The sequence below is a fragment of the Dokdonia sp. R86516 genome, from assembly GCF_044596715.1.
In the GTDB taxonomy this organism is placed as follows: Bacteria; Bacteroidota; Bacteroidia; order Flavobacteriales; family Flavobacteriaceae; genus Dokdonia.
Genome location: NZ_CP138998.1, coordinates 2625478 through 2683148, shown reverse-complemented (window position 1 = coordinate 2683148; position 57671 = coordinate 2625478). Strand labels below are relative to the sequence as shown.

At 35.7% G+C, this 57671-nt stretch carries 56 protein-coding genes, 1 other RNA gene and 1 pseudogene (2 of these 58 only partly in view); 17 read left to right on the top strand and 41 right to left on the bottom strand.

The features are described from left to right. The 24 genes and pseudogenes from SJY23_RS12045 to SJY23_RS11930 form a co-directional block, all read right to left on the bottom strand. On the bottom strand, positions 1–943 hold the 5' portion of the coding sequence (locus tag SJY23_RS12045; protein WP_396596532.1) for a hypothetical protein. The gene continues 440 nt to the left of window position 1, outside the view; the window shows 943 of its 1383 coding nt (coding positions 1–943); it begins with the start codon at positions 941–943; the stop codon falls past the left edge of the window. After that, positions 943–1971, bottom strand: a complete 1029-nt coding sequence (locus tag SJY23_RS12040) for a hypothetical protein (protein WP_396596531.1) — start codon at positions 1969–1971, stop codon at positions 943–945. The genes SJY23_RS12045 and SJY23_RS12040 overlap by 1 nt, the downstream gene beginning before the upstream one ends. A 126-nt stretch (positions 1972–2097) precedes the next feature. Next, positions 2098–3555: a polysaccharide biosynthesis C-terminal domain-containing protein gene (locus tag SJY23_RS12035; RefSeq protein WP_396596530.1), complete on the bottom strand. Its 1458-nt coding sequence runs from the start codon at positions 3553–3555 to the stop codon at positions 2098–2100. Between the two features lie 6 nt (positions 3556–3561). Further along, on the bottom strand, positions 3562–4575 hold the full coding sequence (pseI, locus tag SJY23_RS12030; RefSeq protein WP_396596529.1) for a pseudaminic acid synthase: 1014 nt from the start codon (positions 4573–4575) through the stop codon (positions 3562–3564). Positions 4576–4578: 3 nt separating this feature from the next. Continuing rightward, complete coding sequence (locus SJY23_RS12025) at positions 4579–5571, bottom strand: hypothetical protein (protein WP_396596528.1); 993 nt, start codon at positions 5569–5571, stop codon at positions 4579–4581. A 61-nt stretch (positions 5572–5632) separates the two neighbouring features. Continuing rightward, positions 5633–6292, bottom strand: coding sequence for a hypothetical protein (locus SJY23_RS12020; protein ID WP_396596527.1), 660 nt, complete (start codon positions 6290–6292; stop codon positions 5633–5635). Continuing rightward, entirely contained in the window at positions 6292–7176 is an 885-nt protein-coding gene (locus tag SJY23_RS12015) for an HpcH/HpaI aldolase/citrate lyase family protein (protein WP_396596526.1), read from the bottom strand. Before SJY23_RS12015 ends, SJY23_RS12020 begins: the two co-directional genes overlap by 1 nt. Continuing rightward, a complete protein-coding gene (locus SJY23_RS12010; RefSeq protein WP_396596525.1) occupies positions 7169–7633 on the bottom strand; it encodes a MaoC family dehydratase in 465 nt (154 codons plus the stop codon). Before SJY23_RS12010 ends, SJY23_RS12015 begins: the two co-directional genes overlap by 8 nt. A gap of 1 nt (position 7634) precedes the next feature. Then, entirely contained in the window at positions 7635–8456 is an 822-nt protein-coding gene (locus tag SJY23_RS12005; protein WP_396596524.1) for an aldolase/citrate lyase family protein, read from the bottom strand. A gap of 74 nt (positions 8457–8530) precedes the next feature. Beyond that, the gene (gene pseF / locus SJY23_RS12000) at positions 8531–9214 is read right to left on the bottom strand and encodes a pseudaminic acid cytidylyltransferase (protein WP_396596523.1); all 684 of its coding nucleotides are present in this window, start codon (positions 9212–9214) and stop codon (positions 8531–8533) included. Continuing rightward, positions 9204–10397 (bottom strand): UDP-4-amino-4,6-dideoxy-N-acetyl-beta-L-altrosamine transaminase, encoded by a 1194-nt coding sequence (gene pseC / locus SJY23_RS11995; protein ID WP_396596522.1) that lies wholly within the window; start codon positions 10395–10397, stop codon positions 9204–9206. The genes pseF and pseC overlap by 11 nt, the downstream gene beginning before the upstream one ends. 3 nt (positions 10398–10400) lie before the next feature. Further along, a complete protein-coding gene (gene pseB, locus SJY23_RS11990) occupies positions 10401–11411 on the bottom strand; it encodes a UDP-N-acetylglucosamine 4,6-dehydratase (inverting) (RefSeq protein WP_396596521.1) in 1011 nt (336 codons plus the stop codon). Positions 11412–11428: 17 nt separating this feature from the next. Further along, the gene (locus SJY23_RS11985; RefSeq protein WP_396596520.1) at positions 11429–12517 is read right to left on the bottom strand and encodes a Wzz/FepE/Etk N-terminal domain-containing protein; all 1089 of its coding nucleotides are present in this window, start codon (positions 12515–12517) and stop codon (positions 11429–11431) included. Between the two features lie 213 nt (positions 12518–12730). Then, positions 12731–14395, bottom strand: coding sequence for an SLBB domain-containing protein (locus SJY23_RS11980; RefSeq protein WP_396598122.1), 1665 nt, complete (start codon positions 14393–14395; stop codon positions 12731–12733). Positions 14396–14536: 141 nt separating this feature from the next. Next, a pseudogene (locus SJY23_RS11975) lies at positions 14537–14953 on the bottom strand (polysaccharide biosynthesis/export family protein); the annotation flags it as partial. Between the two features lie 211 nt (positions 14954–15164). Further along, entirely contained in the window at positions 15165–16562 is a 1398-nt protein-coding gene (locus SJY23_RS11970; protein WP_396596519.1) for a UDP-glucose 6-dehydrogenase, read from the bottom strand. A gap of 82 nt (positions 16563–16644) precedes the next feature. Next, positions 16645–17652, bottom strand: coding sequence for an NAD-dependent epimerase/dehydratase family protein (locus tag SJY23_RS11965; protein ID WP_396596518.1), 1008 nt, complete (start codon positions 17650–17652; stop codon positions 16645–16647). Positions 17653–17660: 8 nt separating this feature from the next. Continuing rightward, the gene (cysQ, locus tag SJY23_RS11960) at positions 17661–18461 is read right to left on the bottom strand and encodes a 3'(2'),5'-bisphosphate nucleotidase CysQ (protein ID WP_396596517.1); all 801 of its coding nucleotides are present in this window, start codon (positions 18459–18461) and stop codon (positions 17661–17663) included. Continuing rightward, entirely contained in the window at positions 18458–19333 is an 876-nt protein-coding gene (gene rfbD / locus SJY23_RS11955) for a dTDP-4-dehydrorhamnose reductase (protein ID WP_396596516.1), read from the bottom strand. Before rfbD ends, cysQ begins: the two co-directional genes overlap by 4 nt. Then, a complete protein-coding gene (gene rfbC / locus SJY23_RS11950; protein ID WP_396596515.1) occupies positions 19334–19888 on the bottom strand; it encodes a dTDP-4-dehydrorhamnose 3,5-epimerase in 555 nt (184 codons plus the stop codon). Beyond that, positions 19888–20742, bottom strand: coding sequence for a glucose-1-phosphate thymidylyltransferase RfbA (gene rfbA, locus SJY23_RS11945; protein WP_035337110.1), 855 nt, complete (start codon positions 20740–20742; stop codon positions 19888–19890). The genes rfbC and rfbA overlap by 1 nt, the downstream gene beginning before the upstream one ends. Further along, positions 20742–21785 carry a dTDP-glucose 4,6-dehydratase gene (rfbB, locus tag SJY23_RS11940; protein WP_396596514.1) on the bottom strand — a complete coding sequence of 348 codons (1044 nt, stop codon included), beginning with the start codon at positions 21783–21785 and terminating at the stop codon, positions 20742–20744. The genes rfbA and rfbB overlap by 1 nt, the downstream gene beginning before the upstream one ends. Then, a complete protein-coding gene (locus SJY23_RS11935; RefSeq protein ID WP_396596513.1) occupies positions 21786–23063 on the bottom strand; it encodes a nucleotide sugar dehydrogenase in 1278 nt (425 codons plus the stop codon). A gap of 78 nt (positions 23064–23141) precedes the next feature. Then, the gene (locus SJY23_RS11930; RefSeq protein ID WP_396596512.1) at positions 23142–24140 is read right to left on the bottom strand and encodes an SDR family oxidoreductase; all 999 of its coding nucleotides are present in this window, start codon (positions 24138–24140) and stop codon (positions 23142–23144) included. Positions 24141–24298: 158 nt separating this feature from the next. Here SJY23_RS11930 and SJY23_RS11925 point away from each other — a divergent pair, with 158 nt between their 5' ends. Continuing rightward, positions 24299–24790, top strand: coding sequence for a Dps family protein (locus SJY23_RS11925; protein ID WP_021779185.1), 492 nt, complete (start codon positions 24299–24301; stop codon positions 24788–24790). Positions 24791–24872: 82 nt separating this feature from the next. Here SJY23_RS11925 and SJY23_RS11920 read toward each other — a convergent pair whose 3' ends face one another. The 4 genes from SJY23_RS11920 to SJY23_RS11905 form a co-directional block, all read right to left on the bottom strand. Beyond that, entirely contained in the window at positions 24873–25427 is a 555-nt protein-coding gene (locus SJY23_RS11920) for a 1-acyl-sn-glycerol-3-phosphate acyltransferase (RefSeq protein WP_396596511.1), read from the bottom strand. Positions 25428–25432: 5 nt separating this feature from the next. After that, positions 25433–26152 carry a 3-deoxy-manno-octulosonate cytidylyltransferase gene (kdsB, locus tag SJY23_RS11915; RefSeq protein ID WP_396598121.1) on the bottom strand — a complete coding sequence of 240 codons (720 nt, stop codon included), beginning with the start codon at positions 26150–26152 and terminating at the stop codon, positions 25433–25435. 120 nt (positions 26153–26272) lie between these two features. Beyond that, on the bottom strand, positions 26273–26833 hold the full coding sequence (locus SJY23_RS11910; protein WP_396596510.1) for a DUF4126 domain-containing protein: 561 nt from the start codon (positions 26831–26833) through the stop codon (positions 26273–26275). A gap of 179 nt (positions 26834–27012) precedes the next feature. Further along, on the bottom strand, positions 27013–28449 hold the full coding sequence (locus SJY23_RS11905; protein WP_396596509.1) for an ATP-dependent RecD-like DNA helicase: 1437 nt from the start codon (positions 28447–28449) through the stop codon (positions 27013–27015). 114 nt (positions 28450–28563) lie between these two features. Here SJY23_RS11905 and SJY23_RS11900 point away from each other — a divergent pair, with 114 nt between their 5' ends. Genes SJY23_RS11900 through SJY23_RS11890 form a run of 3 tightly spaced genes read left to right on the top strand, consistent with a single transcriptional unit; the run spans position 28564 to position 30555 of the window. Then, positions 28564–29214: a hypothetical protein gene (locus SJY23_RS11900; RefSeq protein WP_035337123.1), complete on the top strand. Its 651-nt coding sequence runs from the start codon at positions 28564–28566 to the stop codon at positions 29212–29214. Continuing rightward, positions 29204–29998 carry a DUF3822 family protein gene (locus SJY23_RS11895; RefSeq protein ID WP_396596508.1) on the top strand — a complete coding sequence of 265 codons (795 nt, stop codon included), beginning with the start codon at positions 29204–29206 and terminating at the stop codon, positions 29996–29998. Before SJY23_RS11900 ends, SJY23_RS11895 begins: the two co-directional genes overlap by 11 nt. Continuing rightward, positions 29995–30555 carry an RsmD family RNA methyltransferase gene (locus SJY23_RS11890; RefSeq protein ID WP_396596507.1) on the top strand — a complete coding sequence of 187 codons (561 nt, stop codon included), beginning with the start codon at positions 29995–29997 and terminating at the stop codon, positions 30553–30555. Before SJY23_RS11895 ends, SJY23_RS11890 begins: the two co-directional genes overlap by 4 nt. Before the next feature lie 116 nt (positions 30556–30671). Here the strand turns inward: SJY23_RS11890 and rnpB are convergent. The 5 genes from rnpB to SJY23_RS11865 form a co-directional block, all read right to left on the bottom strand. Continuing rightward, positions 30672–30993: RNase P RNA component class A (gene rnpB / locus SJY23_RS11885), an RNA gene on the bottom strand. Positions 30994–31052: 59 nt separating this feature from the next. Beyond that, the gene (locus tag SJY23_RS11880; protein ID WP_396596506.1) at positions 31053–33632 is read right to left on the bottom strand and encodes a phosphoenolpyruvate carboxylase; all 2580 of its coding nucleotides are present in this window, start codon (positions 33630–33632) and stop codon (positions 31053–31055) included. Positions 33633–33725: 93 nt separating this feature from the next. Then, on the bottom strand, positions 33726–33908 hold the full coding sequence (locus SJY23_RS11875; RefSeq protein ID WP_396596505.1) for a hypothetical protein: 183 nt from the start codon (positions 33906–33908) through the stop codon (positions 33726–33728). 49 nt (positions 33909–33957) lie between these two features. Then, the gene (locus SJY23_RS11870) at positions 33958–36027 is read right to left on the bottom strand and encodes a M16 family metallopeptidase (protein ID WP_396596504.1); all 2070 of its coding nucleotides are present in this window, start codon (positions 36025–36027) and stop codon (positions 33958–33960) included. After that, positions 36027–37346 (bottom strand): M16 family metallopeptidase, encoded by a 1320-nt coding sequence (locus tag SJY23_RS11865; RefSeq protein WP_396596503.1) that lies wholly within the window; start codon positions 37344–37346, stop codon positions 36027–36029. Before SJY23_RS11865 ends, SJY23_RS11870 begins: the two co-directional genes overlap by 1 nt. Before the next feature lie 238 nt (positions 37347–37584). Between SJY23_RS11865 and SJY23_RS11860 the strand changes: the two genes are divergently transcribed. Genes SJY23_RS11860 through SJY23_RS11845 form a run of 4 tightly spaced genes read left to right on the top strand, consistent with a single transcriptional unit; the run spans position 37585 to position 41049 of the window. Next, positions 37585–38232, top strand: a complete 648-nt coding sequence (locus SJY23_RS11860; protein WP_396596502.1) for a DUF4159 domain-containing protein — start codon at positions 37585–37587, stop codon at positions 38230–38232. An 18-nt stretch (positions 38233–38250) separates the two neighbouring features. Beyond that, entirely contained in the window at positions 38251–38748 is a 498-nt protein-coding gene (locus tag SJY23_RS11855) for a TrmH family RNA methyltransferase (protein ID WP_396596501.1), read from the top strand. 22 nt (positions 38749–38770) lie between these two features. Further along, positions 38771–39868, top strand: a complete 1098-nt coding sequence (locus SJY23_RS11850) for an AI-2E family transporter (protein ID WP_396596500.1) — start codon at positions 38771–38773, stop codon at positions 39866–39868. Beyond that, positions 39868–41049 (top strand): class I SAM-dependent methyltransferase, encoded by a 1182-nt coding sequence (locus SJY23_RS11845; protein ID WP_396596499.1) that lies wholly within the window; start codon positions 39868–39870, stop codon positions 41047–41049. Before SJY23_RS11850 ends, SJY23_RS11845 begins: the two co-directional genes overlap by 1 nt. A 2-nt stretch (positions 41050–41051) precedes the next feature. Here the strand turns inward: SJY23_RS11845 and SJY23_RS11840 are convergent, their stop codons facing one another. After that, entirely contained in the window at positions 41052–41291 is a 240-nt protein-coding gene (locus SJY23_RS11840) for a DUF1456 family protein (RefSeq protein ID WP_035337142.1), read from the bottom strand. Positions 41292–41540: 249 nt separating this feature from the next. Here SJY23_RS11840 and SJY23_RS11835 point away from each other — a divergent pair, with 249 nt between their 5' ends. Further along, entirely contained in the window at positions 41541–41735 is a 195-nt protein-coding gene (locus SJY23_RS11835) for a cold-shock protein (protein WP_013752291.1), read from the top strand. A 96-nt stretch (positions 41736–41831) separates the two neighbouring features. Continuing rightward, positions 41832–42614, top strand: a complete 783-nt coding sequence (rluF, locus tag SJY23_RS11830) for a 23S rRNA pseudouridine(2604) synthase RluF (protein ID WP_396596498.1) — start codon at positions 41832–41834, stop codon at positions 42612–42614. Positions 42615–42698: 84 nt separating this feature from the next. On the opposite strand, the gene SJY23_RS11825 is transcribed toward rluF, so the two are convergent. From SJY23_RS11825 to SJY23_RS11815, 3 genes are all read right to left on the bottom strand, one after another. Then, positions 42699–42878, bottom strand: coding sequence for a hypothetical protein (locus SJY23_RS11825; protein ID WP_396596497.1), 180 nt, complete (start codon positions 42876–42878; stop codon positions 42699–42701). Positions 42879–42940: 62 nt separating this feature from the next. Beyond that, positions 42941–43627 carry an SIMPL domain-containing protein gene (locus tag SJY23_RS11820; protein ID WP_396596496.1) on the bottom strand — a complete coding sequence of 229 codons (687 nt, stop codon included), beginning with the start codon at positions 43625–43627 and terminating at the stop codon, positions 42941–42943. Positions 43628–43679: 52 nt separating this feature from the next. Continuing rightward, positions 43680–44312 (bottom strand): rhomboid family intramembrane serine protease, encoded by a 633-nt coding sequence (locus tag SJY23_RS11815; protein WP_035324710.1) that lies wholly within the window; start codon positions 44310–44312, stop codon positions 43680–43682. A 64-nt stretch (positions 44313–44376) separates the two neighbouring features. Here SJY23_RS11815 and SJY23_RS11810 point away from each other — a divergent pair, with 64 nt between their 5' ends. After that, entirely contained in the window at positions 44377–45288 is a 912-nt protein-coding gene (locus SJY23_RS11810; RefSeq protein WP_299150827.1) for a lysophospholipid acyltransferase family protein, read from the top strand. A 2-nt stretch (positions 45289–45290) separates the two neighbouring features. Here SJY23_RS11810 and SJY23_RS11805 read toward each other — a convergent pair whose 3' ends face one another. The 3 genes from SJY23_RS11805 to glmM form a co-directional block, all read right to left on the bottom strand. After that, positions 45291–46796, bottom strand: a complete 1506-nt coding sequence (locus tag SJY23_RS11805; RefSeq protein WP_396596495.1) for an aminotransferase class V-fold PLP-dependent enzyme — start codon at positions 46794–46796, stop codon at positions 45291–45293. Positions 46797–46886: 90 nt separating this feature from the next. After that, positions 46887–47195, bottom strand: a complete 309-nt coding sequence (locus tag SJY23_RS11800; RefSeq protein ID WP_152023905.1) for a hypothetical protein — start codon at positions 47193–47195, stop codon at positions 46887–46889. A gap of 106 nt (positions 47196–47301) precedes the next feature. Continuing rightward, positions 47302–48690 (bottom strand): phosphoglucosamine mutase, encoded by a 1389-nt coding sequence (gene glmM / locus SJY23_RS11795; protein WP_035337156.1) that lies wholly within the window; start codon positions 48688–48690, stop codon positions 47302–47304. A 167-nt stretch (positions 48691–48857) separates the two neighbouring features. Between glmM and SJY23_RS11790 the strand changes: the two genes are divergently transcribed. The 6 genes from SJY23_RS11790 (at position 48858) to SJY23_RS11765 (ending at position 56530) form a co-directional block, all read left to right on the top strand. Continuing rightward, positions 48858–49442, top strand: a complete 585-nt coding sequence (locus tag SJY23_RS11790) for an ACP phosphodiesterase (protein WP_396596494.1) — start codon at positions 48858–48860, stop codon at positions 49440–49442. Positions 49443–49470: 28 nt separating this feature from the next. Beyond that, positions 49471–51162 carry a gamma-glutamyltransferase gene (ggt, locus tag SJY23_RS11785; protein WP_396596493.1) on the top strand — a complete coding sequence of 564 codons (1692 nt, stop codon included), beginning with the start codon at positions 49471–49473 and terminating at the stop codon, positions 51160–51162. Positions 51163–51175: 13 nt separating this feature from the next. Next, the gene (locus tag SJY23_RS11780; RefSeq protein WP_396596492.1) at positions 51176–51685 is read left to right on the top strand and encodes a hypothetical protein; all 510 of its coding nucleotides are present in this window, start codon (positions 51176–51178) and stop codon (positions 51683–51685) included. 196 nt (positions 51686–51881) lie between these two features. Then, positions 51882–52469: a hypothetical protein gene (locus SJY23_RS11775; protein WP_298350838.1), complete on the top strand. Its 588-nt coding sequence runs from the start codon at positions 51882–51884 to the stop codon at positions 52467–52469. Between the two features lie 296 nt (positions 52470–52765). Further along, the gene (locus tag SJY23_RS11770) at positions 52766–53662 is read left to right on the top strand and encodes a serine hydrolase (RefSeq protein WP_396596491.1); all 897 of its coding nucleotides are present in this window, start codon (positions 52766–52768) and stop codon (positions 53660–53662) included. A gap of 24 nt (positions 53663–53686) precedes the next feature. Further along, positions 53687–56530: an NTP/NDP exchange transporter gene (locus SJY23_RS11765; protein ID WP_396596490.1), complete on the top strand. Its 2844-nt coding sequence runs from the start codon at positions 53687–53689 to the stop codon at positions 56528–56530. Between the two features lie 51 nt (positions 56531–56581). Here the strand turns inward: SJY23_RS11765 and SJY23_RS11760 are convergent, their stop codons facing one another. Next, positions 56582–57671, bottom strand: the 3' portion of a protein-coding gene (locus SJY23_RS11760) for a serine hydrolase (RefSeq protein WP_298350849.1). 158 nt of this gene lie beyond the right edge of the window; the window shows 1090 of its 1248 coding nt (coding positions 159–1248); its start codon lies off the right edge, out of view; the stop codon is at positions 56582–56584.

Below are 57671 nucleotides of genomic sequence, written 5' to 3'. Positions count from 1 at the left end.
ATGAAATAAATAATAACCTTTTATGATTTTGAACAACACCTTTATATAAATTTTGATAATCTTTTAAAGCCCACCCGATGTTTTTAACTTGAGGCAAGGGTAATCCAAATTGTTCTCCAACCCACATCCTGCCAAAACATAAAAACAAATCTGGATCGACTTTAGCGTTATAAGGCCCCGTATATAGTGCAGACTCTGCCGGTGTAGCACCGTGCTGAAGCTCGTAAATAGGAATTTTCAAATCGTGTGCAGCAACTATCTGCGGTATAAAAACTGTCCTGCTTACTAAAAAAACACTCTTCACATCCAGTATTTTGAAGAGAATTTTATACAACAGTCTATTAATTACAAATGTCCCTATAATCAAAGCTAATTTTAAACTAAAGAATTTTTCTATTGAATATATGGTTGCAAGACGTTTTTTTAACAGACTTAATCTCGACTTATAAAAAAACAACACAAAAGGCAGTAGTAGTAAACTTACCACTTTAGATATATAACTAAGACAATCTATTTTAATGGTTTTATCCCCATTTGCTCGCGGGTTAGAATATCTTCCTCCAAGGCTGTTCTGAAAAATTACCGTATCTCCTGGAAAAGTTGTTTTAGCAATAACTGGGTCTGTAAATTTATCATAATAAATACCACTTTCAAATTCCAAACGAGGAAAAGGTAAAAATAATGTAGTATCCTGCTTTCGCGAAAGCAAGACTTTACAAAGTTCATAAACAGAGACAATAGACCATTTTATAATATGAATAATATCTATGTTATTTTTTGTAGTTTTATTAGTAAAACCGTTTACATTTTTTAGGAAGGATACTCTATATCTAAACCGGATAAGCCTCCATAATGGTACACCACCTAATACTATATCATAAAGACCGTTTTTCTGTTCTAAAAAGTCTAATTGTTTAATGTATTCTTGATTAGATAATTTCATTATAAGCTTTCAGTAAGTTTGTTCGCTTGCGCTTTACCATAAGCCCACATAACAAATAGTATAATTATAAAATCGTATAATGTTAAGAACAAAACAGTATCTGTATATGCTCTTAAAAGTACAGCAAAAAACAATAAGAATAAGAAGTAACTTCTTTTTAAAATTTTAAAAAGGGCTACTATTAAAAGTGGAATTATAACAAAAAACAAAGCGCCAAAAAAATGATGAAGTCGTATGTATGAGTTATGGGGATTGCCACCATAATGCTTAAACCAAGGGTTATCTGTATAGTTATATCCTAATATAAGATTCTTAGTATTCATATGAGCAAGATATTCGTTTTTGAGAATATCTCGTGATGGGGAATCAATACCCCTTTCTGTAAATCTTTCTAATAGCGTGAAGTTCTCAAAAATTAAGATTATAGTATCTAGTTGGCTTATAATGAATAATGCAAGTAATGCAAATAATGCAAACCCAGATATGATCTTAGTGCTCGTAGTAAGAAGTCTCCACCTCACAAAAAGAACATTTATTACTAATAAAAAAGTTATAATAATACCGGCTCTACCTTGAGCGATAAGTGCTAAAAAAAGACCAATAAGTGAAGGCCATAATGATAGTTTTACTTTTTGATTGCTTTCTACATATCCTATAAGCACAGTATTCATTATCATTACCACAGATACGTAGTTCACACTCATTTGTAAAAAAGCACCTTCTAAAGTCCCTTTAAGCACATAGAACGCCATGAAATAAAATCCAAAAATTAAAATAGGGATTTTGATTATTCGTGTGGAGAACTTATTGTTATATACAAAGTAGGCTAATGAAGGCCCAGCTATCAACATTAAGATAAAAACTGATAACGTGCCATTTACAGTTTGTATTAAGATAGTGGTAGCTAGAAAGAAAAAGTATATTATTACAGGCAACAGTTTAAATCTAAAGCCTTGATCAATACTCTTTGTGTACAATACTCCTAACGTAGATATACCTAGAACGAGACCATAAAGAGGTAATCTCATTAAATCGTTCCCTACATAATATAGGAATGCCACAATAAGATATGCGCAGAGAATAAGCGAGTTTGTTCTAAGACGCCTCTCTGTAATCTGATGTAATTCTATGTTTGGAAAAAACTTTTGCAATGGTTAATCTAGGTTTATAATATCTGGCTTAGTAAAAATGGTTTTTAGTTTTAAAATAACACCTTTCAATTTATTTTTATTAAGTATAATAAAAAGTATTAGTGGTATTGGTAAAAAAAAGTTTAACTCTAAAAAGATAATTATAAGTGCAGCAACATAGGGTACTAATAATCGAAGTGGAAATATTTCTTTTAAGTTTGAAAAAGGTGAGTTTTTTAATCCCAACTCTTTTTTAGCAAAAAACATTGCTAAATAAGCAAACATAAAATAGCTAACTAATGTTGCAATAATTACCTTATCGTAAGCAACATTAAAACCATAAATCAACATACACGCCATTCCTAAATTAATACTCAAGGAGAACAAAGCAATTTTTGCAATGGTACGTTCTTTATTTTGAGCCATTAAATAAGTATTATATCCAAAGGACTGGGTGTATAATATAATTGTAAGAGCGATGAGCTGTAATGATAATAACCCCTCTGCATATTTAGGGACAAAATATATGAGTACTGGAAAAAATATAATTGCGACAAAAACTAAACCAAAGGAAAAAGCAACATAACTATCTCTAATATTGCTTATTAAAGTACTTACATAAACCTTATCTGTTGTATTAAATTTATCTATCACCTTAGGAAACACAATAAAAGTGAGTGCTTGTAAGAACATAAGTATAGCATTTGCTAATGCAAATGAAAATGAAAAAAAACCAAACTCCGTTACAGTATACTCTAAACTTATTAAAGTCCTAATTGATAAAAGAATGAAATAAAAACATAGATTATAAATAAATAAATAAATTCCTTTATCTATAATTTTACGGACCCATTCCAAAGAAGGATACTCACCGAAAGGTATTTTCCCATTAAATATAAAAATAATGAGCGCAATTATATTACCTGCTACGTAAGATAGTGTAAGAAACTCTAATAACTTGTCAGAATTTGAAAAAAGCGCAACTATAAATAGTATAAGTGGAATAACAGATTGATATAAACCTATCTCAAACAGTCTATTTTTAATCCTATATATATTCATAAATAACGTATTGAAGTGCGTTAAAATCGCAGCAATGCACGTATAATAGAATAAATTCCCTAAGTCATATTTTAAAATATACTCAAACCCTATAAAATGATGATAAAGTGCTATAAACACTATTACAATACTTAAAAAAGTTAGAATAAGTAATGACGAGGCTGTAACCTTTTTAACCTTAATCTCATCTGATTTATTTTGTATTGCAAAAATATTATAGGCATTTGCAACACCAAAGTTTACAATTCTAAAATAATTGAGAAGTAAAAGAATAACTCCCCAAACACCAAAACTAGTAGGTCCTAATTTTGAAGCTATGATAAGTGATGTTATAAATTGTACAAAATAAGTGGCATACCTTGATCCTAAATAAATTATGAGTTTATTTTTTAAGGTTTTTTTAAAAAGTTTTAAAAGCATTAAATGCTACTTTGAAAAATGATTAAACTGCAATGGCGTCCCTTTTTTAATATCTTGACTTGCAATGGAACCTAAAATTTCATCTAAGTATTTAGGGTGTAATCCATGCCCAGGTCTTACTGTCCTTACATTATCTAAACTAATAATGTCACCCTTCTTTATATCTTGATGTACAAATAGTGAACGTCTTCTAAGTTTATTTGCGTCCTTAAGTTTGTAGCTTATCGTACCTAAAGATAGTTGAGCATCTCGAGCAGCATCAACCATAGCCTTAAATTCATGAGGCTCCATTGAAAACGATGCATCTATCCCTCCACTAGCCCTATTAAGAGTAATATGTTTCTCTATCACAGTAGCTCCTAACGCCACAGCAACAACAGGTACTGTGCTACCTACTGTATGGTCTGACAGGCCTACATTCACATGAAATGTATCTCGTAAATTAGGAATTGTTTTTAGATTTGCCATGTCTACAGGTGCAGGATATTCTGACGTACACTTTAAGAGTGTTACATTTATATTCCCTTCAGCTCTACAAGTATCTAAGGCTAATTGTATATCACTTAAATCTGCCATTCCAGTAGAGATAATCATAGGTTTCCCCTTAGAAGCTACATATCTTATCAATGGAATATCTGTAATCTCAGGAGAAGCAATTTTATACAATTTTACCTCTAGTTTTTCTAGAAGATCGACTCCAGCTCTATCAAATGGCGAAGAAAAGAATATCAATCCCTTACTCTCTACATATTTCTTGATATCCGCGTGCCAGCTATATGGCAAACTCCCTTTCTCAAATAAATCATATAGAGTTTTACCCTTCCAAAGCCCATCCTTTTTAGGACCAAAAAATTCATTATCTACATTCATAGTTAACGAATCTGCAGTATAGGTTTGAATCTTTACAGCATCTGCTCCAGTCTCTGCAATTGCATCTATAGTTTTATAAGCAAGATTTAAATCGTTATTATGGTTTGCAGAAATTTCTGCAATTATAAAAAGTCCACTATCAAAAATCATATACTATAATTCTAAAATTGAAATTATACGTTGTTCGGCATCAAAGTCTAATAAAGACAGTGCCCTTTTATTAAATTTTTCTCTCAACTCTCTGGATTTTATAAGATCATTAACTGCTTTATTAATTTGCAATGGATTTATATTATCTATTAAGCCTAGATGCATGAAGGCATCTGTTTTATTTGATAAAACTTCTGAGGCAACATTATTTGCTTCCTGATGTCCTAAGCTTATAACAGGCATTCCTAAGGCCAAGAGCTCATAAGTACTTACCCCAAATGTTGATACTACTATCTGACTTTCATTTATGCTTAAAAAGTCATAATCTAAAAAATTTACATTTTTAGGAGTTTTAAGAGGTAACAAAGGTACAAACATATAATTATTACCTACATAAAAGTTAAACTCTATATCCTGCAAACTATTAAAATCCAATAATTCATAAAGAGTTAATAAAACATTTTTAGGATCACTTCCACCAGTTACAATACTTATTTTTTTTACCTCATTTAAATTTTCTAAACACTTACTTTCAAGAAGTTTTATTTGCGGATTAAAAAGCACATATTCTAATCCTTGATATATAGCGACAGAATTCAAAAAAGATGAGAAAAATTCCTTGGTTTGATGAATAGAAGGAAGTATAAATATATCGCATAAATGTCTTGATGGAGAAATATTCTGATAAAATACAGTTTTTGTTTGCACAGATAAGCCATTAAAGAGGTCACTTGGAAATTCGAGAATACCATCTACATATAAAAAATCGCAATGCAATTTATTACTCAAAGCTACCATTTTGTAATTACATTCCTTATCTGAATAACTTGTATGTTCAAACTCAAAATCTAATTGTAAATCCCAAAATTCAGAATCACAATGCACAAAGTGCACGTTGTGCCCTTTTAGAGAAATACTTTTTGCTAATCCATAAGTTCTGTAAAAATGACCAAGACCTACACTACCTCCTGCATCAACTCTAAAAAGTATTTTCATAGATTATATATTCTAATTATTTAAAGTGAAGGACTTAGTATTTAAATGCTTTCTCGGAACTCTATCTACTCACCTCACCTATTTTACGCGCTGGATTACCTACCACTTTTGCATAGTCTTCTACATCTTTTAAAACTACTGCTCCTATACCTGTAATAGACCATTTACCTAGCGACACAAACTCAAGAGTTGTCGCATTAGTGCCTAAATACGCCCCTTCTTTTAGGTGTACATCTGCACCTATACAAGCGTTATTTGCCACATAAGAGTAATCATCTAAACTTGCTCCATGACCTATTAATGATTGAGCAAAAATATGTATAAAGTTACCTATAGTCGTGTTTGGCCCTATTGAAACAAATGGCTGTATACAAACTCCATATCCAATTTTTGAATATTTTGAGACTACTGCTGTAGGGTGAATGATTGTTGCAAATCGCTCCAATGGAATCTCCAAGTCTGTCAATTTATGTAAAAAATTAAAGTTGAGCTTAACAGATATAAGACTATAAAAAAAATAAACATCTTCATCCTTTAAATACTGGTCAACCACCTCCTTAGTGATCTTACCTATTATTGGATAACCATTAATTGATCCAATTTCTCTGTCATTTAAGAATCCAAGTATCTCCCACTGGGGAATTACTTCATTAATATCTTCTACAGTTGATTGTACAACAGTTCCGTTTCCAAAGCCACCTATAATAATTAGTTTTTTCATTATAAAGAAGTATTTGCTAAGTTATGTTTTTCTAAAACCTTTTTAGCTTTGGCCACAAATGGAGGGCCTATAAATTTTCCATTAATAATAGCTACACCCTGTCCGTTTTTTTGAGCCTCAATATCTAATCTTAATATGTCTTTAGCATGCTGAACTTGCTCTTCTGAAGGACTATAGTATTGATGTACTAGATCTATTTCCATAGGATTAAGGACTAACATCCCTTCATAGCCTAATTTTACAGATAATTGCAAATTAACTTCTAGGTCTTCCAAATCCTTAACTCTAACATGAACAGTATCTATAGGTATTACACCAGTTGCGCGGGCACCCATTGCTATTATAGCTCTGGGGGTAAATAAACTTAAATGTTCTTTATCATGTATCCCTTCTAAGTCTGTAATAAAATCTTCCGATCCATATGCCACCGCAATTACCCTATCTGATGCCGTGCATATTTCTTGCACATTCAATACGGCAGATGCTGTTTCTATTAATGGGATTATTTTAAATGTTCCTTTTTTAAAACCTTTTTCAAACTCTACAGTTTCTAGAAGCTTATCGAAGAAGTAAATATCTTCTCCTTTCTTTGCTTTTGGATACATAAATCCATCAATACCATCTACTGTTAATTGTGTGACATCTCTAAGCAGCTCCCCACTCTCTCGATCATTGATCCTAGTAAAAACGTGCCTTCCCTTAAAAAGCCCATTGCTCATAGCTTCTAAAACTTTATCTCGAGCCACTTGTTTGTTAGATTGTGGTTGCACAGAGTCTTCTATGTCAAGTAACAGTACATCAGCAATAGACTTTGATGCACTCAATAAAAGTTTATCGCTGTGTGCAGGAACAAACATTAAACTACGCATTAAAAACTTATCCATTATTTTCCTTTGGTATTAAAACTTTTCTTCTAAAACTAAGAATATCCTCATTTTTTTGATTGTATGCAATTGTCTCCACATAAACTATACCTCTATCACTTTTTGACTTAGAATCCCATTTATCTAAAACTTCCGTTTTTGCATAAATAGTATCGTTAATAAAAACCGGCCCTAAATGCTTAACAGCTTCATATTCTAAATTCGCAATAGCTTTACCACTTATATCAGGAACAGTCATCCCTACAACGAGACTAAATACTAGTGTACCGATTACTAATATTTTGCCATGTTGATGATTTTCTACGAAATCCAAATTTGTATGGACAGGATGATGATTCATAGTTAATAAACTAAAAAGATTATTATCACTTTCAAAGATGGTCTTTGATAAACTATGATTAATTGTATTTCCTACGGCAAAGTATTCGTAGTAATTACCTAGATTGGATGCTTCCATATTATTTTTTATAAGTTGATACAATTTTTAATGCCCTTTCTATATGTGGCCTTTCTATAATTTGACCATCTACGACTATTGGATTAAATTCTTCATTAATGCTGTTTACTTCTTTTAGATAGGATACTATTTTGAGAGCTCTAAGATATTCTGCTTCAGTATAAAATTGGTGCTCATTAAATACTTCAAACTGCTTTGGATGAATTAAAAATTTAGCATCAAAGCCTTTATTGAAGCCATCAATTAACTCTGTTCCAAAATTTTCTAAATTATTGAGCTCCATTGATGCTATATCTATTGCTATACCATCAATAGCTCGAGCCATATAAAGTATATTCTGCCTTAAGATATCTAGATTTTTTAAAGTATGAGTTCCTCCTACAACAGACATAAAATCATGGCTTCCCAGAGCTATGCCTTCAATACATGATTTATAATTAGATACGCCAGAGAGTAGCTCCAAATAGAGTCTGGGTGTTTCAATAAGAATCACAATAGATATGTTATAGGAATTAGTTTGAGATATAAGAATATCCAAATCATCACGGCTATTAAGTTTAGGTATAACAAACTTCTTAAATCCAGCTTCTAGAAATGGAATCAAAAATTTTATACTAACCACTGTTTCCGACTCATCATAAACAGGTAGTCTCAAATAACAATCTAATAAATCATTATCCTTAGATAAAGTATTCACTAGATTTTCTCTCTCTGATGCTTTAATAGCATCTTCAAAATCAATTACAAATTCACTTATTCCCAAATTTCTTAGATCCTTTAACTTATGGACCTTAGTACTAGGAATAAAAAAAAAGCTATACATCTTAATATTACTTTAATAAATAGTTAGAAGAATACTAATTGCTTGTTATATAAGAAATTCTACTAAAAGTTTTGTTATATGTCGTTTTGCATTTTAAATTTCAACTCTGCTAAAATCCAATCCTCTTCATTGTCAATATCCTGCGCTTGACTTTCCTTAACCTCAAATGCATAACGTTTTTCTCCTTTAAGTCCTTTGTGAAAATTCATCCAGTAAAACATCCCAGAATCATAAAATGCAGGTTCTAAATCTTGAGAGCGTGTTTTAAGATACTCCGAATTAATCATCTCTACCTCACCACTTTGAGACAACCTAAAGGCTCTTTGGATAGGATATGAGAACTTTACTATGGGTCTAACTGAATCTGCACGGTTATTAATTAAAAACTCATAACCTTTAACTAAAAGGTCAGGTGTTACTAATGGTGCCGTTGCAAAAAGGCAACAAATGTTATCAAAAATTTCTCCTTTTGATTCATAATCGGATTTAACCTCTTCTATAACATCTTGTAATGTAGCAAAGTCATTAGAATTTTTTATACTTCTGAGAGAGGGAACTGTCGCTCCATACTTCACAGCTATTTTAGCAATGTCGTTATCATCAGTAGACACCATAACCTCGGTAAAACATTTACTTTTTAGAGCTGCTTCAATGCTATATGCTATTATAGGCTTACCTAAAAAAAGTTGTACATTTTTTTTGGGAATGCGTTTACTCCCCCCCCTTGCAGGAATGATACACAGATTATTATGAGACATAAAACTCTTTTATTTTACCTATAACAAATTCCTGTTCATCTTCATTTAAGGTAGGATACATTGGTAAACTAATACAATTTCTATAATATTCCTCTGATTTAGGGTAGTCGCCTTCCTTGTGACCTAAATTTCTATAATATGGCATTAGATGACAGGGAATATAGTGTATCTGTGCAAAAACACCATGTTCTCTCAAGTAATTATAAAGACCTAACCTATCGTCTACTTCAATTACATAGAGGTGATATGCGTGACCTTCAATAACTCCAGACTGACTCTTTATAAACTTTTCGCTTTTAAAGGCATTGTAATATCTAGTTGCAATAGCACGGCGTTTTTCAATGCCCTCATCTGCTCTTTTGAGCTGGCTATTACCTAATGCAGCTTGAAAATCAGTGATACGATAATTATAACCTAATTCTTGCATTTCCATATACCAAGCAGGATACGTATCTACATCTTTTGAAGCCGACGCAAAACTTGGATCATTTGTATATAACTCATCATTCTTTACGATCCCATGAGTTCTTAATGCGAGTAGTTTATTATATAATTCTTCACTATTGGTCGTAATCATTCCTCCTTCTCCAGAAGCTATATGCTTTACTGGATGAAACGAAAATATAGCTAAGTCTGCAAAATTTCCATTACCACAATGTTGTCTTACACCTTTGCTATCTACAAAATATCCTCCTGGAGAGTGACAAGAATCTTCTATAATCCAAAGACCAAATTCATCTGCAAGTTTTCGATAAACTTCTAAATCTACTGCACGACCTGCAAAGTCTACTGGAATTATACCTACATAATTACCATTTGGATCATTTTCTAGTATTTTTCTAACACTATTACTATCTAGTAAATAAGTATCAGGATCTATATCTCCAAAAACAACCTCTCCACCACAATAACGTACACAATTTGCAGATGCAGCAAAAGTGATAGGAGTAGTTATTACCTTTTGTCCAGGTTCTACTCCTAAAGCTAATGCATTGAGGTGTAGTGCAGCAGTGCCATTAGAAACTGCTACAGCATATGTAGCCCCTACGTACTTAGCAAAATTTGACTCAAATTCCAAAATTCTTGGTCCTTGAGTAAGATAGTCTGCTTGTAATGCCTCTACCACTGAATCTATATCTCCCTGCGTAATATGCTGTTTTCCATAAGGAATTATATGCTTCATATTTTAAACTTTAAAATCTGAATCTACATGTTCGACTATTAAAGATCTTAAGTTCTCTACAGTCTCCCAATCTTCATTTTCTCCACTATTATATCTGAATCCGTCGGCTACTCTGCTTGCAGAAAATTTAGATATAAACTCATCTAGTTTCCATCTATGCGTAGCTGGAAGTATTGTATAATATTTACCTAAATCATATGTATAAAAGGAGTCAGAGCTAGTAATCATCTCTTCGTGTATTTTCTCTCCTGGTCTTATCCCAACTACTGGTTTTTCACATTCTGGACCAATTGCCTCAGCAATATCCAAGATTCTATAACTTGGTATTTTAGGAACAAAAATCTCTCCTCCCCACGCATGCTCTAATGCATGCATTACCATATCAACACCACCTTGTAATGAGATATTAAAGCGAGTCATATCCTCCGCAGTAATAGGTAAAACACCTTCTTCTCTTTTCTTCAGGAAAAATGGTATTACAGATCCATTAGAACCCATTACATTTCCGTACCGTACGACACTAAACTTTATTGGATTCCAGCCTGTAATATTATTTGCTGCTACAAATAACTTATCAGAGGCTAGTTTAGTTGCACCATATAAGTTAACAGGCGCAGCTGCTTTATCTGTAGAAAGAGCCACTACTCTTGAAACCTCAGTCTCTAAACAAGCATTAATTAAGTTTTCAGCACCCAATATGTTAGTTTTAACACATTCCATTGGGTTATATTCTGCAATAGGCACATGCTTCATAGCTGCAGCATGAATGACGTAATCTATTCCTTTGAGCGCCCTTTTTACCCTCTCGTAATCTCTAATATCTCCTATGAAAAACCTTATTTGAGGATAATCTGAAGGTGGATATTCCTGCGCCATTTCAAATTGCTTTTGCTCATCTCGAGAAAAAATAACTAGCCTCTTTACTTCTGGATATTTACTAAATATGTGTTTTACAAGGGCTTTACCTAAGGAGCCAGTCCCCCCAGTTATCAAAATAGATTTGTTATTCAACATAGTGATTAATTACTTATTTAATTATTTAATATAACTTCTTTCCAATATACTCTAAATATAATCCAAAGTACAGATAAAATGACTCCAACAAAAAGGAATCCAATTATTATTATCGCCTTACTAGGTCCAGATTTTTCACTTTTCACAATCGGATTTTTCAAAACCATAAAGATAGGCGTATCCTTCTCAACCTGTAGTTTTTGAGACTCTACTTGGGTTATGACTTCATTGTAAATATTGTAAGCAAGTGAATATTCTGAATTCAGTTTCTGTAGTCTTACATTACTCAATGCCGTGTCATTAAACCTATTAGCATCTTTATAAGAAGCTAACCTCCTTTGTATACTTTCAAAATCATCCTTCTTAAGCGAAAGTCGTTTTTCTAAAAACTCTAATTCATTTTTGGCCTTTGCAACATGCATATCAATAACCTTTCCTTCTAGTTTTTTCCAGCACAATCTAGTTAAGTGAGCAGCAGCAACTCCATCAGGCATTGTAGTTGTTATTTCAATATAACCTTCCTTAGCGTTTATCAATAAATTAGTAGATTTTTTAAAAACATCTAAGACTTTTTTTTCTTGATTTGATAAAAATAAAATATCAGAATTTAAAGTATCTGTTATAACTACTTCAGGTTTATCTGCTGAAAAAGATTTGATAATTTTACTTGGTAAACCTATGGTGTAGGACTTCACTAAAGTTAAAAATCCTGGACTATAATGATTTGTATAATAATCTTTATAACTTAATTTCTTTTCAAAATCAGAAAATTTAATTGGTTCATTAATGACATCTCTTTGAAAATTTAAACTTTCAAAAATCTGAGGATACAATATAGGAGAAATATTCTGTGACTTATTACCGCCTGATAAATCTATGCCAGCAAGATTAGCGAGGCCACCTATTCCGCCCTTAATCTCAGAACTACTTACCTGAGGTAGAAGTACTGTGTTTGCCGTGTAATAGTTTTTTGAAAATAATGCAACTATAAGACCAACTACAAAAAATAGTATACTGACCTTAATGATAAAACGCTTTCGCGAAAGCAATAAATCAATTAAAAAAGATACGTTAACCTTATCGTCAACAAAAAAATCTTTCTTCATAAACATCTTTAATTTAAATAATCTGTCAAAATAAAACTACTCCTCACTGTTAAACTAAATTATTGATAGGCAAACCACATAACTATAATTATTTTTAATACAATAAAAAAACTATGGCCTACAAACCCGCACCAATTTATATGCCATACTATAAGAACCTACAGATATGTTCAAAATACATCACACTAATTCAATAATTAGAGTTTATATTATTTAATTTGAGAATCTATCAATAAGCAAACCTATAGTGCCTAAACCTGTAGTAATACCAATTACCTCTTGAACACTTATTCCTTTTCCAGTACTTATTGGTTTTGGTGGTATTAATATAACTGACCCCGGTGCAATTTTAGGGTAGTTCCTAAAAAATAGAAAATGTTTTGTAGCCTTTACCTCTCCATTAGGGTAAATAACATAAACCTTATTCTTTTTTGCGGTAGATGTAAAGCCTCCAGATCCATTAATATAATCTTTTAGCGACTTGCTATTATCAAAACTAATTAATGCAGGAGCAAGCACTTCACCTTGCACCTCTACGGTCTGTTTAAGACTTGGGATATTAAGCTCATCTCCAGTTTCCAAAATAATATCAAACTTGGAACCTTTACCGCTATCTTTTAAAATCTTATCTAATTGCAGTCCTATTCTAAAAACCTGATCACGATTTCCCACTTGAACTACAGAATCTCTTTTTGCTATATCAATCAACAAATCTTTCTGCACTTGATCTTCTTCACTAGATAATTTTCTAATAAGTGTAGCTCCTTCGGTATAAGCATATGGAGAAAGGCCTCCGGACATTTCAAGTAAATCAGAAACTCGTTGATTCTTATCAGTAATTGTATAATCTCCTGGAAAAGCTACTTGACCGCTGATTTTAACACCCTTTAGCTTCTCAAAACCTTTAAGATAAGGTACAGTAATTCTATCATTTGGTTCTAAAACAAATTCTGACCCCTCATCTACTTGCAAATTATCTATTGGAACCTCAATTTGTTCACTTAGTGTACTGAATTCATCATCAACTATTTGTCTAGAAACAATTACACTACTAAGATCTGCTCCAAATTTAACCCCACCAGAGATAAGAATCACATCTTTAATGGTAAGACCTTGAGTATAAGAAATTGTCTTAGGATCATTTATGGCTCCAGAAATCATAATATTCTGACGATCATATAACTCACTTTTACTAAAGACATAGATTTCATCTTCCCTAAGCAATTCAAGGTCATATTTGTCACTCAAAACATCAGCAACCGAGAATGCTACTACTTTTGTTTGATATCCATCTACTTTTCTGTTGATGATAGCTCTTCCTAAAAAAGCATCATCTGTAACCCCCAAAGACTTAGCAAAAATATCAGAAAGTTTTGTTCCTTCTTTTAATTCATAGTGCCCAGATCTATATACAGCTCCAGAAATTGTCACTCTATTTTGATAACGATCTATAATTTCCCCGATACTAATTTTATCTCCATCTTGCAATGCTACTAAATTCGACTTGGTTAAGTCAATCTCTTTTACTTCTCGCTGAGTGCCCGTATTGCGCTCAATGGTTAATCTATCTTTGTAGGCATTAGATGTAAAACCTCCAAAATATTTCGAAAGATCTAAAAAAGTCTCATCAGATTTTAATTCATAAATTCCAGGACGTTTTGCAGCACCTTTAACCACCACACGTTCCTTGTAAGGGTTAACTATGATTACATCTTGATCTTCTAAATACATATTATCATCTGAATCTCCTGATATTAAAAATTTATAAATGTCAAAATGTGATATTATATCTCCATCCCTAACTAATATAATATTTCTGAAAGTTCCATTTTCAGAAGGCCCACCAGATGCATATAATGCATTTAAAATAGTTGACAATGAAGATAGAGAGTAAGAACCGGGAACGCTAACCTCACCAATAATGTTAACCTGAACCCTCCTTATATTAGAAATTGAGACATCCGTAAAAACTTTATAAGGACTACTAACAGGCGCTCCTATGCCTGCATAAACTCTTCTTAAACTTCCATTAATTTTCGCACGTACTTGATCTAAAGTTAGACCAGTAACTGAGATAGGTCCTACATTAGGGATTCTTACAACACCAGTAGATCCAACCTCTTTCACATAGACATTTTCTGCAGCTCCATAAATATTTATAGTAATCTCATCACCAGGACCTAAAAGATAGTTCTTAGGAGCAGATATATTTAAAGATGGCTCAAAACTGATATTTGGATTTTTAAAAAAATCATATCCAAAAATAGAACTACGTGGGTCTCTTTTTAACTCTTCATCACCTGTGAGACCAAAAGACTGTTTTTCTTTTTTTCCTGAAGCGACAACAGACACTGAAGATTCACTAGAGCTAGCTACTACCCCAGAATTCAATTGGTTAATTCTCGTCTTAAGCTTTACTATTTCAGAAGATTGCATTCCTTGAGCTGTGGCAATTAAATCAATATCGTTTATGCCATAACCTTGGTCTTTAGCTTTCTGCCAATATGATTCAATTTGACTATCTGACAGATCATCTATATTAACTGATGAAATCTGAGATAAACTCAAGGTCTGTTCCTGAGAAAAACAAACACTAAATGAAAACATAAGAACTATTAAAAGTAACCTTCCTAAATTATCTTTCATCTTACTTACCTTTACCAATAACATATATTTCAAATCCAATATTTTTCATTTTATTTGTAGCAAATATAGCTCTTCCATCAAAAAGAAAAGCAGGCTTTTGCATCTGATTGTAAATTTGTTGCCAGTCATAATTAACAAACTCATCCCATTCTGTCATAATAGCAATGGCGTGCGCATTATCACCGGCTTCCATAGGGTCGTTAACTACTGTAACCAAAGCTCTATTTTCAGCTTCAGAACGCGTGTTTAAATAATCGAGATCTGCTAGAATCTGTTCCTCAGAAACCTTTGGGTCATATATAACTACCTCTGCTTGTTCATTGAGCAAATAATCTGCCACATAAATGGCTGCCGATTCTCGGGTATCATTAGTATCCTTTTTAAATGCCCAACCTAATAATGTAATCTTCTTACCAGAAACGGTGTTAAACAGCGTCTTTACTATCTTTTCTGCAAATCGTCTTTTTTGGTGATCATTCATAATAATGACCTGCTCCCAGTAATCTGCCACCTCATTAAGTCCATATGACTTTGCAATATAAACGAGGTTTAAAATATCTTTTTGAAAACAAGATCCACCAAAACCAACGGAAGCCTTTAAAAACTTTGGCCCTATCCTCGAGTCTGTACCAATTGCTCTGGCAACTTCTTGAACATCTGCTCCAGTAACTTCACAAAGCTCAGACATCGCGTTAATAGAAGAAACGCGTTGTGCAAGAAAGGCGTTTGCTGTAAGCTTAGAAAGCTCTGAGGACCATACATTTGTTCTTAGGATACGCTCTTCTGGAATCCAATTTGAATAAATGTCTGCAAGAGCTTCGGTAGCCTTTTGACCACCAGGAGTATTTTCTCCCCCTATAAGTACACGATCTGCATTGAGTAAATCTTGAATTGCAGTACCCTCGGCTAGAAATTCTGGGTTTGATAAAATATCAAAGCGTACACCTTTACCTGTATTGTGAAGTATATTCTGTAATGCTTCGGCAGTACGTACAGGTAGCGTAGATTTTTCTACTACAATTTTATCTGTAGTCGCTACTCTGGCAATCTGGCGAGCACATAATTCTATGTACTTTAGATCTGCTGCCATCCCTTTACCTACTCCATACGTTTTAGTAGGTGTATTTACGGATATAAAAATAAGCTCTGCTTCATCTATCGCCTTATCTACTTCTGTAGAAAAAAATAGATTTCTACCTCTAGCTTCTTTTACAACTTCAGCTAGGCCTGGTTCATAAATGGGTAGGTTACTTACATCTTCATCATTCCAAGCTGCGATGCGCTTCTCATTAAGGTCAACTACAGTAACTTTTATATCCGGACATTTTAACGCAATTACAGACATTGTAGGTCCTCCTACATAGCCTGCTCCAATGCAACAAATGTTTTTTATGCTCATATTTTTCAAATTATTGGCAAATCGCAAATATAGCAGTTTGCACACTAATGACAGGAAAATCTTACGCTTTCGCGAAAGCGTACTAATCCTTATAATAAATTTTATACCATTTTACAAAGGCCGCTATCCCATCTTCGACACTTACAGATGGTTGATACTTATAATGTTCACGCATAGCCTTTACACTTGCCCAAGTCTGGTTTACATCACCATCTTGCATAGGAAGCATTTCTTTTTTTGCTTTTTTTCCAAGTTCCAGCTCTAAGGCTTCTATAAAGTCTAATAGCTTTACAGGCTTGCTATTACCTATGTTTAAAATCGTATTTCCGGGTTGTACTTCATTTTGTATTACAGCCGTAACACCGGCTATAATATCTGATATATATGTAAAATCACGTGAGAGATCACCCGCGTTAAAAACCTTAATAGGTTTATTATTTATTATCGCATCTGTAAATAAAAACATTGCCATATCTGGTCTTCCCCAAGGGCCATACACTGTAAAAAAACGTAAACCAACAGCATTTATACCGAATAGATGCGCATAGGTATGCGCCATTAACTCATTAGATTTTTTTGTAGCGGCATAGATACTTATGGGCTCGTCTACAGGCTGTTTTTCTGTAAATGGAACATCTATACTATTGCCGTATACGCTAGAACTACTTGCGTAAACAAGCCTTTTTACATCGTTATTACGACAGCATTCTAATATATTTAAAAAACCTACAACATTTGTATCTACATATACCTCAGGGTTTTCAATAGAATATCTCACACCCGCTTGAGCCGCAAGATTACATACGAGGTCGAAAGACTCTTTTTTAAAAAGCTCAGGCAACGCTTCCCTATCCTCAAGATTCATACGCACAAATTGCAGTGCTTTATGCTTGTGGCTTGCCACTGTCAAATTCCAGACTGATGCTTCTGCTTTTGATATACCTAATTGAGATAATCTATCATACTTGAGACTAGGGTCGTAATAATCGTTAACATTATCAAGAGCCACTACAGTATGCCCTTCCTTGAGCAATTGCTCACAAAGATGATACCCAATAAAACCAGCGCCACCTGTAACAAGAATTTTCATAAACAGTATTAATAAGCTTCAAAGTTAGGACTAAATAAGGACTTCTTATTATATGTTAATTTCTGGGTTGTTCCTGCAATAAAAACAGTAATTCCAGCGGTCTCACATATAGCATCACCAGCAGCCGTATCCCACTCCATACAAGGAGCAAATCTAGGGTATCTATCTGCATTTCCTTCTGCAAGTAGACAGAATTTAAGCGCACTACCCGCAGGAAGTAAGCTTACCGAATTGGTATTTTTTTTTAAATCCTCTATATACGCTACTGTTTGCTCATTGAGGTGAGAGCGACTTGTCACTACTCGTATCTCTTTTTGTGATTTTAACTTATTTGTGAAAATTATATGCTTATCATCCACTACTTGATTCCACCCCATCTCTATTGTAGGATTTGAAATTTTATAGCTTTTGCCTAGTGAGCTTCCACCTAGATATAGTGTATCAGACACAGGGATATAGATAATACCATAAACTGGCCTAGCTCCTACTATCAATGCAATGTTTACAGTAAATTCTCCATTGCGATTTATAAACTCTTTGGTGCCGTCTAATGGATCCACGAGCCAAAAGATGTCCCAAGTACTTCTTTCTTCATAAGGGATTTCGGCGGCTTCTTCACTTAAAACAGGAATGTTTGTAGCGCTTAGCTCCCTACAGATTACTTCGTGGGCACGAGTATCTGCAACTGTAAGAGGTAAATCATCACTTTTAAGAATGCTTTCAAATGCTGTCGCATACACCTCTCTAATTACATCACCAGCTTGAAGCGCAGCTTTGACAGCGATAGCTTTAAATTGATCACTTATCATAATTTAACCAGCATTTTCTCAAGACTTTTTTCCCAAGGCACGTTCTCAATCCCTAAAAGGTTGATGATTTTAGAACTTTCTAATTTACTATTTTTTGGGCGCGTGGCCTTTGTTACAAAGCGGTCGCTGGACACAGGCAAAACATTTACACTCATTTTCTTGTAGCTGAATACCGCTTTCGCGAAAGCGTACCACGTAGTGACACCCTCATTTGTATAATGATATACGCCTGCGTTGTGTGCACTAAGAACGTTTGACAACTGTAAAATAATAGAAGCTAGATTATTTGCCCACGTAGGAGATCCATATTGATCGTTTACAACCGAAATCTCGTCTTTCTCATTACCTAATCGCAACATAGTCTTCACAAAATTACTTCCGTAAACACTATACACCCAAGAGGTTCTTATAATAGCATAATCAAGAAGCCCTGAAGTAATTATGGCCTGCTCACCAGCAAGCTTAGACTTGCCATAAACCGTTGTTGGATTTGGAATATCTTCCACTGTGTATTCTTCTGGTTTTTCTCCGTCAAAGACATAATCTGTAGAGATGTGAATGAGTTTGATTCCATTATCCTTACAAGCTTGAGCTAGATTCTTTACTCCTATTTCATTTACTAGGAAAGCTTTCTCTTTATCCTCTTCGGCGGCATCTACAGCAGTGTATGCGGCTGTGTTTATTATAACATCTGGTTGATGTAAATCAATCGCTTTTTTAATAGAAGATATTGATGTGATGTCTAACTCAGATTTTGACAGATGTATACTCGTAACATTCTCAAAAGTAACTTCCTCCTCCTTAATGGCTTGAGCAAGTTGACCACCACCACCTGTAATGAGTAATCGTATATTTCGCGAAAGCGTACTCATTTAAAACAGTTTAGAAGGTAAATCTGCAAGCATCGTATTTTCCTTATCTTTTTCTGAAAGGATGACATCCTGCTTATCTAATAACCAATCGATTTGCAATGATGGATCGTTATATGCCAGACCTCGCTCACTCTCTTTATTATAGTAGTTATCGCATTTATAAATAAACGTTGCGGTATCGCTAAGTGTTACAAAACCGTGCGCCATCCCTTTTGGAACGAAAAGTTGTTTTTTATTTTCTGCACTGAGGTGTATGCTATAAGCTTTCTTATAAGTAGGTTCGTTTTTTCTCAAATCAACAACTACATCAAGTACCTCACCTACTACAACCCGTACGAGCTTAGATTGTGCAAACTCCCCTATTTGAAAATGAAGCCCACGCAAGACGCCATATGTAGACTGCGACTGATTATCTTGAACAAACTCTGGCTCAAATCCTGCAAAGCTTTGAAATGCTTTTGCATTAAAGGATTCATAAAAATAACCTCGATCATCTTCAAACACCTTAGGAGTGCATATAATTAAATCTTTGAATGCTGTTTTTTGAAATTCCACTATAGTGTATTTATGTATTGTGCATATGCCCCTTTACCATATCTTGAAGCACCTGCCTTAAGAGCTTCGTATGAGATCCAATTCATCTTGTAAGCAATCTCCTCAAGACAAGCTATCATTGTGCTTTGATTACGTTGTAAAACTCTTATAAATTCTGTCGCATCATCTAGCGCATCTACTGTACCTGTATCAAACCAAGACATCCCTCTACTCATAACACCTACAGTAAGCTTTTTACGAAGTAAATATTCTTGATTTATTGCTGTAATCTCAAGCTCTCCCCTATGAGAGGGCTTAATTTCTTTTGCAATAGCAACTACATCATTATCATAAAAATAAATACCAGGTACAGCGTAATTAGATTGTGGGCTCTCTGGTTTTTCTTCGATACTCGTGACATTCATATCCTTATCAAAAGCGACAACTCCAAAACGCTCTGGGTCACGAACAGGATATGCAAATATGGCACCTCCATCTACTGTGACTTTGCTTTGTAATAGCTTACTGAGACCATTCCCATAAAAAATATTATCACCTAATACAAGAGCTACTTTATCATTCCCAATAAAGGATTCTCCTATAATAAAGGCTTCTGCAAGTCCGTTGGGATGTTCTTGCACCTCATAAGAAAAGGAACATCCAAGTCCTGATCCATCACCTAATAATCTTTTAAAAAGATGATTATCTTCTGGCGTTGTGATAATAAGAATCTCACGTATACCAGCAAGCATAAGTACTGATATAGGGTAGTATATCATAGGCTTATCATACACAGGAAGCAATTGCTTGCTTACAGCAATGGTAAGTGGTGACAGTCTAGTTCCAGATCCTCCAGCAAGTACAATACCTTTCATTAAGTATACATTTTATTGTAATATTCTTGATATGCTCCAGAAGTGACGTTCTCTAGCCAAGAGCTATTGGCAAGATACCAATCTATTGTGAGTTCTAGCCCTTCCTCAAAAGTAACAGATGGTTTCCAACCCAGTTCTTTTTCAATTTTTGAGGCATCTATCGCATACCGCTTGTCGTGACCTGGCCTGTCTTTTATAAAGGTAATAAGAGATTGAGAGGTATTACGCTTTCGCGAAAGCTTCTCATCCATCTTATCACATAATAACTTTACGAGATCAATATTTTTCCATTCATTAACCCCACCTATATTGTAGGTCTCGCCTAGTTTTCCCTCTTTAAATATACTTGCTATAGCGCTTGCGTGATCTTTTACAAATAACCAATCTCTTGTATAGTTGCCGTCACCGTAAACAGGAAGCGCCTTGTTTAAAATAATATTATTTATAAATAGAGGAACCAGTTTTTCTGGAAACTGATTAGGTCCATAATTGTTAGAGCAATTACTAATGATATATGGCAAACCATAGGTTTCTCCATAAGCTCTTACAAAATGATCTGAGCTTGCCTTAGACGCAGCATAGGGTGAGTTTGGGGCGTATGATGTAGTCTCTGTAAACAAGCCTGTCTCACCAAGTGTACCATACACCTCATCTGTACTAATATGGTAGAAAAGCTTGTTATCAAGATTATCTTTCCATATTTCCTTAGCTGCATTGAGCAAGTTTAATGTTCCAATTACGTTAGTCTGCACAAAAGCTAGAGGATTTTTAATACTTCTATCTACGTGAGACTCTGCTGCTAGGTGTATTACCTTATCAAATTGATATTTGGAAAATAAGGTCATCAAAAAGAGGGCATCATTGATGTCCCCTTTTATAAATGTGTAATTGCTAGACGCTTCTACATCAGCCAGGTTCTCTAGGTTACCTGCATATGTAAGCGCATCAAGATTGTAAATATGACTCTCTGGAAAAACTTCTAGAAATAGCCTCACTACGTGAGAACCTATAAAACCTGCTCCTCCTGTTATTAATATATTCATCTATAATCTACCGTCTACATTACCTTTTATTGTTCCCTTTACATCATAAATAATAGATGCATCTTTTCTCAATAATGAAAAATCTATTTTTTGAAATTTATCGTGTGAAACCGCTTGAATAATTGCATCAAATTTCTGATTAGGCAATTCAGTCATTACGTCAATTCCAAATTCTTTAAAAACTTCTTCATTATTTACCCAAGGATCAAATGTTGTCAAATTTACCCCATACTCCATTAAATTCTTATGAATATCAACAACTCTTGAGTTGCGGACATCAGGACAATTTTCTTTAAAAGTAATTCCTAATACAAGAATTTCAGAACCTTTAACCGGAATAGCATTTTTAAGTAATAGCTTTATTACTTGACTAGCCACGTATGCCCCCATACTGTCATTGAGGCGTCTACCTGCCAAAATAATTTCAGGATTATACCCTAAATCTAGTGCTTTTTCAGCAAGATAATATGGATCCACACCAATGCAGTGCCCACCTACCAAGCCAGGCTTGAAAGGAAGAAAATTCCATTTTGTTCCTGCCGCTTCGAGTACATCTTGAGTATCTATATCCATAAGATTAAAAATCTTAGCAAGCTCATTTACAAAAGCTATATTGATATCTCTTTGAGAATTTTCAATGACTTTTGCTGCCTCTGCCACTTTAATTGAAGGTGCTAGGTGCGTTCCTGCGGTTATTACAGAAGCATATAAATCATCCACCTTCCTACCTATTTCAAGTGTGCTTCCAGATGTAACTTTTAAAATTTTATCTACCGTATGCAATTTATCTCCTGGATTAATTCTTTCTGGAGAATAACCAGCAAAAAAGTCTTTATTAAATATTAATCCACTATGTTTTTCTAAAATAGGAACACACTCCTCCTCTGTTACTCCAGGATATACCGTACTCTCATAAATGACTATATCATTTTTCTTTAGTATAGCTCCAATAGCAGCGCTACTGTCATAAAGAGGCTTGAGGTCTGGCTTCTTGTGCACATCTATTGGAGTAGGTACCGTAACAATGTAAACGTTACAATCTGTAATATCATTTAATAAACTTGAGCACTTAAGTCCGTTAGTTTTTAAAGTTGATTGCAAAACACTTTTCAGATGGCTACTTTGAACTTCTAAGGTAGTATCAATACCTGAATTAATTTCTTCTACTCGCTTGTTGTTAATATCATAACCTACAACATTATATTTTGATGCAAACAAACAAGCTAAAGGCAGACCAACATACCCTAGTCCAATTACTCCTATTTTAATATTTTCCATTATATATAGACCACCAAAGGCTTACAAGCCCTCATTTTTATAAATTGCAGAATAAGCAATTTAATCAAATATCTAGTATTAGACTAGATTATCATAATACCATTTTACAGCCTCTACCAAACCTTGACGCACGCTGTATTCCGGATTATATCCTAATAATTTTTTTGCCTTACTTATATCTGCAAGAGAATGAGGGACATCACCTACTCTATTTGGACCGAAAATCACTTCAACATTACTTATTGAAGAATCAAAAAATGATAATTCTTTTTTCAAAATTTTAATTAATTCCATAAGATCAATGCGTTCACCATAAGCTACATTATAGACTGTATTTAAGGCTTCCTTATTTTTAGAAAGCATCGCCCTAATATTCATTTCTATTACATTGTCTATATATGTAAAATCTCTAGAATAACTCCCATCCCCATTTATAACTGGTGATTCTTGATTCATCAAAAGTTTTGTAAACTTAGGTATCACAGCCGCATAAGCGCCATTGGGATCTTGTTTCCTACCAAAAACATTAAAATATCTAAGCCCTATACAATCTATCCCATAGGTTTTATGAAATACATCTGCATACAACTCATTTACATATTTTGTGATGGCATAAGGAGACAATGGTTTCCCTATAATATCTTCTTGCTTTGGTAATCCTTGAGAGTCTCCGTAAGTTGAAGAACTTGCCGCGTACACAAAACGTTTTACACCTTTGTCTTTAGATGCAATGAGCATATTTAAAAATCCACCTACATTGATTTCATTACTCGTTGCAGGATCTTTTATAGATCTTGGTACAGATCCTAATGCAGCCTGATGCAATACATAGTCACTCTGAGATACTGCCTTTTTACAAGTTTCAATATCTCTTATATCTCCTTCAATAAAAGTGAAATTTGAATGATCTATAATAGCATCTAGATTATGTTTATGCCCCGTTACAAGGTTATCGAGACAAGTTACAATTGCACCATTATTAATAAGAACCTCACAGATATTAGAACCTATAAAACCAGCTCCTCCTGTCACTAAAATCATTTTACCTTCAAGCTCATTAGTCAGGTCTGAATCCATTATTTTTTTAATCCAAATATAAAGTATTTTCTATGCAGTCAGAACATTGTTTTTTTTATCACAATCTTAGCATATCGGGTTAAACTTATCCCAAACTAACCCGCAAATAAACCTCAGACCCCTAAGCCTTTGTAATTTTATATAAAAACCAAAGAACTATGAATTATTTAAACTTAGACACAAAGAAAACTAAAGAGACAGTTACAGAGCTCAACATACTTTTATCTGACTATCACGTGTACTACCAAAAACTTCGCAATTTTCACTGGAACGTTTCTGGTGAGAACTTTTTTGACTTACACGAGCAGTTTGAACAACTTTATGATGATGCCAAAATTAAAATCGATGAGATTGCAGAGCGTATCCTAACATTGCGTTTTGCACCAGTGAGTAATCTCTCAGATTATCTTGAAGCATCTAGCATCAAAGAGTCAAAATCTGATCTGTCTGACAGAGATATGGTAGACACGATACTTGGAGATCACGGAAAAATTCTCAAACAACTAAGCGCTGTTGTGAAAAAAGCAGACGATGCTGGTGACGAAGGTACCATAGACCTTATAGGGGCCTACATACGTGAACTAGAAAAAACAAGCTGGATGCTAGACGCCTGGAGAAAGAAAACAGCAGGGACTTACAAAGAAGCTTAAATCCTAATCACTCTTACAAATAAAAAATGCCTCAATACTTTAAATAGTATTGAGGCATTTTATTTAAGTACTTATAAACTTTCTACTCATCTGGAGTAAAACTATATTCTGGCACCTTACCTACAGCTCCCTTAAAGAACTCGTGAATAAGTGCAAGGTCTTCATCTATATTACCTGATGGATATAATGGCTTAGATATACGTTGCTCCTTTTTACCAAAATCAAAAGCAACCATTATAATAGGCACCTCTGCTGCAAGAGCAATGTAATAAAACCCTGTTTTAAGCTTATCAACTTTTTTACGTGTCCCCTCTGGGGCTATTGTGAGTCTAAACTCCTCCTTATCCTTAAAAACATTTGCGATAGATTGTACTTTATCTTGACCTGGTGTACGGTCTATAGGCGCACCTCCCATTGCTTTAAAAACAGGCCCCATTGGCCATTTAAAAAGCTCCTTCTTACCGATGAAGCCTATCTTAACATCAAGCATAGTACGAAGTAAAATACCCATATAAAAATCGTGCCAGCTGGTGTGGGGCACAGCGATTACTACAGCTTTCTTTACTGTGTCTTGAGAAAAGTCACCTTTTACCTTCCAGCCTAAAATATTTTTATATATAAACTTTGCAAGTCCCATATGCGCTACTTATTCGAATAAATTTTAATTGCTTTTTCTAGATCTTCTGGAGTATCAATACCTATTGCAAGTCTTGATGAACGTACCATTTTAATTTTCTTACCATACTCTAAGAATCGTATGCACTCTATTTTTTCGGCCTTTTCAAGGGGTGTCATATGCATAGATGCAAAGTCAAGTATAGCCTGCTTTCTAAAGGCATAAATACCTTTATGCTTATAAGTAATTATACCAACTTCATTATCTCGCACATATGGAAGTGGTGACCTAGAGAAGTATAGTGCAAAGTCAAAATTATCCACAATAACCTTTACATTATTTGGGTTTACAATCTCTTGCTCCTCTTTCATAGGCATCATCACACTAGCAAGATCTATTTGTGAAGCATCATCTCCATAAAACACGTCTAGTACTGGTGCTAAGTCCTCCCTACTAGTAAAAGGTTCATCTCCTTGTACGTTTACAACCACATCTACATCTAGAGAAGCCACTGCCTCTGCAATTCTATCACTACCGCACTCGTGCTCTTTAACACTCATTATGGCCTTACCGCCCTCGGCTTCTATTGCCTTATAAATAACATCGCTATCTGTAACTACATATACTTCGTCAAACAACTTTGTGGCTACAACACTCTCATAGGTGCGCACAATAACAGGCTTACCTGCAAGATCTTTCATCATCTTACCGGGAAACCTAGACGCCGCATAACGTGCGGGTATCATTGCTATAATCTTCAGATTTTCTTTCAATATATTGACGTTTTGATGTCTTTTCTGGTTATAATTACGCTTTCGCGAAAGCATAAAACAAGTTGCAAAGTTACTTAAAAAGAAATGTAAAACTTAGGCCCTTCTTAGCCTAGAAATAATCTTCCAGCCAAGACCTATAAGTAACAATACAATCACTAGTGCAAGTATAGGCGAAAAGATGCTCGCTACTGAAACTGTAGTCGCTGCAATGGTTTCTGTACCCGCAACGAGTGGGTTTGCAATACCGCCTGTAGTTGCTGTACTCCCTAATCTGGTGGCGCTCGTAGTACCAGAAACAGCTGCTGCTGCTCCGCCACCAGCAATGATGGCCAGTGCCCAAGTAATAGTAGGGTCCATATCTCCCATAGTAGCTACCATAAGTAATGTACCCGCGATTGCAGCTAGTGGTACAGATATCGTATCTAGCAGATTATCAATCCAAGGAATAAAATAGGCTCCTATTTCAAATATTGTAGCAACACCAAGTAAAACTAGCGCCGGAACGCTACCTACCCACTGCCAAGTATCGTTTACTGGAAACCAACCAAAGTGGGCAGATAAACTTAAGACTAATAAAGGAACAAATACTCTAAAACCAGCGGCGGCGGCAAGTGAAAATCCTAATATGATACTTACTATTAATTCAAAACTCATAATTGTAAACTTACTTATTTATATACAGACGTTATAATCAAAAAACTAGCCATAAATATATAACTATCTAGTCCCTAGCCCCGATTGTAGTGAAAATCCCGCAAGAGCTGGCGTAGCCGCGATGAGGAATTGTAGCGTAAAGCGGGAAATAGCTCCTAAAGCAATTTTCTATAACAACGCTACTCTGCTTCTACAAACATTTCATCTTTAAAACCTATTAAGTACAGCTTACTTTTTGATCTAGTTATCGCTGTATATAACCATCTTAAATAATCTTTATTCATCCCGTCTGGGAGGTAGGGTTGCTCTATAAAAACATTTTCCCACTGCCCACCTTGTGATTTATGACAGGTAATAGCATAAGAGAATTTAACCTGTAAGGCGTTAAAGTATTTGTTGTTTTTTATTTTTTGGAAACGTTTGTAATTCGAAGTTTCGTCTACATAGTCTTTTTGGACTTCTTTATAGAGCCGATCTCCATCTTCATAAGGTAGTGCTGGTGTCTCAAGTGTGAGCACATCTAGCATTACTACAGTCTCAAATGGTTGCATTTGTGGGTAATCTACCATTTGCACTTTTACCTCTGCAAAGCGAAAGCCGTAGAGTTCCTTAATAGCTAGTATTTCTAATACTTTTACAATATCACCGTTTGCAATAAATCCAGCATCGCTTTTTGCATCTAGCCAGAAGTAATTATTCTTTACCACCATTAAGTGGTCTCCTGCAGATATTTCTTCTTCTTGAAAGAGAATACGATTTCTTATTTGCTGGTTATATAGATTTGCTCTCTTGTTAGATCTTACAATGATTGCAGTTTCTTCTGTACCTACAGAGCTGTAACAATCATTAATGGCATCCATAATCTCGTGTCCATCTATAAGCCTTACAACATCCTTAAAACCATTTAGATCAAATTTAAAATCTTCATAAAACTCTTCTGATAGTTGTTCTCTCAGAGAAGTGGCATTCATGAGGATACCACTATCTTCTGCTTGCCTCATTACTTCGTCAAGCTGTAATGTTTCTACATTTTTATTATAGTGCATAGAGAGCAGTTGAACATCAAGTGCTGGTGACATATCAAGCTTTACTGGTGGCAATTGCGCCTCATCCCCTACTAAAATGAGTTTACAATTATGCCCACCATAAATGTATTGCATCATATCATCTAAGAGCGAGCCATTATCAAAAAACTTTGACTCTGCAGCTCTGTCTGAAATCATGGAGGCTTCATCTACTATAAAAATGCAATTTCTGTGCTTATTAGGCTGTAGACTAAAAGATACACCACCTCCACGCTCTTTTTTTGGAAAATAAATTTTTCTATGTATTGTATAGGCTTGCTTTTTGCTATAATTACTCGCCACCTTTGCCGCTCTTCCTGTAGGTGCCATGAGCACAGATGTCATACCTGCATGCCATAAATTTTTTACAACAGTCCCGATTACTGTAGTTTTCCCTGTACCTGCAAACCCTTTAAGAACAAATACTTTATCCTTAGATGTGTCAAATAGAAAGGTTGACAATTGCTCTAACAGCCTGTCCTGCTTTAAAGTAGGCGTGTGTACAAAATCTTTAACTAACTGCTTGTAAAATGCTCTGGGTTCTTTAATCATAGATGTTTGAGAATGCTCGCAAATTACATAATGAAAAATGAGATAATAAATTTTTGTGTGTAAAAAAAAATTGTAGATTTGTTCCTAACCATAACTAATATTAAACATCATTACATGAAACTAGTAATACAGCTTGTACTTTGGGTAGTAATTGCCGCTTTAGGTTACCTTCTTTTTAACGCAATTTGGGGAGAGGTAAAATTTAATGAGATAAAAGAAGAGCGATATAAAGCTGCTCTTGTGAACATGTTAGACCTAAGAAAATCACAGCTTGCTCATAAAACCGTTACAGGTAAGTATGAGAAAGATTTTGATAAACTAGTTCGTTTTATTGATACAGCAGAATTCACTCTTACACAACGTAGAGATACTACTGTACTTGATGTAGAAAAAACTAAACGTTTCCGTGTGGATACTTTTAAAGAAATTGTAGTTATCGATACGTTAGGTACTAAATCAGTAAAAGATTCTTTATTCAAAGGTTCAGATCGCTATAAGACAATGATAAATGTTCCTATAGAAGGAGTAAATGCGAAGTTTGAAATGGATGCTGGAGAAATTGAAAAAAGTAATACTATGTATCCAGTATTTGAAATATCACTTAAGAAAGATATCATTCTAGCAGACCAACCTAAAGACTACGTTGCTAAAGAAAAGCAAATCGTATCTGTAGATGGTGTAAATGGTGATGCTTTAACTGTAGGTTCTATGGAGTCTATAAATACTAACACTAACTTCCCTAAGAGTTACGGAGTTGATAACTAGACAAACCAATACCAATTCATTATATAGTCTGTCCATCCAAATTCATTTGGATGGACTTTCTTTTTTTACTCAACACATCCATTCAAAAGATGTGAAGGATGCAGAAGTAGTACGCTTTCGCGAAAACGTGAACCCTACCACTCTACTCCTAGAGATAGAAAAAGCTTTTAAAGAAGTAGAAGCGCTCGCACAACCGTTTTCTAAGGTGACGGTGGTATATGCTAATGAGCTGTTTACACTTGTGCCAAAGGCCCTATTTGATAGTGAGAAGGCAGCAGATTATCTCAAGTTTAATACTAAGATTTTAAGTACAGATTATATCGCCCACGATACGATAGATTTTTATGATCTTATTAATGTCTACGTACCTTATTCAAACGTAAACAACTTCTTTTTTGATACTTTTGGATCCTTTGAATATTATCACAGCACTACAATATTTGCAAAACATCTTCTCATAGAATATTCAAATAACGAAGAGGCTCAAGTATTAGTTAATTTACAACGTTCCTATTTTGAGATGGGAGTAGTCAAGAATAAAAAATTACTGTTTATAAATAGATTTGAGATACGCGCAAAGGAGGATTTTATATATTACTTACTCTTCACTCTAGAACAACTAGAACTTAATCCAGAAAGTACACCCGTAACACTTACAGGCACTATAGAAAAAGATGACGAATTTTACAATATAGCGCATACTTACATAAGACATCTCATAATTAAGGACAGTCCATCTACTGCCACAACTAGATCACAATCCTTACTCGCAACACTACTATGACAAGAATAATCTCAGGAAAATATAAAGGACGCCGCATCGCAGCTCCAAAAAAATTACCCGTACGCCCTACGACAGATATGGCAAAGGAAGCATTGTTTAATATTCTGAGAAGTAACTACCACATGAGCCAGCTTAGGGTTTTAGATCTTTTTGCAGGTACAGGAAATATAAGTTATGAGTTTGCCTCACGTGGCTCAGACCAGATTACAGCCGTAGATGGAAATTATGGTTGTGTACAGTTTATAAATAAAACGGCAGAGGAGTTTGAATTTTCAATTCAAACTATAAAAAGTGACGTATTTAAGTATCTAGAACGTACAAGAGGCACTTATGACATCATTTTTGCAGATCCACCTTATGATATTGACATTAAAGATTTTGAAAAGATAGCAACGCTTGTTTTTAAACAAAATTTACTAGATCAAGATGGGCTGCTCATTATTGAGCACGGAAAATATACTAAGATGGATTCATTTCCTAATTATGTACAGACACGTAATTATGGTGGGAATGCCTTTAGCTTTTTTGAGATGCCAGAAAGTGACGAAGAAGAATAGTAATTTTTATAGTCACGCTTTCGCGAAAGCGAAACAATAAATACAACAACAAATAAATCCCGCAGCTAGCGGGATTTATTTGTTATAAAAAGCACTTAACGCTAAGTGATTATATTAAAAAAAGCAGGCCTATAAGCCGGATTCTGTTCACTCTAGATAATTCTAAAGATTCCTTATTATTTATCTGGGATTACCATTACTAGTAACCTCTATCTGCCTACCCTCCCACAACGCACGGATCGCACTTAACTGTGAGTATACTTGACATTGCACCGCATAGAGTTTACCTGGGTTCGCTACAGCATTACCTGTACATTCTTTCTGTTGCACTTGTCCTCCACTAAAAATAAATTTAGCGTGACGGCCGTTAGCCGCTATGCTATCCTATGGTGTCCGGACTTTCCTATCCATTGCTGGATCAATAAGGCGGCCTGCTAGCGCAAAGGTACTCTAACTATTATAAGGGAGCAACGCATTACTCCCTTATGATGATTTTTTTATGCAGAGTTTCTACTAGCATTAATATTACCAAATAAAGATCTCGTCACCATCTGCTCATACACCTCAAGCTTATCTGACTGCTCTCCAGATTTTTGCATTTCTTGTATAGTTCTTAATGCATATTGCTGGATAGTAAGAAGTGGCAATACGATGCGCTCTCTTTCTTGTATGGAGGCTTTACCAGCTTGCTCATTTTCCATTAATTCTTTAAGTCCTGAAACTTCAAGCATTAATCGCTTGCTACGTTCATACTCATCAAATAAGATTTTCCAGAAAGCACCAAACTCCTTATCATCTGCCATGTAAGCCGTTAAACCAAAGAATGACTTAGTAAGACTCATCATACTATTTTCAAGCAACGTACGGAAGAATGAACTGTTTTTATAAAGCTCTTTCACCTCCCCAAGTGTTCCTTTTTCTTCAAAAGAAGCCAGCGCAGTACCTACACCATAAAAACCTGGAACGTTTTGTTTTAGTTGGCTCCAACTGCCCACAAAAGGAATCGCTCTTAAGTCTCCAAAATCTAGTGTAGATTTCTGAGAGCGTTTACTTGGTCTACTACCAATATTTGTTTTTGCATAATATTTAAGCGTACTCATACGCTCCAAATACGGCAAGAATTTATCGTGCTGTTTAAAGGCTGTATATGCTTCATAACTCTTTTGAGCTAGTGCTTCTAGTGTTGCTCTGTCGGTATCTGTAATATCATTATTTGCAGATGCAAAAACTTCATTTGCAACACCACTACTTAGTAATTGCTCAAGATTATATTGACATGAATCTAATGTCCCAAAATTTGAACTAATGGTTTGTCCTTGTACTGTAAGCTGTATTTCTTGAGCTTCAATTTTAGGTCCTAAAGATGCATAAAATTGGTAAGTCTTTCCGCCACCGCGTGCTGGTGGCCCTCCTCTACCGTCAAAGAAAATTACGGTAACACCATATTTTCTAGACATGGCGGTCATTGCTTCTTTAGCTTTAAAAATACTCCAGTTTGCCATGAGATATCCACCATCCTTGGTTCCATCAGAGAAGCCTAGCATGATCGTCTGGCGCATGCCACGACGCTTTAAATGCGCACTGTATGTTGGGTTTGTATATAACGCCTCCATAACCTCTGGAGCCGCAATTAAATCTGGAACGGTCTCAAAAAGTGGGGAAACATCTGCTGTAGGCATATCCCAATCACATAGTCTTAAGAACGTAAACGCCTGCATGACATGCAATGCACTTTGAGAATTACTTATGATGTAACGATTAGAGCCTTTTTCACCATTCTCTTCTTGAATAGTTTTCATGGCATAAATGGAACCTAGTGTTTTTGTAACCACTTCGTTATCAAAATCATTAGGATCTAATGATCCACTAACCTTATTTAAAAATTCTATTTGATCGCTTTCGCTCAAATTGAGATAATTTTTTGGAAATATGGCTTTACCATCTATCTGAGCATGTGCTACTATTTCTTCAAAAACAATTTTATGGATGCTACTATCTTGTCTTATATCTAGCGAGGCAAAATGTAAACCAAATAGTTCTACTTTATGAATTAAGCTATCAATATGGTCTAAGTATAAACTTTGATGTTTATCTCTTACCACATCACGTACCTCTTTAAGGACCGCAAGAATATGCTTTTGATCGATTTCTGGTTTACCCTCTACAAAGATCGCTTTATATAACGCAGCCTCTAATGAACCTAGAAGCTCCCCTGTACCTTGAAATGTAATACGACGTCGCAGTTGTCTTAGCTCGCGATAATAATTTCTCAGTACCGTGCTACGCAATTTACGAGCAACTTTAAGTGTGATTTCTGTAGTTACAAATGGATTACCGTCGCGATCTCCACCTGGCCAAAACCCTAAATCTACTAGGGAGTTGCTAAAAGCTTCATCTTGTATTAAATGCTTGTGCAAGTAATCATAAATAGCACCTGCACTATGGTAAAATACATTTTCTAGATACCATATTAAACTTACAGCCTCGTCATAAGGCGTAGGTTTTTCTTTCTTGAAGAAAGGTGTTTTTCCTAATTGAGCCAGTAATGATTTAATGTCTTCTAGACGGTCTTCTCGTATTGCTTCACTAAGATCATTAATAATACCTAGCACCACTCCTGGATAAAACTGCGTAGGGTGTGCAGTAAGTACTGGTCTTATTTTAAAAGTATTTAAGTAAGCAATAAGCTCTTCCTTTTTACCAGTTGCCTCTGCTTCTTCTTTTATGTTACGCAGTGTTCCGCGTCCGTCCATATTGTTTACAATACGATATGAAGCATCCTCTATCGCATCAAAAAGTACTACTTGACGCTCTATATATTGTATAAATTTAAACAGCAAATCTTCCCTTTCCTTTGCCGAGGCATTTCTCATATATCTTTCAAAGAAATACTCTATGATTTCAGAAGGATTTTTATTGTCTTCATATCCAGCTTTACAAATAGAATGAAAAAGCGGAAGTAAGACTCCTGTATTTGAAATACCATCAAAGGGAAGTGTCATAAATATGGCGTTATATACCTCGTATTTTGACTTCACATTTGAATTAAATCTCTCAATTTTTGGTTCTCTAGACATGGATATTATTTTTATTAAAAATACATATCACTTTTCATTTAGTATATAGCGTTGTCAAATTTCAGAATCTCATAATTACACTCGGTCATGAGTTCACCTCATTAACAAATAGCCAATTAATACATCATTAATTTTATAATTTCTCTTCTTTACAGGGTTATTATTACGCTTTCGCGAAAGCGTAAAACCATACACTTCTAGCTTTTTTTTAAAAATTCTAAGAAGTAATGGAGCAATAAGAAGTTTAGAACTATCTGTAAGGAAAAATATAAGCATAAAAAAAGGCCAGCTACTGCTGACCTTTTAAAAATTATATGATTAATGATTACTCAAAATCGGCATCTGAAACTCCTTCATTTACTTTGATCTCTGTAACATTAAATTCTATAGCCTGTGGCCCTAAAGACTGGCTCAATGTAAATGGAAACATGATTCCTCCTACATCTTGATACTTGCTATATACGATGGTAGTCTTGAACGTTTGACCTTGTGCCTCTTGTACAGAAACTTCTTGAAGTTTAAGTCCAGTCTTTGCACTGTAATAAGCCATTTTACCTCCATCAACTTTTACAACATAGGCATCTTCACCATCTACTTTCTCCATACCTTCTAGAGTAGCTCCACCACTTAACCAGTTTACTTCTGGAAAAGGAGAAGATTCTGCTTTTACTTTTGCAATATCATCACCCTCTAGGTCTTTGCGTTGCCCTTGTGCTACCATATAAGCGCTATCACCATCAAGAACTTGTTTAGAAAGAGAGTTACCTCCCATCATGATGTTTTGTACAAATTGCTCTTTAGTCGTCTTTTTAAGTTCAAAATCTAGAGTCATACCTTGTACTGTCCCTTGCGCCTTAATAAACACAGAGTTTACTGCGGCAACCTTATCCTTACCACCTATAGCAGCAATGTAAGATTCAAGCACTTTATTTACAGTTAAGTCTGCTGGAAGCTCTTTCTTAAATTCTGGCTTTGCAATTGCTTTACCATACACATCAAAATACTTTACTGGTACAGCCTTACCGTTAATAACAACCTTATTAAGATTATCAATTACCTCGCTTCCTTTTCCAGTAACTACGATTCGAGCTTTGTCTCCTTTAAATAATTTGCTTGCAGCATTCTGCACGTCTTGTTGAGAAACTTTATCAATGTTAGAAAGGTAATTCTTATAGAAATCCTTTGGAAGTCCTTTGCTCTCAATATTGTAGGCATAGTTTGCTATAGTTTGTGGTCGCTCTAAAGCTAGTACAAAACTACCTGTATACTTTGCCTTTGCATTTGCAAGCTCTTCGGCAGATACTGGCTCAGATCCCATGCGGTTAATCTCTTTTACAATCTCTACTACAGAGCTATCTGTAACTACATTACGTACACTAGCTGTAGCACTAAAACGTGTTACCGTCTTCTCGTTTGATCCTATTCTAGAATAAGAACCGTATGTGTATCCTTTATCTTCACGTAAGTTGTTAAAAAGACGAGCTTCTCCACCACCACCTAAGATATTATTTGCAATTAAGGCAGGAAAATAATCTGCATCAGTCATTTTTAATTCTACCGTATTCTGCACGGCGATTTCTGACTGTACAGCGTTATCCATGTTAATGAAGTTGATTTCTGTAGTTGATGCATTATCTTTCTCTGAGAATGGAGTTTCAGGAATGTTCCCTTTTTTCCAGTTCTTAAAGTTCTTAGTTACAATCTTCTTTACATTATCATAATCTACATCACCTATAATGATTAAATATCCATTATTAGGTCTGAAGTAATCTGAGTGAAACTTATTTACATCTGCAAGAGTTACATTGTTTACCGTTTCTTCTGTAGTAAATTCTCCATACGGGTGATCTGCTCCATAAGCAAGAACGCTTTGTACACGACCTGCAATTGCACTTACACTTTTCTCATTAGATTTTAAACCTTCTATGAGACGCTCCTTTTCCTTGTCAAACTCTACTTGTGTAAAGTTAGGATTGATACCAGCATCTGCTGTAAGCTCTATAAGACGCTCAAAATATTTTGATAATCCGCTAGCAAATGCACTTTGAGAACCAAAACCTATGTTTGCCCCTAAGTAATCTACCTCTTCCTCATAAACATCCTTTTCAATGTTTTTAGAACCTTTACCTAACATAGACGAGGTAAGGGAAGCAACGCCTGCCTTATCTCCTTCTACAATAAGAGGATTATTCATCGTGAGCTGAATAGATACTCTAGGTAATTTTTTATTTTCAACAACCATTACTTTAAGACCATTCTTGAGCTTAAAAGATGCTGGGTCTTTAAGATTAATCTCAGGAGCTGGGCCTGGTTTAGGTTGTATGCTTCTGTCTACTTGTGCATAACCAGCAGTTGCTAGCATTAATAGTGCACCTAATATAATATGCTTTTTCATTAATTTTCTTTTTGAGATTCTGGTAAGTACTCTAATATTACACGCTCATTTTCTTTGAGGTACTTTATAGCAGCTGCTTTAATATCCTCTCTTGTTATAGATCTGTAGATATCAATCTCTGTATTAATAAGATTAGTATCATCATATAACATGTAGTTACGAGCAAGCGAGTTTGCAATACCCTCTACACTGCTGTTAGAGTTTACAAAACGGTTTTCAAATTTATTTTGAAGTTTTTGGTAATCTCTTTCAGATATTAATGTAGTTTGAAGTTTTACTATCTCCTCATCCATTTCTGTTATTAAATCATCTAGAGAGTTATCACCTAGTGGTAATGCACCTATTAAGTAAGATCCGTAATCCTCTTGCGCACCACTAAAAGCAAATACTTGTAATGCTTTCTTCTGATCGTCTACTAGTTTCTTGTAAAGCCTTGAACTCTTCCCATCACTTAATACAGAAGATACCATATCTAATACATAAGCATCTTTTTCTGTTTGAGCAGGTGTTCTATATGCCATGAATATTGCAGGGATCTGAATATTAGGATCATAAAACTTCTCTCTTACAGGAACCACAGGATCTTCCTTAAAAGTGCTACGTGCGATATCTTTACCTCTAGGTATAGGTGCAAAGTATTTATTAATCATGTCTTTAGTTTCTGCAACATCAATATCTCCAGCTACTACGAGCACAGCATTATTTGGCACATAATAAGTATCGCTGAATTTTTGAAAATCCTCTAGTGTTGCACTAGCAAGGTGATCAAGAGATCCTATTGTTGTCCAGCGGTATGGATGCTTCTTGAAAAGCATCTTCCCTATTACTTCTTGAAAACGTCCGTATGGCTGATTGTCCACTCGTAAACGTTTTTCTTCTTGCACTACTTCTTTTTGAGTATCCACGCCTATTTGATTGATGATTGGGTGCAATAAACGTTCAGATTCCATCCATAGACCTAATTCTAGGTTGTTAGAAGGAAACACTTCGTAATAATACGTTCTATCTTGTGTGGTGTTTGCATTGTTTTGTCCTCCATTTGAAGAAACGACCTTAAACCACTCACCACGCTCAATATTTTCTGTACCCTCAAATAATAAGTGTTCAAAAAAGTGAGCAAAACCAGTTTTACTTGGATCCTCATCTTTTGCACCCACATGATACATTACAGATGTTGTTACTACTGGAGCGCTGTTATCCTGGTGGAGAATAACGTGCATTCCATTGTCAAGATCATACTCTTCAAAGCTAACCTCTTGAGCATTAAGGGCAACGCCACTTAACAAAAGAGCTGCTAAAGCATACATTTTCTTTTTCATATTAGATTTTAAAGTTATTGTTAGTAAGTAAGTCGCAGCAAGATAAAATTGTTACAACTTTACATGAGTAAATTTAAATACTCGTTTAATTAAACACAAGCGACTTGTACATATATTCTTACAATTTAGAATGATAACACCTAATCTACAGCACTTTAGTTTTCTGGCACAACTTTCTTGTTAATTAGGACTTCCATCATATAGGGATTCACTATTTTTATTTTTTATCAAAAAATCTATGAAGCGTAGTATTCTCGCACTTGTTATCACGTTATTTATGTTCGCTTTCGCGAAAGCGCAAGATTTAGCAGTGCTCAAATATAAAGGTGGTGGAGACTGGTATAGCAATCCAACAGCACTACCTAATCTCATTACCTATTGCAATAAAAACATCAATACGAAGATGAATGTAAATCCTGTGTCTGTAGATGCAGGAAGCACAGACATCTTTCAATACCCGCTATTGCATATGACAGGACATGGTAATGTTCTTTTTACAGACAATGATGTAGAAAACCTACGTAATTATCTTATAAGTGGTGGTTTCTTACACATAGATGATAATTACGGAATGGCTGAGTACTTGCCTAAGGAACTTAAAAAGATCTTTCCAGAGCAAGATCTTACAGAACTTGCCGCTACTCATCCTGTATTTTCTAGCGCATATAGATTTCCCAAAGGATTACCTAAAATCCATGAGCATGATGGCAAAAGGCCACAAGCGCTAGGACTTTTTTATGAAGATAGACTTGTAGTGCTTTTTACTACAGAGTCAGACCTAGGTGACGGCTGGGAAGATCCAGAAGTACATGGAGATCCAGAAAGCGTACGCGAGAAAGCACTACAAATGGGTGCAAATATTGTTAAATATGCTTTTGAGAACTAATATTTAATTCACCAGACCGTGCAACTCGCCCATAATCATCACAAACCATCTACTCACAATAAAGAGATTATTCTTGTTTGTGAGCATATAACAAGCCCTGCAAATGCTGGAAGTATTTTTAGACTTGCAGATGCCTTTGGTGTAAAGGAAATTATTTTCTGTGGCAATCAGCCAGATACAGGAAGTAGTCGTTTACGTAAAACAGCTAGAAACACAGAAAAGACAGTATCTTTTCGCGCAAGCGATACTATAAAAAATACATTGCAAGAGCTACATGACCTTTCCTTTACTAGTATTGCCTTAGAAATCACTTCAAATAGTATAGCACTGAGCACAATAGATAGTGCTAGGCTAGATAAAGTCGTTCTTGTTATAGGTGCAGAAAGTACAGGAATTACTGCTGATACTCTTGAACAATGTAATATTACAACTCATATTGAGATGTATGGAATTAACAGCAGTATGAATGTGGCTCAAGCTACAGGAATCGCTCTTTATGAACTTACAAGGTCATAATTATAGTATCTTGCACTCGCAAATGAAACCACTCAAAGCAAAAATAATAAGCATAGGTATACTACGAGCAATAGGCGTTGTGGTAGGCGTTCTTATGGTATTATGGTTGTTGTACACCATTCAAAGTGTTATAGTCTATCTCGCCGTAGCTGCTGTATTATCATTAGTAGGAAGACCTATTGTAAAGTTCTTGCGCTACTCACTTAAGTTTAGTCCCACTTGGGCATCTGTAGTCACCATTTTGTTACTTCTCATGATTATCATGGGCGTACTAGCCTTGTTTATACCTGTGGTGATTGATCAAAGTCAGCATCTTAGTCAGATTAATTTTGATGATGTAAAGGTTAATATCAACAGACTATATGGAGAGATTGCAGCCTATTTTGGTATTAATAAAATGACCATCATACAAGGTGTACAAGAAGCCGACTTTGTCAAGAATTTTGATTTTGGGATTATCCCAACATTTTTAAACAGTATTATCGGAAACCTAGGAGCTGCTGGAATAGGAATTTTTGCCATAATTTTTATCACTTTCTTTTTCTTAAAAGACAATAGACTCTTAGTAAACAGCCTGTTAGTTTTTGCTAGAAGAGGTAATGAAGGCAAGTTTTTACGTGTTTTTGAAAAGATTAAGTACTTACTTTCTCGCTATTTCATCGGCCTAATTATACAGGTGTTTACCATGTTTGTGCTCTATGGGATTATCTTGCTTTCCTTTGGGATAGACAATGCACTTGCAATCGCGCTATTTTGTGCGGTTTTGAACCTAGTTCCTTATATCGGTCCGCTGGTAGGTGGTGGTGTGATGCTATTACTTGTGACATCTAGCAATATCAATATGGATTTTAGAACTGTCATATTACCCAAGTTATTTTGGATTTTCTTATGCTATGGAGCTGCACAAATGGTAGATAACTTTATCATACAACCTTTTGTTTTTGGCAATAGTGTAAAATCACATCCATTAGAAATATTTCTTGCTATCATCATTGCAGGATTATTGTTTGGGGTATTTGGGATGATTCTTGCCGTACCTGTATACACTGCACTTAAAGTGATTTCTAAGGAATTTTTAAGTGAGTATAAAATTGTTCAAAAACTTACACAGGACTTGTAATGAACACCATGCTTTTAGATCCTGAAGTGCGTGATTATTTACAGCTTCATGAACAAACACCACTTCACTCATTCATTCTCAAGGGTAGTCCGTTTAAAGAAATAAGCGTTCAAGAACTAGCGCAACAGCTAGAAGGTAAACGTAAAGCAAAGGGAAAATTACCGCTGTGGCATGAGACAGATGGTATTTTATTCCCACCTAAACTCAACCTAGAACAAACGTCATCACAAGCTACAGCTCGCTACAAATCGAGTCTTATGATAGGTGACCATATTGTAGATGGTACTGGAGGGTTTGGTATAGATGCATTTTACTTTGCTCAAATTTCAAAGCACGTAACGCACATAGAAATGAATGGCGAACTTTCCGCTTTCGCGAAAAGAAATGCGATTACACTACAACAATCTAATATTGATTTTATAGTAGGTGATTCCATAGAATTCTTTTCTAATACTGAGCAGAAATTTGACACCATTTTTTTAGATCCTGGAAGACGTACAGACACAAAGGGAAAGGTGTTTATGCTCAAGGATTGCCTACCTAATGTTCCTTTGTACAAAAATCTATTACTCTCTAAGTGTGATAGCTTATGGATTAAAACGGCGCCCTTATTAGATATTTCGGCGGGGCTAGAAGAACTACAACATGTTGCCGAAATTCACATCGTTGCTCTTAAAAACGAGGTGAAAGAATTACTGTGGAAGCTATCGTCTAAGAAAATGAGTATTCCTCAAGTTACCGTTGTTAACTTAGACTCAGAAGATCCTCTACTTGAATTTGATTATACCGCCATTTTTGAGTCTACTCCCACTTATGCAGCACCTCAGACATATTTGTATGAGCCTAATGCTGCACTTATGAAAAGCGGAGCTTTTCATTGGGTTTGTGATCATTTTAATGTAGATAAACTTCATGAACACTCACACCTCTACACATCGGCAGAGTTAAAAGAATTTGCTGGAAGACGCTTTGAAATTTTAGAGGTACTACCCTACTCTAAGAAAGTAGCAAAAGAGTTGCAAATCAATAAAGCAAATATCACTACTCGCAACTTCCCTATGCAAGTAGATGTGGTACGTAAAAAGTTAAAGATAAAAGATGGTGGAGACGTATACCTATTTTTTACCACGCTAGATGATGGTAAGAAAGTAGTTATCTCGACTAAAAAAGTGGCACAATAGCCCTACTTCTTCTTAGGAGGCATCGGTCCACGCTTGTGTATCACTAGACCGTTTAAAAAATTACGCAAAAACTGGTCACCACATTCCATGTACTTCGGGTGATCTGGTTTTCTAAAAATAGCTCCTAATTCGCTCTTAGAAACTTGGAATTCTACGAGCTTACATATCTCAATTATTTCATCATCGCGCAATTGAAGCGCTACACGTAATTTTTTAAAGATATCATTGTTTGTAAGAGCCATGCTTGTCGGTTTTGAGCGCAAGTTACGAGATTAGGCAGACAATCTTTATGAACTATGTGACCTAATTTGGATAAAAAGCTGCTTTTACGATTAATTTTTTGCTTGTTAATCGTCTATATGATAGGGATTAGATGAGTTCTGGCTTTCGCGAAAGCGTACGAAAAACAATTTTAAAACAATTAGCCACAATTAATAGTTTCTGCATTAAATAACTGTAAATTTGTAACTTAACATATTTAAATTATTATAATGCACAAAGGAACAGTAAAATTCTTCAACGACACTAAAGGTTTTGGATTTATCAATGAAGAAGAAGCAAACCAAGAGCACTTCGTACACGTAACAGGACTTATCGACGAGGTAAGAGAAGGTGACGCTGTTGAGTTTGAATTAAAAGAAGGTAAAAAAGGATTAAATGCAGTAAACGTCAGAGTAATTGACTAAGCACATATAACTTTTTAGTTCACTTTTATGAACTTGCAATGCCAGTCTCACGACTGGCATTTTTTTTGTTCAATTATATAGTACTTTTGTAGCTCTATGGAAGAAAGAAAACAAACCCGCATAAATAAATATCTAAGTGAAGTAGGTTACTGCTCCCGCCGCGCTGCCGATAAATTAATTGAGCAAGGACGTGTGACCATAAATGGCAAAATCCCAGAAATGGGTACAAAGATCACTCAAGGTGACGAAGTGCGTGTAAATGGCCAACTTATCTCTGCCACCACAGAAAAACCCGTTTACATAGCGTTTAATAAGCCTGTGGGTATTGTTTGCACAACTGATACACGTGTAGAGAAAGATAATATTATTGATTATATTAATTACCCTAGTCGCATTTTTCCAATAGGTAGACTAGACAAACCTTCTGAGGGGCTTATATTTCTTACTGATGATGGAGATATTGTAAATAAAATATTGCGCGCTCGCAATAACCACGAGAAGGAATATGAAGTGTGGGTAGATAAGCCTATCACACCCTCGTTTATACAGCAAATGGGAAACGGTGTACCTATACTAGACACGGTAACCCGCACTTGTCATGTGGAGCAGTTAAGTAGATTTTCTTTTAAAATTATACTCACTCAAGGTCTTAACAGGCAAATACGTAGAATGTGTGAAGCACTAGATTATGAAGTTACTCGCTTAAAGCGAAATAGAATAATGAATATATCCTTAGATGTAGAAGAAGGAAAATGGCGCTATATCACTGACGAGGAAATGACCGAAATACATAGACTCGTAGCAGACTCTGCTAAAACTCATGCCGAAAAAAATACGGAACCTAAATTTAAGAATCTAAGAAGTTCTAGAAACAGATAATTTGTAAATGATGCTTTCGCGAAAGCGTTATCGTAAAAGTAAAAAGGCAAAGAATAGTATTCTTTGCCTTTGTTGTAATGCAACTTAATTTTCTTTCTTTGCTCTCTGGAGCGCTTCATCTTTTGCTTCTTTTATCGCAAGTTTAGACGCTTCTCTATGCACTCCGTTACCTATAGAAATGGGTTGCGGATCATCTCTTACGATGCGTGCATCGATCTCTTTTTCGCGCTCAGATTTGTTGGTTTCTTTTTCTTTCCTTTTCATATCTTAAAGATACTTTGAGAAAGCTATAAGAATGGTTAACAAGTCGTTAATCTTAGTTAAGCTTATTTTAATTCAAAACTTACAGAGATTTTTGTAGTAATCGTAAGCTCTCCTGGAGCGATGGTCTCCCCTCCTGCAGAGTTATCCATCTCCATAGACATCATTCTAGTCTTGTACATAGGTGGTTGTGGTGAAGCACTACCCTGCTCACTTATTTGTACTGCTTTACCTATAGTTTGACCTAAAGCACCAGCATATGCTGTGGCCTTATCTTTGGCATTTTTGATTGCTTTCACACGAGCATCTGCCTTGAGAGCATCCATCTGTGAAGAGGTAAACTGTACGTTATCTATACGATTAATACCAGAATTAAGAAGTCCTGCCATTACACCTTCATACATCTTTAAATCCTTGAGTTTTATGGTAAGTGTTTGGTTTGCATTATAGTTGTAGGTCTTACTGTTATAATCATAGTTTTTATTAAGGTTTATGTATTCTGTTTGTACATACTTACTATCGATACCTTGACTACGTAAGAACTTTATAACATTATCTATAGCTTGATCGTTTTCTGCTTTTACTTGTTTTGCTTCCTTTCCTTGATTTTCTACGCGCACGCGTATGTTTACACCGTCTGGCACTACCTTAACAATTCCTTCACCGGTAACATTTACTAGGGGTTGCATTGTGTTGTTTTGAGCAGATATAGACATTGTGATTAATAGAATTAATGCGGTTATATATTTCATAATTATTGGTTTTTTGTTTCTCTCAATATAAAAAACAATAAAAGAGGTTTCCTTAAATCTTTCCTAATTTAAAAAGAATAAAGAAAGCAATAATAGGTAAAGCTAGCGCAATAACTATTAAAAGTCGCTCTTCTAGAAGTATAGGCGCAGAGATAATGGCAATTACATATCCAGCAATAGCACCTCCAAAATGGGCATCGTGCCCTATATTATCATTACGCTTCACCATACCATAAATAGAGTAAATCATATACCCCACTCCAAATACCCAACCTGGCATAAAATAAATTTCTAACCTTGGGTTGAGAAGTATCCCAGCATACACTACCCCCATTACTGCGCCACTAGCTCCTACTGCAGAGTAGTGATACTCATCTTTATGTAGAAAATAAGAAAGTAAATTTCCTAATAGTAAACTAGAAACATACACCAGTAAAAATCTAGGTACGCCTATAGTGTAGATTACAGCATTTGCAAAGAAATACAGAGTGAGCATATTAAATAATAAGTGCTGCGTGTTTGCGTGTAAAAAGGCAGAAGATACCATACGTACTTGCTCTCCTCTACGTATAGCTCCTACATTAAATTTATATTTTTCAAACATTGAGTAGTTTTTAAAACCACTCATAGAGAATAAGACATTTGCTAAAATAATTGCAATTGTAACTGGATGTAAATCCGCCATAAATACTAAGTTTTACTTGTAAAGATAGCTATATTTGTGAGATTAATATCTTAACTATATCTGAATGAAAGCTATTGTTTTCTGGTTGTTTTACCCACTATTATGGTTCATCTCCATACTCCCTTTTAAAGGGCTTTACCTGCTTTCAGATTTCTGTTATTTTGTTATTTATAAAGTTATAGGGTATCGTAAGAAAGTAGTGAGATATAACCTAAAGACTACCTTCCCAGAAAAATCTAAAGAAGAACTCCATACCATAGAGCGTAAATTTTATAGCCATCTCTGTGATATGTTTCTGGAGATGATAAAATCTATGAATATAAAAAAGGAGGATCTTCTTGAACGTTACCAATTTTCTAACAAGGAACTCATCACAAAATATGATAAGGAAGGACAAAGCTCACTCCTTATGATGGGACACTACGCAAGTTATGAATGGATATTTGCACTACAACTATCTATGGAAAATCCGGGTTACGGAGTATATAAAAAGATAAAACACAAACAGTTTGATAATCTCATACGCAAGATACGTAGTAGATGGAACACCTATCTTATAGACTCTAAGGATACTATGCGCTTTATAAGAAAAAATGAGAGTGAGAATAAAACAGGCTGTTACGGCTTTGTAGCAGACCAATCGCCTAGATTTCACCGTGCTCGCTACTGGACACAATTTTTAGGTCACGAGTTACCTTTCTTTACTGGGGTAGAACGTATTGCAAAAGAGTTTAAACTACCCGTATTTTACTACGGTACAGAAAAGATAAAACGTGGCTACTACAAAGGATCTTTCCAACTCATTACACCAGATGGTTCTCAAACAGAAGATGGCGAGATTATGACAAATTATGCCGCTGCCCTTGAAGCTCAAATACGTAAAAATCCAGAGTATTACCTCTGGACTCATAAACGTTTTAAACTCTTAGGCAAAAAGGAGGAAGTCCTTTCTGAAATAAATAAGTCTAAGAAATAGCATTAAAATTCAAACCAAGAGTCTATAGCCGTACTACGACTTAAAGAGGTTGCCTTATCGTCTTTATGTAAGTACTCGTTTGAGTAAGGTTGGTATATATAATCTTGAGACCAGTCTTTATGGTGTAAGGCTAGGTCTTTTATACACGCGCATACATAAGCTATTTCCTCATTTGTGATGGTAGGGTGAATAGACATACGTATCCATCCTGGCTTTTGTATTAAGTTACCTGCATCAATCTCACAAGCGAGGGAGTTTGATGTTTTTTGATCAACATTGAGTAAATAATGCCCATAAGTTCCTGCGCAGCTACAACCGCCCCTAGTTTGTATCCCAAAACGGTCATTGAGTAATTTGACTGCTAGATTAAAGTGCAACTCTTCTATATAAAAAGAAATAACACCTAGTCTATCCTTATGATCACCTGCAAGAATTTTTACGTTTTCTACCGTTTCTAGCTCATTCCAAATGATGTCTATAAGTTCGTGCTCACGAGCGAGTATATTATCTACACCCATCTCTTCTTTTACTTTAATTGATAAGGCCGTACGTATGGTTTGCAAGAAACCTGGAGTACCCCCATCTTCACGCTCTTCTATATTATCTATATACTTATGCTCACCCCAAGGGTTTGTCCACGATACGGTGCCTCCTCCTGGGTTATCTGGTACCACGTTTTTATATAAATCTTTATTAAAGATTAAAACTCCAGAAGAGCCTGGCCCTCCTAAAAACTTGTGTGGAGAGAAGAAAATAGCGTCTAGGCGCTCTTCTTTATTCTCTGGATGCATATCAATATGCACATAAGGCGCACTACACGCAAAGTCTACAAAACATAAACCACCGTGAGCGTGCATAAGTCTCGCCACATCGTGATATGGTGTCTGTATACCTGTTACATTACTACAAGCAGTAATAGATGCTATTTTAAAAGGGTGATCTTCATATTTGAGTAGTTCTTGTTCAAACATCTGTATACAAAAGCGTCCATCTTCTTTGGCAGGCACGACTACTACTGTTGCCGTGGTCTCTAGCCACGTAGTTTGATTACTGTGATGCTCCATATGTGTTACAAAAACAATGGGCTTTATCTCTGCAGGTACTTCTGTAAATTTCTTTATGTTTTCTGGCACTTTTAATCCCAGTATGCGCTGAAATTTATTAATCATACCTGTCATACCATTACCACCCACTATGAGTACATCATTCTCATCTGCATTTACGTGCTCTTTAATGATGTGCTTTGCTTTATGATAGCTCATTGTCATAGCAGTACCAGAGACGGTCGTCTCTGTATGGGTATTTGCTACGTAGGGACCAAAGTCGCGTAACATCTTCTCCTCTATGGGACCATATAATCTTCCTGAGGCGGTCCAGTCTGTATATAAAAGCTGCTTTGTTCCGTATGGAGATTGAAAACTTTGGTTAATGCCAATGATGTTTTCGCGAAAGCGTGTAAAGTAATTCTCTAGTTTACCGCTAGGCTTAGTAGACTTTAATGTATTCATAATCAAAACTTTAGGATGTAAATTTATTAAAAAAGTCTACAAAAAAGGAGCGCCGTGGCGCTCCTTTTTAAAATTGTATAAACATAAATTTTAATCTCTTACAACAAATTCATAAGTTCCAACTTTTAATGAGTCGACATTTTTTCGTCTTATATCATATACGATGACCTGTGATCCACGAGATGTTTTTTGAATTAGAGACAAACCTCTTCCATCGATTTTATTACCTTTTATAAGAATTGATGGACGCTTGTCTACTCGTAATTTAAAATCTAATACTTCGTTTTCAGATTCCTCAGTATCTATTTTAAATTTTGACAAGTCCTCCTTACTCATAAGCCTAATGGCTTGTCTACTTTCTTTTTTATTAGAAAGATTGTTTTGTGAAAAGACATTCATAGAACAGAGTAAAAAAACAAGAGAAAATATTATGCGATAATTAATCATTATAATGTGGATTTAAAATAAAACAAAATTGATTTCAGGATTTTACTACTGTCAATGATTATATTCCTGCAACTTCCTTTATAGTAGCAATCATATCATTTGCAACTTGGTCTGCTTCGGCTTGTGTGCTTGCCTCTGTGTAAATACGTATAATAGGTTCTGTATTAGACTTACGTAAGTGTACCCAGTGATTTTCAAAATCTACTTTTACACCATCTACCGTAGACACGTCTTCATTTGCATATTTGGCAGCCATCTTTTCTAGTAATGCATCTACGTCAAGACCTGGTGTGAGCTGGATCTTTTGCTTACTCATAAAGTATGGAGGATAACTAGCTTTGAGTTCGCTCACAGAGATTTTAAGCTTTGCAAGGTGTGTAAGGAAAAGCGCCGTACCCACCAGACTATCACGACCGTAGTGCGATGCTGGGTAGATAATTCCACCATTTCCTTCTCCGCCTATTACAGCGTTTTGGTCCTTCATAGTTTGTACTACGTTTACCTCTCCTACGGCACTTGCAAAGTATTCTCCGCCGTGTTTTCTTGTGATATCACGTAGCGCACGTGATGAAGATAAGTTTGACACCGTATTACCCTTAGTCTCTCCTAGTACATAATCTGCACAAGCAACGAGGGTATACTCTTCTCCAAACATTTCTCCCTTATCATCTATAAAAGCCAGACGGTCTACATCTGGATCTACTACGATTCCAAAATCTGCATTCTCATCTACCACCATCTTACAAATGTCACCTAGGTGCTCCTTAAGGGGTTCTGGGTTGTGAGGAAACTCCCCGTTAGGTGTACAGTATAATTTTACTGCCTCTACGCCTAGCTCTTCTAGTAATCTTGGTATGGCAATACCTCCCGTAGAGTTTACACCATCTACCACTACTTTAAACTTAGCATCCTTAATAGCGTTTACATCTACAAGCTCAAGGTTTTTTACCTCTTCTATATGCAAATCTATGTAGGCATCATTTTTTGTGATTTTACCTAGATCATCTACTTCTGCAAAGGTAAAATCTTCATTATCTGCATAATTTAAAATTTTCTCCCCTTCTACTCCATTAAGAAACTCACCCTTACTGTTTAATAGTTTAAGCGCGTTCCATTGTTTTGGGTTATGCGAGGCAGTGAGTATAATACCACCATCTGCGTGTTCCATAGGTACGGCAACTTCTACCGTAGGTGTGGTAGAGAGACCAAGGTCTATAATATGGATTCCCATACCCACGAGCGTGTTCATCACAAGCTCTTGTATCATAGATCCAGATATACGTGCATCACGCCCTACTACTACTCTGTAGGTTTCTTTATTACGATCATTTTTAAGCCACGCACCGTATGCTGCAGCAAATTTTACTGCATCTACTGGTGTAAGGTTTTCACCCGTGCGACCTCCTATGGTACCACGTATTCCTGATATAGATTTTATTAATGTCATATGTAAATTTTGAGTACGCTTTCGCGAAAGCGTAATTAATCTTCGTTTTTTTGATTGTTAAACAAAAGTACTAAAACACATACGTACCAGCCTAACAAGAATGCATTGCTTCACAATGCCTCATAAAATCTTTGAACAGGTTAATTTTTCCTATTAACTTCACCACTATGAATTTTCTCGCACACATTTACCTTACCGATGGCTTACCTTTGGAAACTATAGGCAACTTTATGGCAGATGGTATAAAAGGTAAAAAGTACCTCAAGTATAGTGATGATATACAGCGAGGTATACTCGTGCATCGCTGGATAGATAGCTACACAGATAGTCATCCTATTGTAAAGCAGAGTACAAAACGCCTGCACGCAAAGTATGGTCACTACTCTGGTGTGATAGTAGATATTATTTATGATCACTTTCTAGCCAAAAACTGGAACAACTATCACGATACATCACTAGATGTCTACATAGATGACTTTTACCAGCTACTACAAGACCATCACCACTTGCTCACGGGTCGCATACAGAAAATGATGATCCCTATGATGGAGCAAAACTGGCTCCTCAGCTATGCAACTATGGAAGGTATAGGTACTGTGCTTTACAATATGAACATACGCACAAAACGCCGCGTAGCGATGGATAAAGCCATAGAAGACCTTGCCGAACATTATGAAGCCTTTGAAGATGAGTTCACACGGTTCTTTAAAGAATTACAAGCCTTTGTTGCATTAAAACTAGAAGAACTTTAAGTTTATCATATAATTACAAATCCAACCTATGAAGTATTTACTCTTACTCTGTATTCCCCTATTATTTATAAACTGTAAGACAGAAGCGCCTGCTCCTGCACCCGTACAGGGACTTATTGCTCAAGAGGCTATGGTCGTTTCGGCGAGAGAAGAGGCTTCACGCATAGGCGTTGAGATTATGAGGCAAGGTGGTAACGTTTTTGACGCAATGATTGCTACAGATATGGCGCTCAATGTGACATACCCGTTTGCCGGCAGTCTAGGTGGTGGTGGTTTTTTAGTATACCGTACTAAAGATGGTGATATAGGAGCGCTAGACTATCGAGAGATGGCACCCGGTGCGGCTACAAGTGATATGTACCTAGATGAAGACGGTAATGTAATACCAGGTTTAAGCACAGAGGGAAGTCTTGCTGTGGGTGTGCCAGGTGGTCTTGCAGGTATGTTTGCCGTGCACGAGAAATTTGGCTCACTACCTATGGAGACCATTCTCAAGCCCGTAATTGACCTTGCTCGCAATGGGTATGTGATTACAGAAAACCAAGCAGGAAGGTTTGGCGCTTTACAAGATAAATTTAAAGAGCTTAACGGAGATAGTATTATATATGTAAACGCTTTCGCGAAAGCGGACACCCTTAAAAACGAAGCTCTCGCACAAACACTAGAGCGCATCGTAGCAAATGGTAAAGACGAATTTTACAAAGGAGAGACAGGCCAAAAACTGGTAGACTTCTTACAATCTAAAGGTGGAATCATCACAATGGAAGATCTTGCGGCATACGAAGCAAAGTGGCGCACACCGGTAACCTTTGAGTATGATAACTTAAAAATGATCTCTATGAGTCCGCCTAGTTCTGGTGGGGTTTGTTTATCACAAATTATGCAGATGATAGAACCGTATGACATCTCACAATATGATCACAACAGTGTGGAGAGTATACAACTACTTACAGAGGCAGAGCGTCGCGCGTATGCAGATAGAAGTTTTTACCTAGGAGATCCAGATTTTGTAAACATCCCTATAGACACACTCATATCTGATGTGTATGCAAAAAACAGAATGGAAACCTTCTCTTGGGACACCGCTACAAAGTCTAGCGATATGACACACGGTGCCTTGCCAGGTTATGAGAGTATGGAAACAACGCACTACAGCGCGGTAGACCAGTATGGTAATGCCATTGCAGTAACAACCACGCTTAACGGTGCTTATGGATCTAAGTTATATGCGAGTGACATAGGCTTCTTTTTAAACAATGAGATGGATGACTTCTCTAGTAAACCTGGAGTGCCTAATATGTTTGGGCTCATAGGCGCCGAGGCAAATAAAATTGAGCCAGGAAAGCGTATGCTATCTAGTATGACTCCTACCCTAGTAGAAAAAGATGGCGAGTTCTGGATGACCGTAGGTACGCCTGGAGGGTCTACCATTATTACCTCTGTGTTACAAACGGTGCTTAATGTACACGAGTTTGGGATGACAATGCAGGAGGCGGTAAACGCACCACGTTTTCACCACCAGTGGTTACCAGATGTGGTATTATTTGAACCTAACAGCTTTGATCCAGCCATCATAAGCGGACTGCAAGAAAAAGGTTATGAAACCAACGAGGAACGCTCTCCCGTAATAGGTAAAGTAGACGGTATTTTAGTCCTCCCTAATGGTACACTAGAAGGCGGGGCAGATAGACGTGGTGATGATACTGCGGTAGGGTTTTAGGGGGTATTTAAATATGAAGTTTGTTTGCAATATCTTATTTCTTGTCATAGCAGCTTCTGCCTCTGCTCAGAAAGTTGTTAATTATGAAGATATTCTTATTGAAATAAAAAGTTCTAAACGTACTTTATGTATGAATTTGATAATTCCAACTGAAGATTTTTCTATTGGAATTTATACTGAAGATTGGGAAGTTGAGGACTTAACAATGGAACAATGTGGCGATATAAAGACAGATTCAATTAAGAATTCAAAACTTATCTATCTATTAGAATCAGAGCAATATTTAGAAAACTTATACTTAAATATTGAAAATAACACCTACGAAAATATAAGGTCATTTGATACATTCAACTGGAATGATTCAAAAATGGTTTTGAATCTGATATTGTATAAAGAGTCGAAAGAATTTTATGATATATTTATTCCTATTAAGAGTAAAAAGCAATCTAAAAAACTAATTAGATCAATTTCCAAACTATTGAAAAATGACTATTGTTTCAAAAAATTGAAACGCAATTTATAAAGCAATAAAGTGTTGCTATTTATTTAGAATTAAAAATTTTATCGTTTATCCAAAATAGCAATTCCGCTTTCGCGAAAGCATTATCTATGACAAATAAGTTATATTTAAGCATCAATTAAAAAACATAAACATAGGCGCACGATCAGTCTCGACAGCTTCTAAGATCTTGCCACCAATAGTCTAAAAACACTCTTAATTGAAAGTCAAACGACCATATCTGAAAGGAAAATCTGTTTTTATAGTTTCATTACTTGTAATAGGAATCACAATTCTGACTGTCTATCTTACTGGAGTAAATTACCATCGGAGCCTGACTTACAATCTTTATTTGTCACTTGGAATTATAGCTGCAGCTCTATTTCTGTTTATGACTTATGGACTTTACACTGGAATCGGACTAATTGATAATTTTCCAAAATTTAGAAGTTTTAAAAAATTTAAAAATGGAAATTTCATTCCTCATAACGACTTAGGACCAACAATGGAATTACCGTCAGTGGGAGATGGAATCGGAGGACTTATTTTATCAATTCTGTTGTGGATTGCGATGTCAATTTTGTTTGTGATTTTACTAGTAGTTTTCGAAGTCGTTTTTTGGTTTTCCTTATTTATAATTTTGGCAATGCTATATTGGATTTTTTTTAGAGCATTAAAATTTGTTTTTAATAAATCAAAAGAAACAAAAGGAAATATGGGAATTTCAGCAATTTACTCGCTGACTTATACGCTGCTCTATGTTGGTTGGATTTTCGGGATTGTTTATCTGACAGAAATAATGAAATAATGCCAAATGGCACCAAAGCATTGAGTTAGAAACACAACAACCTCAACTTTAATAAACACAAAATTCTAAGCTCTTTTTGTTCTATAATTTTCACTATACGAACTTTCTGATTTTCCACTTTGGCGAAAGCGCAACCCTATAAATCTCACCCACAACAATCCTCATTATAGACCGTTAATATCTTAACAAACAAACGCTGTAAACATTAACAGTTTGGGATGGAATTAACAGTAATACTAGCTATCTTTGGCAGCCTTTTTGTATACTTAGGTTGAACTATAAATACATAGAATTTTATGAAATATATCACGCTTATAGTGTGCGTTATAGTGTCTTCTGTACTTAGTGCTCAGGAGCTTCCTATACAGATGGACTCTGTAGAGCCTCTTGAGACTCATACGAGTCCTATATTGAGAGAGCTTTTAATACAAGAGATTAATAAAAACTCAAAATGGAAAAATCTAGTGAAGTCTAATAGAATGTCTATAGGCGTTGTAGATATGTCCAACTTAGAGAATATAGAGTATGCAGGTATCAATGATGAGTTTATGATGTATGCCGCAAGTTTACCTAAGATTGCCATACTTCTTGCCGCAATGGATGCTATAGAAAATGGCGAACTACAAGACTCTAGAGAAATACGTAAGGATATGCGACTTATGATAAGTAAGTCTAATAATGCTGCCTCTACTCGTATGATAGACCGTGTGGGCTATGATAAAATAGAACAGGTACTGCGCAGTGACCAGCTCAAGCTTTATGATGAAGAAGTAGGCGGTGGTTTATGGGTAGGCAAGAGATATGCTGCTGGCGGAAAACGTAACCCAGACCCTATGAAGGGATTAAGTCACGCGGCTACAGCTAGACAGGTATGTAGTTTTTACTACCAGCTTGCAATGGGTAATCTAGTAAGTACAGAAAAGTCTGAAGAGATGCTGGATATTATGAAAGACCCAGCGCTACACCACAAATTTGTAAACACGCTAGATAAAATTGCTCCTAAGGCAGATATTTATAGAAAGTCTGGATCGTGGAAAAACTGGCACTCTGACTCTGTATTGGTATGGGGACCTGAGCGCAAGTATATACTAGTGGCTCTTATAGAAGATGCACAGGGTGAGCAAATTGTAAGAGATTTAGTAATTCCTTTAGAAAAAGCAATGAAAAAATCACGAGCTTTAGCCTATAACTAGGGAACCTCATTATAAACGCAATGAATGCTTAAAAGTCTTTACAAGAAAGCCTTTGATATAAGAGATGGTGAGATCACCATCTCTTTTTTTATGCAGCTGTACATCTTTTTGGTGATTACAGTGCTACTTATTGTAAAGCCTACTGTAAACGCATTATTTCTATCTGCTCTTGGTGCAGAGCGATTACCTTACGGGTATCTTCTTGTTGCGGCGGTGGCTATTTTAAGTTCTTACTTCTATAACAAATCTCTAAAACGATATTCTTTTAAAAAGGTCGCTACGATAACCTTATGCGCTTTTGGCTTCTTTTTTATGTTGCTTTCTGTCGCCTTGCATTATAAATTTCTTGAGGTCTGGCTGCTTTATTATTACTATGTTCTCATATCCTTGTTTGCCGTGGTGGTGACCTCACAATTCTGGATACTGGCAAATATGGTTTATAATGCGAGAGAGGCAAAGAGACTCTTTGGCTTTATAGGTTCTGGCGCTATTGCTGGTGGAATTTTTGGTGGGTACTTAACGACCTTAATTTCGGCGGCTTTTGGGAATAAAACGTCTATTCTTATAGCAGGGATTCTCATTTTATGCTGTGTGCCTATACTCTATCGTATTTGGAATTTAAGATTACGCACGCTTTCTATGTACACGAGAAAGAAAGAGATACACCAAGTGTCTAACCCAGATCGTAATGCTTTTCAAATCATCTTAAAATCTAAGCATTTACTGTATTTGGCATCTATAATCGGGATAAGTGTACTGGTGGCAAAGCTGGTTGATTTTCAATTTAGTGATTTTGCGCACAAGGCCATTCCAGACTCAGATGAGCTTGCTTCTTTTCTAGGGTTCTGGTTTTCTTCTTTTAACGTAGTGGCTTTACTCATACAGCTTTTTGTTACTAATAGAGTCTTAAGTTATCTAGGCGTAACCTCAACAATGCTTATACTACCACTAGGTATTGCCTTAGGCTCCCTCCTATTTCTTACGGTTCCTGAGCTTTGGGTGCTTATTATCATAAAAGGGCTAGACGGTAGCTTTAAGCAGTCTATAAACAAAGCAGCTGCAGAGCTTTCTATTTTACCCATACCGTATGCTATAAAGAACCAAGCAAAATCATTTATAGATATTGTGGTAGATAGTGTAGCCACAGGTATTGCTGGTTTTCTGCTCATTTTTGTGATTAAGGGTATGGAACTAGACACCAAGTTTGTGACCATTCTTACTATCTTTTTCTTGTTTATATGGCTCTTATTAATCTACAAGCTAAGAGATGCCTACTTTGATTCGTTTAGGTCCAACCTCAAGAGTTTACTGCTCAATAAAGATGAGTCCAAACGAAACTTCAGAAAAGAACGCACCATCGCTACTGCAAGACATATTTTACAAAATGGTGAAGAAAGCGAGATTCTCACTTTATTATCTAGATTATCATCTGCTAGGCTTAATCCCTTAAAAAAGCAAATAGTAGCACTTTTAGACCATCCTTCTAATGCTATAAAAATAGCGGCTATTGAGGAGTTGTATTATTACAAAGAAGGTACGGCATTACATAAAATCAAAGCCCTCCTTCATACTAGTGATAGCGCACTCATAATAGCCACATTACAATATTTACTTCATCACACCAAAATAGACGATCAAGAATTATTTACAACCTATCTAGATCATCCAGAAAAGCCCATTGCAAATGCCGCGCTTTTATGCCTGGCACAAGATGCACGCCTCAATACAAATCTTGGAAAGCAGTTTAATTTAAGAGACCGTATCGCGACTCAAATAGAACGACTAGGCACACCAGAAGGACTAGAAAATGTTGCCGAAACTTCTGACCTGCTTCTTAGCATCGCCTACTCTGGGCTTAATGAGTTTTACTACTTTATCTCTATTCACTTCAGTAATAAAAATAAAAAGGTAGCAAAGATAGCTATTGAAGCTGCAGGCATTACCACAGACCCGCTCTTTGTAGGGAATCTCCTCCAGTTTCTAGAAAATAAAAAACTACGTAAAGCAGCCATAAAAAGCCTTACTCAATATGGGCCAGAGATTACTAAAACACTTCTCAGGCTAGAAAATGAAGATGCCTTTAGTCTAGATATCAAAAGAAATCTACCTAAGGTTATAGCAACATTTAACTCTCAAAATGCAGTAAGAATCTTATTCAAATTTTTAGGTAGTAACAACCTCATCGTACGTAAAAATGCCTCAAAGTCATTACTAAAACTAAGTAGTAAAAACCCGTCGCTTACTATTGATAAGCGCAAAATCTCTAGATACATATTACTAGAGAGCAACTACTACCAAAGCACGCTTAACGCCCTTGCTACCTTCACAAAACTTGTAAACAATCCGCCAGCAGACTCACCAGAGGAAGCTAAAGAAACAGATGTTTTACTCGCCCGTGAAGCCATAGTTCTCATTTTAAGAGAACAAGTAGATCAAAGTCTACATAGCATCTTTACACTATTAAGTATACGTTACAATCAAGAAGATATAAGTGCTGCGTTTTTGGGTATTAAAAGTAAAGATGATACAGCGAGAATCAACGCCATAGAGTTTTTAGACAACCTCTTACATATCAAACTTAAAAATAAGATCCTGCCATTGCTCGAAGTACATATTATTGACACAGATGTTGATAATCTACATTCTCAAGAAATGGTAGAACAAACAGAATTTGATGCAGTGCGAAGCCTTATACGTAATCGCAGCAGACAGATGAACATCGCTATGCTCCACCTCATTGAGATACTAGAGGACACAAAGTATATTGCCATTACTCAATCTTTTACAAAGCATAAAAACACAAACATTGCAAAACTTGCTACGCGTGTATCTACAAGTCTACAACGGGTAAAACAGCAACAAAAGTAAACGCCTTCTAGTAACAACTAGAAGGCGTTTTAATAGAACTGTAAATGCTTTTTATGTGGGATTTACCACCTTATCAATACTACTTGCTAGGTACATATGTGCACCTGCAGAGTTTTTATTAAGTACGTTTGTCATCAGGCATACAATGTATTTTTTACCATTAGGCTGCTCTACAATAATCACTGAGTTCATATAGTTAAACACATTACCCGCATAGTCACTACAGTTAGGGTTTTTCTCTCGATCGCATTTATAAAACGAACCAGACTTAAAGTACACCGCCGCATCATCCAGTCTATTAGAGTGTGCATAGCGTATACGTCTGTCAGTCATATATAATAATCGCTTCATCTCAAGCGAGCTTTCTTCATCTATTACATTTCCTTGCTCTAGCGCTACTAGAAATTTCATAAGTCCTTTAGGAGTCCCTATACTTCCACCTTCACGACCTACGTACTTACCAGCAGGACGTGTAAACATCCCTCCTAGTCTCCAGTCGTCTTCTGTAATTCCTAGATCTCTTAATGGCTGATTTACCACTCGGTTTGCTTGACTCGTAAGAGAGTCTCTATCGGTCTCTACAAAGTAATTTTCTGCTTCTTCTTCGGTGAGGTCTGCATATTTTCGTCCAAACGCGTCTAGCAGCATTGTCTCTCTATACAGCACACTCGCAGCTCCGTTATTACTCACAGAGACCATATGATCTGCCCATTCATACAGCGAGAACTCATCACTAGCAACCACTTGTCGCTTTGTTAACTTATCACTGTCTATATCATACACAGGTATTGTGTGGTGATCTCCTGTTCCCCAGTAGCGAGCCTTTACTCGCTTATTACACATAAGCCCCGTACGCAACTCAAAGTTATCTGGATATACCTCTGCAAGCTCTGTAAAGAAACCGTTGAGAACAGCAATTTTACCTACACTTCCTGGCTGGTACCCTACATTTTCTCTGTGAGCCGCATACTTTAAACTATCTGGATTAGTCATATCAAGTACCGCAAGTGAGTAGTTTCCGCCAGGTGTAATTCTCGCAATCTTTCTAGCAAAATCATTGTCTTCTACAAGTATTGCTCCAAGAGAATCACGCTTTCGCGAAAGCAAATTAAGCTTGATATCCTCTAGTTTTAAGTAAGCG

What these genes read in the sequence shown, in the direction of transcription:
- ggt (WP_396596493.1), top strand. Translation starts at nt 49,471, where the DNA reads ATGAAGTATTTACTCTTACTCTGTATTCCCCTATTATTTATAAACTGT.
- SJY23_RS11985 (WP_396596520.1), bottom strand. Translation starts at nt 12,517, where the DNA reads ATGAAGAAAGATTTTTTTGTTGACGATAAGGTTAACGTATCTTTTTTA.
- SJY23_RS12005 (WP_396596524.1), bottom strand. Translation starts at nt 8,456, where the DNA reads ATGTATAGCTTTTTTTTTATTCCTAGTACTAAGGTCCATAAGTTAAAG.
- rfbA (WP_035337110.1), bottom strand. Translation starts at nt 20,742, where the DNA reads ATGAAAGGTATTGTACTTGCTGGAGGATCTGGAACTAGACTGTCACCA.
- SJY23_RS11800 (WP_152023905.1), bottom strand. Translation starts at nt 47,195, where the DNA reads ATGAATGTCTTTTCACAAAACAATCTTTCTAATAAAAAAGAAAGTAGA.
- SJY23_RS11780 (WP_396596492.1), top strand. Translation starts at nt 51,176, where the DNA reads ATGAAGTTTGTTTGCAATATCTTATTTCTTGTCATAGCAGCTTCTGCC.
- pseI (WP_396596529.1), bottom strand. Translation starts at nt 4,575, where the DNA reads ATGATTTTTGATAGTGGACTTTTTATAATTGCAGAAATTTCTGCAAAC.
- SJY23_RS11790 (WP_396596494.1), top strand. Translation starts at nt 48,858, where the DNA reads ATGAATTTTCTCGCACACATTTACCTTACCGATGGCTTACCTTTGGAA.
- SJY23_RS11765 (WP_396596490.1), top strand. Translation starts at nt 53,687, where the DNA reads ATGCTTAAAAGTCTTTACAAGAAAGCCTTTGATATAAGAGATGGTGAG.
- SJY23_RS11850 (WP_396596500.1), top strand. Translation starts at nt 38,771, where the DNA reads ATGAAACCACTCAAAGCAAAAATAATAAGCATAGGTATACTACGAGCA.
- SJY23_RS12035 (WP_396596530.1), bottom strand. Translation starts at nt 3,555, where the DNA reads ATGCTTTTAAAACTTTTTAAAAAAACCTTAAAAAATAAACTCATAATT.
- SJY23_RS11865 (WP_396596503.1), bottom strand. Translation starts at nt 37,346, where the DNA reads ATGAAAAAGAAAATGTATGCTTTAGCAGCTCTTTTGTTAAGTGGCGTT.
- rfbB (WP_396596514.1), bottom strand. Translation starts at nt 21,785, where the DNA reads ATGAATATATTAATAACAGGAGGAGCAGGTTTTATAGGTTCTCACGTA.
- SJY23_RS11920 (WP_396596511.1), bottom strand. Translation starts at nt 25,427, where the DNA reads ATGGGACTTGCAAAGTTTATATATAAAAATATTTTAGGCTGGAAGGTA.
- SJY23_RS11860 (WP_396596502.1), top strand. Translation starts at nt 37,585, where the DNA reads ATGAAGCGTAGTATTCTCGCACTTGTTATCACGTTATTTATGTTCGCT.
- rluF (WP_396596498.1), top strand. Translation starts at nt 41,832, where the DNA reads ATGGAAGAAAGAAAACAAACCCGCATAAATAAATATCTAAGTGAAGTA.
- SJY23_RS11970 (WP_396596519.1), bottom strand. Translation starts at nt 16,562, where the DNA reads ATGAGCATAAAAAACATTTGTTGCATTGGAGCAGGCTATGTAGGAGGA.
- pseC (WP_396596522.1), bottom strand. Translation starts at nt 10,397, where the DNA reads ATGAAGCATATAATTCCTTATGGAAAACAGCATATTACGCAGGGAGAT.
- SJY23_RS12020 (WP_396596527.1), bottom strand. Translation starts at nt 6,292, where the DNA reads ATGAAAAAACTAATTATTATAGGTGGCTTTGGAAACGGAACTGTTGTA.
- SJY23_RS11805 (WP_396596495.1), bottom strand. Translation starts at nt 46,796, where the DNA reads ATGAATACATTAAAGTCTACTAAGCCTAGCGGTAAACTAGAGAATTAC.
- SJY23_RS11925 (WP_021779185.1), top strand. Translation starts at nt 24,299, where the DNA reads ATGAATTATTTAAACTTAGACACAAAGAAAACTAAAGAGACAGTTACA.
- kdsB (WP_396598121.1), bottom strand. Translation starts at nt 26,152, where the DNA reads ATGATACCCGCACGTTATGCGGCGTCTAGGTTTCCCGGTAAGATGATG.
- SJY23_RS11930 (WP_396596512.1), bottom strand. Translation starts at nt 24,140, where the DNA reads ATGGATTCAGACCTGACTAATGAGCTTGAAGGTAAAATGATTTTAGTG.
- SJY23_RS11770 (WP_396596491.1), top strand. Translation starts at nt 52,766, where the DNA reads ATGAAATATATCACGCTTATAGTGTGCGTTATAGTGTCTTCTGTACTT.
- glmM (WP_035337156.1), bottom strand. Translation starts at nt 48,690, where the DNA reads ATGACATTAATAAAATCTATATCAGGAATACGTGGTACCATAGGAGGT.
- SJY23_RS11810 (WP_299150827.1), top strand. Translation starts at nt 44,377, where the DNA reads ATGAAAGCTATTGTTTTCTGGTTGTTTTACCCACTATTATGGTTCATC.
- SJY23_RS11825 (WP_396596497.1), bottom strand. Translation starts at nt 42,878, where the DNA reads ATGAAAAGGAAAGAAAAAGAAACCAACAAATCTGAGCGCGAAAAAGAG.
- SJY23_RS11820 (WP_396596496.1), bottom strand. Translation starts at nt 43,627, where the DNA reads ATGAAATATATAACCGCATTAATTCTATTAATCACAATGTCTATATCT.
- SJY23_RS11840 (WP_035337142.1), bottom strand. Translation starts at nt 41,291, where the DNA reads ATGGCTCTTACAAACAATGATATCTTTAAAAAATTACGTGTAGCGCTT.
- pseB (WP_396596521.1), bottom strand. Translation starts at nt 11,411, where the DNA reads ATGTTGAATAACAAATCTATTTTGATAACTGGGGGGACTGGCTCCTTA.
- SJY23_RS11835 (WP_013752291.1), top strand. Translation starts at nt 41,541, where the DNA reads ATGCACAAAGGAACAGTAAAATTCTTCAACGACACTAAAGGTTTTGGA.
- cysQ (WP_396596517.1), bottom strand. Translation starts at nt 18,461, where the DNA reads ATGATAAGTGATCAATTTAAAGCTATCGCTGTCAAAGCTGCGCTTCAA.
- SJY23_RS12010 (WP_396596525.1), bottom strand. Translation starts at nt 7,633, where the DNA reads ATGGAAGCATCCAATCTAGGTAATTACTACGAATACTTTGCCGTAGGA.
- SJY23_RS11870 (WP_396596504.1), bottom strand. Translation starts at nt 36,027, where the DNA reads ATGAAAAAGCATATTATATTAGGTGCACTATTAATGCTAGCAACTGCT.
- SJY23_RS11900 (WP_035337123.1), top strand. Translation starts at nt 28,564, where the DNA reads ATGAAACTAGTAATACAGCTTGTACTTTGGGTAGTAATTGCCGCTTTA.
- SJY23_RS12025 (WP_396596528.1), bottom strand. Translation starts at nt 5,571, where the DNA reads ATGAAAATACTTTTTAGAGTTGATGCAGGAGGTAGTGTAGGTCTTGGT.
- SJY23_RS12015 (WP_396596526.1), bottom strand. Translation starts at nt 7,176, where the DNA reads ATGGATAAGTTTTTAATGCGTAGTTTAATGTTTGTTCCTGCACACAGC.
- SJY23_RS11905 (WP_396596509.1), bottom strand. Translation starts at nt 28,449, where the DNA reads ATGATTAAAGAACCCAGAGCATTTTACAAGCAGTTAGTTAAAGATTTT.
- pseF (WP_396596523.1), bottom strand. Translation starts at nt 9,214, where the DNA reads ATGTCTCATAATAATCTGTGTATCATTCCTGCAAGGGGGGGGAGTAAA.
- SJY23_RS11910 (WP_396596510.1), bottom strand. Translation starts at nt 26,833, where the DNA reads ATGAGTTTTGAATTAATAGTAAGTATCATATTAGGATTTTCACTTGCC.
- SJY23_RS12040 (WP_396596531.1), bottom strand. Translation starts at nt 1,971, where the DNA reads ATGAGATTACCTCTTTATGGTCTCGTTCTAGGTATATCTACGTTAGGA.
- SJY23_RS11890 (WP_396596507.1), top strand. Translation starts at nt 29,995, where the DNA reads ATGACAAGAATAATCTCAGGAAAATATAAAGGACGCCGCATCGCAGCT.
- SJY23_RS11845 (WP_396596499.1), top strand. Translation starts at nt 39,868, where the DNA reads ATGAACACCATGCTTTTAGATCCTGAAGTGCGTGATTATTTACAGCTT.
- SJY23_RS11935 (WP_396596513.1), bottom strand. Translation starts at nt 23,063, where the DNA reads ATGGAAAATATTAAAATAGGAGTAATTGGACTAGGGTATGTTGGTCTG.
- rfbD (WP_396596516.1), bottom strand. Translation starts at nt 19,333, where the DNA reads ATGAGTACGCTTTCGCGAAATATACGATTACTCATTACAGGTGGTGGT.
- SJY23_RS11815 (WP_035324710.1), bottom strand. Translation starts at nt 44,312, where the DNA reads ATGGCGGATTTACATCCAGTTACAATTGCAATTATTTTAGCAAATGTC.
- SJY23_RS11965 (WP_396596518.1), bottom strand. Translation starts at nt 17,652, where the DNA reads ATGAAAATTCTTGTTACAGGTGGCGCTGGTTTTATTGGGTATCATCTT.
- SJY23_RS11875 (WP_396596505.1), bottom strand. Translation starts at nt 33,908, where the DNA reads ATGCTTATATTTTTCCTTACAGATAGTTCTAAACTTCTTATTGCTCCA.
- SJY23_RS11880 (WP_396596506.1), bottom strand. Translation starts at nt 33,632, where the DNA reads ATGTCTAGAGAACCAAAAATTGAGAGATTTAATTCAAATGTGAAGTCA.